We start from the raw sequence: 55,843 nt of genomic DNA, 5'->3' as shown, positions 1-55,843 counted from the left end.
TGCGGCGCGGCTCTGCCCCAGTCCCCCATGCGCGCGGCGAAGACGTCCCTGATCTCGGCGCGGTTGCGGTGGATCGCGGGGACGAGGATGTGCGACGGCCGGTCCTCGCCGAGCTGCACGATGAGTTCGGCGAGATCGGTCTCGTACGCCGTGATGCCGGCGGCGCCGAGCGCCTCGTTGAGACCGATCTCCTGGGTGGCCATCGACTTGACCTTGACGACCTCGCGGGCGCCGGTGGCGGTCACCAGGCGGGCGACGATGCGGTTGGCCTCGGCGGCGTCGCTCGCCCAGTGGACGGTGCCGCCCGCCTCGGTGACGCTGCGCTCCAGTTGTTCGAGGTAGTGGTCGAGATGGCGTGCGGTACGGCGTTTGATCGCGGCGCCGGCCTCGCGCAGCTCCTCCCAGTGCGGTACTTCGCCGGTCGCGTCGAGCCGCTTCGCGCGGATGGTCGTCGTGGCGTGCCGGAGGTTGTGGCGCAGCTGAGTGTCCGCGAGGGCGGTGCGGGCCGCCTCCGGGAAGGCGGGGGTGCCGAGCCAGACCCGCCCGTCGTTCGCGTCCAGGCCGCCGCCGCTTCCCCGGCTCACCGCGCTCCCCTGTCTCGTTTCGCCGTGCTCTTCCGGTTCACGGCGCTCCCTCGGTCGTGGCCAGGATCTCCGCCAGGTGCATGACGCGTACCCCGCTGTTCAGCCGGTCGAGGCCGCCGCCGATGTGCATCAGGCACGAGTTGTCGGCGGCGCACAGCACTTCGGCCCCGGTGCCCAGGACCCGGCTCATCTTGTCGGCGAGCATGGTGGTGGAGGTGTCGGCGTTCTTGAGGGCGAAGGTTCCGCCGAAGCCGCAGCAGGAGTCGGCCCCGGGCAGTTCGACCAGCTCGATGCCCTTGACCGCGCGCAGCAGACGCAGCGGTCGGTCCTCCAGTCGCACTCCGCGCAGGGAATGGCAGGTGGGGTGGTAGGTGACGCGGTGCGGGAACGCGGCGCCCACGTCGGTCACGCCGAGCACGTCGACGAGGAACTCCGTCAGTTCGTGGACCGCGGGGACGACGGCGGCCACCGCGTCGCGCAGGGCCGCGCCGCCGAGCTGCGCGGCGAGCACGGGGTGGTTGTGCCGGATCATCGCCGCGCAGGAGGCGGAGGGCGTCACGATCGCGTCGTAGCCGACGAAGACGCGGGCGAAGCGCTCCACCAGGGGGAGGGATTCGGGGCGGTAGCCCGTGTTGAAGTGCATCTGCGCGCAGCAGGTCTGTTCCTGGGGGAACTCGACGGTGTGGCCGAGCCGTTCGAGGAGGGTCACCACCGCTCTTCCGGTGCCGGGGAACAGGGTGTCGTTGACACAGGTCACGAAGAGCGCGATCCTCATCGGCGCCTCACCCCCGACCCCGGGACGGGGGCTTCGGAGGGCAGGTGGCCCTCGCCGCGCAGCTCGTCCCAGAGCGCCGCGGGGATGTCCAGGGCCAGCAGGTCGGCGGCGTCGGTGACCTCCGCGTCGCTGCGGAGCCCGAGGAGGACGCCCGCCACGACGGGGTGGCCGAGCGGGAACCGGGCCGCCACCGCCCTCAGGGGCACGCCGTGGCGGTCGCAGATCTCCCGCATCCGGACGGCTCGCCGCAGCGTGTCGGCCGGGGCCGTGGCGTAGTCGTACGTCGCACCCGGGCGGGGGTCCGCGAGCAGGCCCGAGTTGAAGACCCCGCCGGCGACGATCGACACGCCACGGCGGCGGGCCGCCGGGAGGAGTCCGGCCAGGCCGCTCTGGTCGAGCAGGGTGTAGCGCCCGGCGAGCAGGACGACGTCGATGTCCGTCTCGGTGACGAACCGGGTGGGCACCGCGGTCTGGTTCATGCCGACGCCGACGGCCCGTACGGTCCCCTCGGACCGCAGACGTTCCAGGGCGGGGCAGGCCTCGCGGAGAGCCTGCTCGGCGTGGTCGTCGGGGTCGTGCAGGTAGACGGTGTCGACGCGGTCGAGTCCGAGCCGTTCGAGGCTCTCCTCGAGACCGCGGCGGACGCCGTCCGCGCTGAAGTCCCACACCCTGCGGTATGCGGCGGGCACCGCGAAGCCGTGGGCGAGGTCGTCGCCGGTCGCGTCGGGGGCGGGTACGAGGAGGCGGCCGACCTTCGTCGAGACGGTGTACGAGTCCCGGGGCCGGTCCTTGAGGAAGGCGCCGAGGCGGCGCTCGGACAGGCCGAGGCCGTAGTGGGGTGCCGTGTCGAACGAGCGGACGCCCCGGTCCCAGGCGGCCTCCAGGGCGCGGGTCGCGTCCTCGTCGGTGACCGGCCGGTAGAGGTTGCCCAGGCCGGCCGCTCCGAAGGCCAGCCGGGTCGTCCAGGCGGTGGACCGGCCCAGGGGGACGCGAACGGGCCGGGTGGGGCCGGGGGGTTCGGTGTCCTGCTCCCGGGTGCTCATGTGGTTGCCTGACGCAGCCGGAGTCCCGCCATGCCGCCGTCGACGGCGAGGGCGGTGCCCGTCACCGAGCCGGCGGCCGGGGAGGCGAGGTAGACGACGGCTGCCGCGACCTCCTCGGCGCTGACGAGGCGCCCGGTGGGCTGGCGGGCGCTGAGCGCCGCGCGCTCGGCCGCCGGGTCGTCGGCCGCGTCCAGGAGGCGGGCGACCCAGGGGGTGTCCACCGTGCCGGGGTTGACGCAGTTGACCCGGATGCCCTCCCGGACGTGGTCGGCGGCCATCGCGAGGGTCAGCGACAGCACCGCGCCCTTGCTCGCCGAGTACAGGGCCCGCTGGGGAAGGCCCGCCGTGGCCGCGATGGAGCAGACGTTGACGACGGCGGCGTGCCCGGAGCGACGCAGATGGGGCAGCGCGGCGCGGGTCGTCCGGACGACACCGAGGACGTTCACGTCGAGGACGCCGTGCCACTGGTCGTCGGGGTTGTCCTCGACGGTCCCGGCCGCGCCGATGCCCGCGTTGTTGACGAGGATGTCGATGCCGCCGAGGGTGGCGGCGGCCGATTCGACCGCCGTACGCACGGAGGTGTCGTCGGCCACGTCGGCGCGGACGGCGGTGAGCGTGCCGGGGACGGCGTCCGGGTTCAGATCGAGGACGGCGACGGCGACGCCCTGGGCGTCCAGCAGGCGGGCGACGGCGAGTCCGATGCCGGAGGCGCCGCCGGTGACGACGGCCCGGAGGCCGGCGAGCGGGGATGCGGCGGTCATGCCGTCACCTCCGCGGCGTCCACGGCCACGGCGCCCACGGCGGCGGCTCCCTCGGCCGCCGTGTCGTCCGCTCTCGCGTCGTCGGCTCCGGTGTCCTCGGCTCTCGTGCCTTCGGCCGCGGCTTCGGTCTGACGTGCGAGGTCGGCGGCCCAGAAGTCGCCGTCGGGGAAGGCGAACGTGGCGATCGACTCGGCCCGCATGTCCGCCGAGAACCCCGGTGCCAGGGGCGCCGTGTAGCAGCCCTCGCGCACGACGGCCGGGTGGGCGAAGTGCTCATGGAGGTGGTCGACGAACTCGATGACCCGGTCCTCGGTGGTCCGGCTGAGCGCCACGTAGTCGAACATCGCCAGGTGCTGGACGAGTTCGCAGAGTCCGACGCCTCCGGCGTGCGGGCAGACGGGAACGTCGAACTTCGCGGCGAGGAGCAGTATCGCGAGGTTCTCGTTCACCCCGCCGACCCGGGCCGCGTCCAGCTGGACGATGTCGACGGCGTCCGCCTGGAGGAGTTGTTTGAACACGATGCGGTTCTGTACGTGCTCCCCCGTGGCCACCTTGACGGGGGCGACGGCGGCCCGTACGCGCGCGTGCCCCAGGATGTCGTCAGGGCTGGTGGGCTCCTCGACCCAGTAGGGGTCGAACTCGGCGAGCGCCCGGGTCCAGTCGATCGCCTCGGCCACGTTCCACCGCTGGTTGGCGTCGACGGCGAGGCGTACGTCCGGGCCGACGGCCGCCCGTGCGGCACGGCAGCGGCGTACGTCGTCGGCGAGGTCCGCCCCCACCTTCAGCTTGATCTGGGTGAAGCCGGCGGCGACGGCCTCCTTGGCCAGCCGGGTCAGCTTCTCGTCCGAGTAGCCGAGCCAGCCGGGCGAGGTGGTGTACGCGGGGTACCCCTGGGCGCGCAGCGTCCGCTCGCGCTCTGCGCGGCCCTCCTTGCCGCGCCGCAGCAGGTCGAGCGCCTCCTCGGGGGTGAGCGCGTCGGTGATGTACCGGAAGTCCACCTGCGAGACGAGCCATTCGGGTTCGGCGTCGGCGAGGAGCTGCCACAGCGGCTTGTTCTGTCGCTTGGCGGCCAGGTCCCACACGGCGTTCACCACGGCGCCCACGGCCATGTGCATGACGCCCTTCTCGGGTCCGAGCCAGCGGAGCTGGCTGTCACCGATCAGCGCGCGGCTGACCAGGCCCGGGTCGGCGCAGAGCTCCTCCACGGAGCGGCCGATGATGTGCGGGCGCAGTGCTTCGATCGCGGCGACCTGGACGTCGTTGCCGCGTCCGATGGTGAAGGTGAAGCCGTGGCCCTCGGGGCCGTCGGGCTCGTCCGTGCGCAGCACGAGGTAGGCCGCGGAGTAGTCGGGGTCCGGGTTCATCGCGTCGGACCCGTCGAGTTGGCGGGAGGTCGGGAAGCGGATGTCGTAGGTGTCCATCGCGATGACCCGCGTGATGTCAGTGGACAACGGGGTTCCTTTCACACCTGGGCTGCGCGCCCGGCGTTCGGCTTCGTCTGCACGAGCTACGCGGGGCGGCCCCAACCATCAGCACAGATCGGGTGATTGGCCTGTCGAGCGAGAACGATACGGCGCTCGCGAGAGGTCAGGCAAGTAGACATCGGATGTTTCTTTCTCTCCGGGTGCCTCGACCCCGGGAACGACAAAGGGCGTTCGCCCCCCGAGGAGCGAACGCCCGGTCTCCGGCCGTGTGGCGACCGGCCTCACAGCACGCTGTCGAGCCACCTCACCACATTGGAGATGTGGATCGTCGCCCACGCCTCCGCAGTGCGCGCGTCGCGCGCGGCGAGCGCGTCCAGGATCGCCCGGTGCTCCGAGATCGTCCTGGCCACGGCCGTCTCCTCGGTGATGCCGCGCCACAGCCGGGCCCGTACGGTCGCCCCGGAGATGCTGTCGAGCAGCGAGCACAGCAACGGGATCCCGGAGGCCGCCGCGATGCGCCGGTGGAACTCCAGGTCGCTGGCGACGAGTTCGTCCAGGCTCGGTGAGTCCCCGAGCCCGTCGAGCAGTTCGCCCAGCTCCCGGATCTCGTCCTCGGGTATGCGGTCCGCCGCCAGGGCCGTCGCCGCCGGCTCCAGGATGCCCCGTACCTTCAGGGCCTGCAGCGCCTGGTCGTCCTGGTGGAAGTCCAGGACGAACGAGACCGCTTCGAGCAGCAGGGGCGGTTCCAGGCTGGAGACGTACGTGCCGTCCCCCTGCCGTACGTCCAGGATGTTCAGCAGGGAGAGCGCCTTCACCGCCTCCCGCAGGGAGTTGCGGGAGAGACCCAGCCCGGCGGCGAGGTCGGCTTCCTTGGGAAGCCGGTCCCCCGGGCGCAGCGCACCGGAGACGATCATCTCCTTGATCTTCCCGATCGCCTCGTCGGTCACTGCCAAGGCATCCTCCTGTGCGCGGCAAAATACATCGGATGTGTCTGTCGGCCGCCACCCTACTCCAGGGCGGATCGGCTCCGGCCGGAAGTGACGGCAGCGGCCCTCGTACGGACGGGGTCCGGTCCCTCCCCCGTCCGTACGGGTCCCGCTGACGCCGTGCGCCGCAGCGTCGCCGTCTCGCGTCCCAGGACGGCGGGATCGTCGTCCGGTACGAACTCCAGGAGTGCCTCCCTCGGCCGTGGCCGGCCGGCGAGCAGGCCGAAGGCCCGGGTCCAGAGCTCGTCACGGGCGTCCAGGGGCAGCCGGCGGTTGTCCGGCCACCAGGAGAAGACATGGACGGCGCTGACGCGTTCGGCCAGCGCGGAGAGTCCCGCGAGGGCCTCGTCGTCGGGGGCGTTCAGCGGCGGCTGCCAGTAGGTGGTGACGTTGTCCACCGACGCGGCACGGGGGTCGCGCGGTTCCTCCAGTTCCTCCAGGAGCCGGAGCGTGGAGGACACCGAGTCGGTCAGTGTCCTGATGTGGAATTCGAGGGCGATTTCCAGGCCGTGGTCCCGCGCGATCAGCGCCGCCGCCCGCAGGCCCTCGGTGGCGCGGGCGCGCTCGTCCTCCGTCACCTCTGCCGATCCGGCCTCCCCCGCCCAGACGCGGACGCGCGGCGCTCCGAGCGTCACCGCCGCGCGGGCGACCTCCGCGAACCCGGGCAGTTCGTCCGGGAGTCCGTGGAAGTACGAGCCGTAGGAGCAGCACGTCATGCCGTGGCGTTCGGTGGCCTCGCGGACGGCGCGGAGGGCCTCGGGGTCTCCCGGTGGCGCGTGGACGTCCGCTCCCCACTCGATCACCGCGAGACCCGCGTCCGCGGCACGACGGACGACCTCCGCGGCGGGCAGCCGCCGGAAGGTGACGGAGCAGAGGCCGAGCGGGGGCGCGGGAACGGCGGCCGGACCGCACGAGAGCTGGTGCGGTGGGTCCTCGGGCACGTGCGGGCCTTCCGGTCGAAGGGTCGGGCGGGTCGGGCGGGTCGGGCGTAGGGAAGGGGCGGCCGGTACGCGCGCGCGTACCGGCCGTCCTGCGGCGCGGGTCCGGTCAGGGTGCGTGCGGGCCCACGTCCGCCGGTGTCAGCGGCCGGTTCTTCGCGGGCGCGGTCGCGTACTCGTCGGCGCCGACGTCGCGACGGCCGCCGCGCGGGTCGCCGTCGATGTCATGGGTGACGGGTGACGGGTACAGGGTGGCCGCCCCGATCGCCCGGCTCGTACGGGAGAGGCGGTGGACGCCGTCGGGACCCGCGACGAGCCGGGGGTCGGCCCGCAGGAAGCCCCCGGCGGGGATGTTCCCGTCGCCCGCGGCCCCGAACAGGATGTTGCCCTGCCAGGTGAAGCGGACCGTGTTCGCCATCTCGACCAGGTTTCCGCTCCCGCCGACGAGCAGGTTGTCGGCGACCGTGACGTCACGGGGTTCGTGCGGGCGGTGGCTCTCGCCCGAGAGCCCGCCCGCGTTGTCGAGGAGCGTGTTGTGGGCGATGAGGATCCGGTCGGGCGCGTCGTTGCCCCGGCGGTCCGCGGCCGATTCACCGGGGACGTGGTCGCGCTCCGAACCGCTGCCGATCACCATGGCGCGCCCGGAGAGGCCGGCGAGGTAGTTGTTGACGATGACGTGGTCGTTTCCGTAGATCCGCAGTCCCTCCTCGCCACCGATCAGGTAGTTGCTGTCGACGAGGGTGCCGTTGCCGTGGCGCAGGACGATCCCGCCGAGGCTGTCGCGGATGGTGTTGTGCCGGATGACGTTGTCGGAGCTCTTCACGGAGATCGCCTCGGGATCGCCGTTCGCGCGCTCGAACAGGTTGTACTCGACGACCGCGTGCGCACTGGAGAGGGCGCGGGGGCTGACGCCGAGGCGGATCGGTTCGCCGCCGTTGGAGCCGGCGAAGGTGTGGTCGGAGAAGTGGTTGCGGTGGATGTGGACGCGCTGGGCCATGCCCTCGCTGCCGTCGCCCTCGATGCCGAGGTAGATGCCGAGCGTGCTCTTGCCGTGGAAGTGGTTGCGGTCCACGACGGTGTCGTCGGCGCGCACCATGACCCAGTGCAGGCCCTCGATGTCGGCGAGCTGGAGGTCGTTCCGGGTCAGCCTGATGTGCGAGCAGTTCGGCGGGAGGTCCAGGGTGGTGCTCTGGCGGAAGGAGAAGCCGCTCAGGGTGATGTGGCTGGAGCCGTCGAGGACGAAGCTCCGCTCCCCGCGCAGCACGACGCCGCCCCGGGAAGCGGCGACGATCGTGATCGGCGCGCCCCTGGAGCCGTGCCGGCCACGGACGGTCAGGGGCCGGTCCGCGGGGACGGTGTAGTCACCGTCCGCGACGACGATCCGGGTTGCCGGACCGGCGGCGTCGATCGCCTTCTGGAGTGCGTCGAGGGAGCGGACCTCGACGGCACGGCCCCGGTGGTGGGCGTGTGTGGCCGACGTGGCGCTCGCGTACGCGGGCCCGGCGAGCGGCAGGGCGGCCGTGGCCGCCCCCACCGCGGTGCCGGTGAGGAACGTGCGTCGTTGCATGGTGCCTCCGTGATCGGTCGGAAGGGGTTCCCGCGCGGTATCGGCGCCGGGACGGGGTGGAACTGGACGGGCGGGCCGTTCTACGACGGGTCCGCCACGTGGTGCCTTACGACGAGCCCGTCACGACGGGCCTTACGACGGGTCCGTCACGTGGTGCCTTGAGACGGGTCCGTCAGGAACAGTTCGATGACGGGTACCGGGGTGTCGGGCCGCCGTACGGGGAGCTGGAGGGTGAGGGTGCCGGCCGGCTGCCCGCCCATCTGGGTGTTCATCGCGGGGCGGTCCGGCGCCGGCGGGAGCCGCACGATCTCGGAGGCGTCGTTCAGGAGCTGGGCGTGGCGCACCCGGCCTTCGAGTCCGGGCAGGTGCAGATGGCGCAGCGGCCAGGCGAAGAGGTGGACGTAGAGGCGGTTGCCGCGCTGCGTGTACCGGCAGTCGGCGGGCGGGGTGAACGCGGAGGGGCCGCAGCCGCGTACGGACCGTTCGTGCAGGTCCGTCCAGCGCCCGATCTCCTCAAGGGCGGCGGTGTCGCGGGGGTCGAGGTCGCCGCGGCCGGTGGGGCCGACGTTCAGGAGGAGGTTGCCGCCCTTGGAGACGCCGTCGACGAGCATCCGGACGAGCAGCTCGGGGCTCTTGTGGTCGAGGTTGTCGCGGTCGTAGCCCCAGCTGCCGTTGAGCGTCTGGCAGGCCTCCCAGAGCACCGGCCGGCCGTCGGCGGTCATCGGCCCGGACGGCTGGTACTGCTCGGGGGTGACGAAGTCCCCGGGGAGGCCGGCGCGGTCGTTGACGAGGATGTGCGGCTGGAGTTCGCGGACCATGGCCAGGAGGCGGGTGGAGTCCCAGTCGTCGGGGCCCTTGCCGCCCCACCATTCGGGGCGGCCCGCGTAGGAGAAGTCGAAGAAGAGGTAGTCGATCCGCCCGTACTCCGTGAGGAGTTCGCGGACCTGTCCGTGCAGATAGCGCTGGTACTCGCGGATGTCGCGGTCGGCCGCCGCGGCCTTGAACTCCTCGTCGTCGCGCTGCGGGTGCGTGCCGTCGACGGGGAAGGAGGGGTGGTGCCAGTCGATCAGGGAGTGGTAGAAGCCGACCTTCAGCCCTTCGGCCCGGCACGCCTCGACGAACGGCCCGACCAGGTCGCGGCCGTGCGGGGTCTTCGTCACCTTGTACTCGGTGAGGGTGCTGTCCCAGAGGCAGAAGCCGTCGTGGTGCTTGGTGGTCAGCACGACGTACCGCATGCCGGCGGCCTTGGCCGCCCTGGCCCAGCGGACCGGGTCGTAGCGGTCGGGCTCGAAGTGGTCGAAGTACACCTGGTACTGCTCGTCCGTCAGCCGCTCCCGGTTCTTCACCCACTCGTGGCGGGCGGCGAGGGAGTACAGGCCCCAGTGGACGAACATGCCGAAGCGGTCGTGGGTGAACCAGGTGGTGTCCGGCGCGGCGCCCGCATCGGAGGCGGAGGTGGCGGCGGGCGCGCCGGGGGCAGCGGCTGCGCCATCGGCGGTCGAGGGAGCGGTCGACGCGTCGTCGTCGCTGGTGGTGGTCATCGGGCATCGTTCCTGTGCGGTCGGAGGCGGGCGGGGCGCAGACGTCAGCGGGTTCCCGGAGTCGGGCGGGGCGGCGGGCTCAGCGGGGTTCGTGGACGTCCTCGCGGAGCCGTACGGAGGGGGCCACGCGCGCGAGGTAGCCGGTGTCGTCGCGGCGGGTCAGTCCGCAGGCCAGGTACTGGTCGTGCAGCCGGGCGAGCGCTTCACGGTCGAGTTCCACGCCGAGGCCAGGAGTGCGCGGGACGGTGATCGCGCCGTCGACGAACTGCCAGGGCACGGTGACGACGTCGTCCTCGGGCCGCTTCCACGGCCAGTGGGTGTCGAGGTCGTGGCCGATGGCGGGGGTCGCGGCGGCCAGGTGGACCATCGCGGCCAGGCTGATGCCCAGATGGGAGTTGGAGTGCATGGACATCTCGATGCCGAAGTTCCGGCAGCAGGTGGCCAGGTGCTGCGAGGCCTTCAGTCCGCCCCAGAAGTGGTGGTCGCCGAGCAGGACGCCGATCGCTCCGACCGGGACGGCCCGGGTCAGCTGCTCCCAGGTGACCACGCACATGTTGGTGGCGAGCGGCATCGGGGCGACGCGGGCGAGATCGGCCATCGCGGGGATGCCCGCGACCGGGTCCTCCAGGTACTCCAGCACGCCCGACAGCTCCTCGGCGACCCCGGCGGCGGTCTCCGGGTCCCAGCTCGCGTTGGGGTCGAGCCGCAGCGGATGGTCCGGGAACGCCTCGCGGAGCGCCCGGATCGCGGCGACCTCCTCGTCCGGGGGGAGCACGCCGCCCTTGAGCTTGAAGGAGCGGAAGCCGAACCGGTCCGCCATGAGACGGGCCTGAGCCACCAGCCCCGGGGCGTCCAGAGCCGGGCCCCACGCGTCGGGCGCCTGCCCGGGGTGTGCGGCCCACTTCGCGAACAGGTAGCCACAGAAGTCGATCCGGTCGCGGGTCGCTCCGCCGAGGAGGTCGGAGACGGGCCGGCCAAGGTGCTTGCCCTGGAGGTCGTGGCAGGCGACCTCGAACGGTGAGGTGACGCTCGCGACGGTCTTCTCGGCGCCGCCCTCGCCGATGAGGCCGTGGGCGTCGCGTGCGACCCGGCCGCCGACGACCGCGCCGACCCGCCGGGACAGTTCGTTGAGGTCGAAGGGGTCGAGGCCGGTCAGTTCGTCGGCGGCGGCGCGCAGCAGTTCGAGGTGGGCGGCGTCGCCGTAGCTCTCGCCGAGCCCGTAGGCGCCGGTGTCGGTCCGCACCTCGATCACGGCGCGGAGCGCGTACGGCTCGTGGACGCCGACGGCGTTGAGGAGCGGCGGGTCAGCGAAGGCGACGGGGGTGATGACGACGGTGGTGATCTTCACGAGGCCACCGCCACGGACTCGTCGGCGGCGGAGGCGGCGGGGCCCTGCACCTCGGCCAGTGCGCGGCGTCCCTCGTCGAGCAGCTCCCGCAGTCGTTCGACGTCGTCCGGGGCGGCGTCCACCAGGGGCGCCCTGACGTGTCCGACGTCGAGCGAGCGCAGTCGGGCTCCGGCCTTGACGAGGGCGACGGCGTAGCCGGGGACCTTGTCGCGGAGTTCGGTCAGCGGCAGGTAGAAGCGGGCGAGGAGGCGTTCGGTCGTGGCGGTGTCGCCGGCCGTCAGGGCCGTGTGGAAGGCGCGGGCGATGTCGGGGGCGAAGCACAGGACGGCGGAGGAGTAGTCGCGGACGCCGATGGCCCGGCAGGCCGCGGCGCTCACCTCGGCGGTGGGCAGGCCGTTGAGGAAGGCGAACGACTCGGCGCGCGGGTGGCCGCTGGTGCGTACCGCGGTGACCATGCGGGCCAGCATGTCGAGGTCGCCGTTGCCGTCCTTGATCCCGGCGATCCCGGGGACGGAGAGGAGGCGGAGGGCGGTGGACACGCCGATCCTGGCCAGGCCCCGGCGGTAGACGACGACGGGCAGCCGGCCGGCGCGGGCCACGGACTCCGCGTAGGCGAGGTAGCCGTCCTCGGTGCCGCCGACGAGGTACGGCGGGAGCAGCAGGATCCCTTCGGCGCCGGCGTCCGCGGCGGCGGTGGCCGCCGCCCTGGCGTTGCCGAGGCCGCCCCCGGCTCCGGCGTACACGGGTACGCGCCCGGCGACGACCTCGACGGCGCGTCGGACGACCCGGGTGTACTCGGGTCCGCTGAGCGAGGAGTACTCCCCCGTGCCGCAGGCGACGAAGAGCGCGGCCGGTCCGTGGGCGAGCTGATCCTCCAGGTGGTCGGCGAACACGGTCGTGTCGACCTCGTCGGACGGGGTGAACGGCGTGAGCGGGAAGGACATCAGGCCGGACGGGATCACGGGAGGTGGTCCTTTCGTGAGTTCGGCGGTACGAGGGGAGTTCCGGGTCAGCCCTTGAGGGCGCCGCTGGACAGGCCGTGGACGAAGGAGCGCTGGAAGAAGAGGAAGACGATCACGGACGGCAGCAGGGCGAGGAGGGACGCGGCCATGACGACGCCGGGGGTGACGAGGGGGTCGACCCTGAGGGTGCGCAGGGCCAGCGGCAGCGTGTAGGAGGACGAGTCGGTGGCCACGAGGAGGGGCAGCAGGTACTGGTCCCAGATCATGGTGAAGCCGAAGACGCCGATGACGCCGAGCGCGGGCTTGCACATCGGGAGGATGATCTGCGCGAAGATCCGCAGGTCTCCGGCGCCGTCGATGCGCGCCGCCTCCTCCAGTTCCTTGGGCACCTCCTTCATGAACTCGGTCATGACGAGGATGGAGAACGCCCAGGCGCCGACGGGGACGATCATGCCGGCCAGGGTGCCGATCAGGTTGAAGTGGACGACCGGCAGGTCGGCGAGGATGACGGACAGCGGGAGGGCCAGGATCTCTTCCGGCAGCATCAGCGTCGCCAGGATCGCGACGAACACCAGGCTCATCCCCCGGAACCGCTTGCGGGCCAGTGCGTAGCCCGCGAGGACGGAGACGGCCACCTGGAGCAGCAGCCCGAACCCGACGACGAAGAACGAGTTGAGCAGGTACTTCAGGACTCCCTGGTCGAACGCGACCGTGAAGTTGTCCACGGTGGGATCGGAGGGGATGACGCTGAGCTGAGTCGGGTCCTTGACGTGGTTGAACGCGCTGACCAGGAGGGCCAGGAGCGGGCCCGCGAACAGCAGCAGGACCATGAGGTAGGTGACGGCCTTGAGGACGCGGCCACCGGCGCTCCGGCTCTCGGTGAGACCCAGCGCGGTCTCGGTCGGCGCGCTCATTCGTTACCCCTCCGTCGGAACAGGTGGACGCCGACCGTCAGGAGCAGCGTCGCCAGGAACAGCAGGACCGCTCCGGCGGCGCCGACGCCGAGCCGGTTCTGTTCGAGGCCCAGCTTGTAGATGACGGTCATGACGACCTCGGTCGAGCCGTCGGGGCCGCCGTTGGTGAGCAGGAAGACCTCGGTGAAGACCCGCAGGCCGCGGATGGCCGCCAGGATGAAGAGGATCGTGAGGACGGCCCGCAGTCCGGGGACGGTCACATGGCGGATGCGCTGGAACCTGGACGCGCCGTCGACCTTGGCCGCCTCGTACAGGCCGCGGTCGACGCCGGCGAGTCCCGCGAGGAAGATCATCATGTCGTAGGGCGCGCCGCGCCAGATACCGGTGATCATGATGGAGACCATCGAGCTGTCGGGGTCGTTGATGAACCCGGACGGGCCGAATCCCACAAGGCCGAGGAGGGAGTTGAGCATGCCGTCCTGGGTGGGGTGGTACATGATCCGCCAGAGTTCGGCGACGACCGCGATCGGCACGACGACCGGCAGGAACGCCGCCGAGCGTACGAAGCCGAGCTTGCGGCCCTGTCCCTCCATGAGCAGGGCGAGAGTGAGGCCGAGCAGCATCGACCCGACGGTCTGGCCGACCGCGAGGACGACGGTGTGCCAGGCGGCCTCGCGGAAGCCGTCGGAGGTCAGGACGGTGGCGTAGTTCTCGCCGCCGACCCACCGGTTGCCCAGATAGGGCTGGACGTCCTGGAAGGACATGGCCAGCGCGCTGGCCATGGGGATGAACTTGAAGTACAGGAAGAGGATCAGGGCCGGGGCCAGGAACAGCCACGGCGTCCACCACCGGCCGCCGCGGCGGCTGCGCACCCGTCGGGAGACGGGCCGGCCGCCGGGGTGCGCGGTCGTGGACCCCGCCTCCGGCAGGCCGTCCGCCCGGGCGGTGGAGCCGGCCGCCGCGGGGGCGGCCGACTTCACCTGGTCGACGCTCGTCATCCGGCGATTCCCTGCTCCTGGAGGATGTCGGCGAGCTTCTTGTCGAGTTCGCGCAGCTTGGCGCCGGCGTCGAGGGAGCAGTCGGCCATCAGGGCGTTGACGGTCTCGGCGGTGACCTGTCGTACGGGGGTCCAGTTGGGGATGGACGGGGCGTAGCGCCCGGAGGCGCGGTAGACCTCGGCGTACGTCTTCCAGCGCGGGTCGGGCCGGACCTCGGTGACGTCCACCGTCTTGTTCACGGGGAGCTGGACGGTGGAACCGTCCTCGCCCTGCATGCCGAGCTTCTGGCCCTCGGCGGAGATGGCGTAGCCGGCGAAGGCGTCCTGTCCCGCCATGTTCTCCGAGCCGGCCATCAGGTAGACGGAGCCGCCCTCCGCGAGCACGGTGGCGTCCTTGGGGCCCTTGGGCATGGGGACGACCTCGTACTTGTCCTTGCCGAGCGACTTGTCGAAGCGGGGCATCAGATAGGGGCCGACGACGAACATGCCGGTCCTGCCCGCCTCGAAGGTCTCGTTCGTCAGCGGGGTGTCCATGGTGACGGCGCCGGGCTGGATGACCTTGCTGTCGCAGCCGAGGGCGCGGAACCAGCGCACGGCCTCCATGGACTCCTTGCTGGTCATGGACGGCTTGTACTTCCCCTGGCCGGCCTCGGTGATGAAGTCGCCGCCCGCGGCCCAGAGGAAGTTGGAGAAGTACCAGGAGGCGTAGCCGCGCTTGGTGGAGAGCGGGGCGGCGAGTCCGTACGTGTCCTGCTTGCCGTTGCCGTCGGGGTCCCGGGTGGTGAAGGCCTCGGCCATCGCGGCGAGGTCGTCCCAGCTCTGCGGGGCGCCGAGCTTCAGCTTCTCACGCCAGTCCTTGCGGATGAGGAGGGCGCCGGCCTGGGCGGAGTACGGGATGCCGTACTGCTTCCCGTCGACGCTCTTGCCGGAGTCGAGGCCCTGCTCGACGAGGTCCCCGCTGCTCTTGATCTTGCTGAGGTCGATCTCCCTGAGCAGCCCCTGACTGTGCATGGAGCCGAGCTGGGTGACGTCGTTCATGACGATGTCGGGCAGGTTCCGCTGGGCGGCCCGCTGCTGGAGCTTCGTCTCGAAGTCGTCGAAGATCGCCGTGACCTTCACCTTGTGGCCGGTGGCCTTCTCGAATCCGGCGACCAGCCGCAGCGTGGCCTTCTCGCCGGGGCCGCCGGGGGTGGTCCTGGTCCACAGCTCCAGTTCCGCCTTGGCGTCCTGCTTGGCGTCCGTGCCGGCGGGGCCGGACGTACAGCTCGTGAGGGCCAACGCCGAGGCGAGAATACCCGCGCCGATCCATCGCGTTCTCTGCATCACCACTCCTGTTCGCCGCCCTCGGCAGCTGGCCTGTAAGCGCTTGCCGGGGACGCTAACGCGCGGCCGATCGGGGGTCAATAGTCCGATGACTGAAAAGAGTTGGGGGCGGGATATTCATGTTCCGCCGGAGGCGCGCCGAAGCCCCTTCGGAGTGCCCATCACCCGCTTGAGCAGTCAGGGGGCGGGGGTTGGGGGCGAGGTGCCGTACGAAGGTGATGGGGCTACGGTCGGGCGACCACCACCCAAGCCTCGGCCAAAGATCCGATGTATGTCCGAGGCGGAGGACCCCGGGCCTCGACATTCAAGCCAGCACAGGCACGAGGGCCCGGTTGGCGGCTCTCCGCGCCCGGGGTGCGGCTCACCCCGCGGGGCCCGTTCACGGCTCTCCGGGCCGGCGGGCGGCTTCCTACGCCCTGGTCGCGGCCCTGGTCGGTTCCACGGCGTGACGCAGGGGCTCGCCGTTCACCAGCCGGCGCAGTTCGTCACGGACGAGTTCGCCGAGACGGGCCCGCTCCCCGCCCATGGCGCCGGCGAGATGGGGGGTGAGGACGACGTTCGGCAGGGTGAACAGGGCCGAACCGGGGTCGGGCGGCTCGGGCCAGGTGACGTCGAGCACGGCGGTGAGGTCGGAGCGGTCCCAGAGGACTCCGATCACCTCCGGCTCGTTCAGGACGGCGCCGCGGGCCGTGTTGATCAGGGTGGCGCCCTCGGGGAGGAGGGACATCAGCCGCTTGCCGACGAGGCCTTCGGTCTCGGGGAGCAGCGGGGCGTGCACGCTCACGACGTCACACGCCGTGAACAGTTCCTCGACTCCGGTGAGCCGGACGCCCAGCCCGGCGGCGAGGGCGGGGTCGATCACGGGATCGCAGGCCAGCACCTCGATGTCGAAGTGCCGCAGGTGCTCCGCGACGAGCCGTCCGATCTCGCCCAGACCGAGCAGGCCGACGCGGGAGCCGTATCCGCCGGCCACCCGGGGGTCGTGCGGGAACTTCCCGCGGGCGGCCACCTCGCGGCCCTGCCGGTGGACCTGTTTGAGGCCGAGCAGGATCTGGGCGAGGCTGAACTCGGCGACCGGGACGGCGTTGGCCGCCGCCGCGGTGACGATCGGGACGCCCCGGGCCCAGAACTCCGGTGTGGTCAGATGGCGCACCGAACCGGCGGCCACCATGACCGCCTTCAAGCGTGGTGCGTGGGCGAGGAGTTCCGCGTCGAGGACCGGCGCTCCCCAGCCGGTGAGCAGCACGTCGACCTCCTCCAGGACGGCCGGATCGCGCCGGAGGGCCTCGCGGGTGAGGGCGGGGGCCCGGAGGTTCACCAGGCGCCCGATGTCCTCGATGACCGGCGCCGGGTAGACATCGGCCCTGCGCCCTTCTTCCATGACCAGTTGGGCGTTGAGCATCCTCGTCGTGTCTGCCATCGGCTCGGCCTCCTGGGGCGTGGCGGTCTGGGCGCCGGCCGGCCGCTCCCCCGGGGCCGGGGCGCCGTGGGACGCGCCGGCGCGGTACGGGAGCGGGTGCCGGGAGCGGCCGTCGGCGCGCCACACGATACATCGGATGACACCTCGGGGCGATGGGCGGATCGCTCCCCCGCCGACAACTACCTCTGGACAAAACGCCAGTTGATTGGTTGCATTCCCGGGTCGATACATCCGATGTATAACGTGAAGGGTGGCTGGCATGCGCGTGCTGAGAGTCGGAGAGGCGGGGGCCGAGCGCCCCGCCGTCCTCGGTGGGTCGGGTGAACTCCTCGACGCTTCCGGCGTCCTCGACGACATCGACCACCGCTCCCTCGCCGACGGCGCCCTCGACCGCCTGGCGCGCGCGGTGGCCGCCGGGGAGCTGCCCGTACTGGACTCCGGAGAGCCGCCCGCTCCCGGCGCCGCGACCGGCGTACGGATCGGCGCGCCGGTGGCACGCCCGGGCAAGGTGGTGTGCATCGGCCTCAACTACCGTGACCACGCCGAGGAGACGGGCGCCGCGATCCCGGCCGAGCCGGTCGTGTTCATGAAGGACCCCTGGACGGTCTCGGGGCCGTACGACGACGTGCTGGTCCCCCGCGACAGCGTCAAGACCGACTACGAGGTCGAGCTCGCCGTGGTGATCGGCAGGACCGCGCGCTATCTGGAGAGCGACGAGGAGGCCCTCGCGTGCGTCGCCGGGTACGCCGTCTCCCATGACGTCTCCGAGCGCGCCTTCCAGCTGGAGCGCGGCGGCCAGTGGGACAAGGGCAAGAGCTGCGAGACCTTCAACCCGCTCGGTCCGTGGCTCGTCACCCCCGACGAGATCCCCGACCCGGGGAAGCTCGCCCTGAGGCTCTCGGTGAACGGCGTCGAGCGTCAGAACGGCACGACGGCGGACATGGTGTTCCCGGTCGCCGAGATCATCCGCTACCTGAGCCGGTTCATGGTGCTGTACCCCGGCGACGTCATCAACACCGGGACCCCGGCCGGTGTCGCCCTCGGCCGTCCGGAGCCGCGCCCGTACCTGCGCCACGGGGATGTCGTCGAGTGCGGGATCGACGGGATCGGTTCCATGCGCCACACCTTCCGACAGGCCTGAGAGGACACCCTGTGCAGTTCACCCCGTCCGACCGGCTGCTCTTCATCGGGGACTCCGTCACCGACACCGGGCGCGACCGCGAGGACCCCTCGTCCCTCGGTGCCGGCTATGTACGGCTGGTCTCCGAGGCACTTCCCCCCTCGGTGACGGTCCTCAACCGGGGGGTCAACGGGAACCGCGTCCGGGACCTGGAGGCGCGCTGGTCCACCGACGTCCTCGCGCTCGGTCCGACCGTGGTCACCGTGCTGATCGGGATCAACGACACCTGGCGCCGCTACGACCAGGGCCTTCCCAGCCCGTTGCCGGAGTTCGAGGCCGCCCTCGGCCGCGTCCTGGCCCTCGCCGGGGAGAAGTGCGCCGCGCGGCTCTTCGTGATGACGCCGTTCCTGCTCCCGGCCACCCCCGAGCAGGCGACCTGGTGCGAGGACCTCGGTCCTCGGACGGACGCCGTCCTGCGGGCCGCCGCCGCCCGGGGCGCGACGGTGGTACGCACGGACCTGGCGCTGCACCGCGCCGCCGAGGTGCACGGGGCGGCGGCCCTCGCCCCGGACGGCGTCCACCCGACCCCGCTCGGCCACCGCGTGGTGGCGGAGGCCTGGCTGACGGCGGCGGGGGCGGGGGCGTGACGACCGGTCGGAGGTAGAGGGATCAGGGGCAGCTGATGCGGATGTCGCCCGGGTCGGTGGTGCGGGTGTCCCTGCCCATGCCCCCGTTGGCGGTGTCGTTGCCCGTGACGCCGTCGGTGGTGGTGAGCCGGTCGTTGCCGTAGGAGCCGGTCAGGAGGTCGTCGCCCGGGCCTCCGTCGAGGGTGTCGTCGCCGTAGCCGCCGTCCTCGTCGTCGTTCCCGTAACCGCCGTGGACGGTGTCGTCGCCGTAGCTCGCGCGGATGGTGTCGTTGCCGCCGAGGCCGCGGATCACGTCGTTGCCGTAGCCGCCGGTCAAGGTGTCCGCGCCGCTCGTGCCGATGATCGTGCACCCCGGGAGTCCCCCGGGACCGGTGTCCCGGGCGTCTGACCGGCAGGGACACCGCGTACCCTCACATCGCGGGAGTGGCGTGCGGGACCGGGTTTCCGGGCGCGGGCAGGGCTAGCGGGGAACGGAAGATGACTCAGGCACACGGACGGGCGACGGACTCCGAAGGAGACGGACGGAACCGGGCGGCCACCGTGCGCGTGTTCGTCGCCCTCGCCCCGCCCGACGAGGCGAAGGACGAGCTGGCACGCGAGCTGGGGCCGGCGTACGAGGCGTACCCGCGCATGCGGTGGAACCGGATCGAGGACTGGCACATCACGCTGGCGTTCCTCGGCGAGCTTCCGGCCGCGACCGTTCCGTCCCTGCGGCCGCCGCTCGCGGAGCTCGCGGCCTCGCACCGGCCGGTCGAACTGGCGCTGCGGGGCGGCGGGCACTTCGACGAGCGGGTTCTGTGGAGCGGGATCGAAGGGGACCTGGAGGGGCTGCACCGGCTGGCCACCGACGTCCGCACGGTGGCCAGGGAGTGCGGTGTCGCCTTCGAGGACCGGCCGCTGCGGCCCCATCTGACCCTGGCGCGGGCGCGGCGGGACGATCCGTCCAGCGTGGTGACGGTGGCCGCCGGACTGGCCGGGTTCACGGGGCACGGCTGGCGGGCGGAGCGGCTGCATCTGGTGGGCAGCGACTTCGGGCGCGGTCCGGGACCGATCCGGTACCGCGACATCGAGGCCTGGAGCTTCGACGGGCGTTGAGACCCGCTCGGGGCGTCGGTGGCCGTCGCGTGTCAGCGATCGGGGGGCCGCCGTGCCACGCTGCGCGGTCCGGCGGAACCGGGTGGGGGCCGTCCGCGTGGTTGCCTGTGCAGTGATCGCTCTGGAAGGGAAAACTCCTTGTCCACCTCGTCCAGCACAGATTTCGGCTCGTCCCGTCGTACCGCTCTCACCCTCGGAGCCGGCGCGGCCCTGACCCTGGCTCTGCCTCTCGGCGGCTCCGCGTACGCCTCCGTCCCCGAGGGCGAGGACATCGGCGCCCGGCTGCTGGAGCTCGAACAGCGGCACTCCGCGCGCCTCGGGGTCTACGCCCATGACGTACGCACGGGGCGCACGATCGCGTACCGCGCCGGAGAGCGGTTCCCGATGTGTTCGACCTTCAAGACGCTCGCCGTCGCGGCGGTGCTGCGCGACCTCGACCACGACGGTACGTTCCTGGCGCGGCGCATCCGGTACACAGAGGCCTACGTCCGGCGGTCGGGCTGGTCCCCTGTGACCGGGAAGTCCGAGAACCTCGCCCACGGCATGACGGTCTCCGCGCTCTGCGACGCCACCCTCAGGTTCAGCGACAACACCGCCGCGAACCTCCTGCTGCGCGAGCTGGGCGGTCCGACGGCCGTCACGCGGTTCGCGCGGTCGGTCGGGGACCGCACGACGCGCCTCGACCGCTGGGAGCCCGAGCTGAACTCGGCGGAGCCGTCGCGGGAGACCGACACGACCACCCCCCGGGCCATCGGCCGAACCTACGGGCGCCTCGTCCTCGGCGGCGCGCTCGCGCCCCGGGACCGGGAGCGGCTCACCGGCTGGATGCTCGGCAACACGACGAGCGTCGAGCGGTTCCGCAAGGGGCTCCCCGCCGACTGGGCGCTCGCCGACAAGACCGGCGGCGGACGATACGGCACCGACAACGACGCGGGCGTCACCTGGCCGCCGGACGGCGGGCCGATCGTGCTGGCGGTGATGACCACCCGGGACGCGGAGGACGCGTCCCCCGTCGACGCGCTGGTCGCCGAGGCGGCCTCGGCGGTGGCGGCGGAGCTGAGGTCGCGGTAGCCCGGAAAGTGGCCACGATAAATAGGTTGAGCGTCGTCCCGGGCCTTCCTAGGCTGTGGTCACACGCTGAAAGGAGGTGATCCGAGAACATGGTTTCTTTTCGGATTCGTGAGGTGACTGCGGGCTAACGGCCTGCCGTCGCACTCTGTGCACCTCGGCAGGCCACCTGCCGAAAACCACGCAGTCACCCGACCCGTGGGCCGCCGGTATTCCGGCCGGCTCCCGTCCGAACTCGAGCGGACGGGACCAAGGCCCACGGGTCGTCCGCGTTCCCGGACCCGACCGGCTCCGGCTCCGACCGGCTCCGGCTCCGGCTCCGGCTCCGGCTCCGACTCCGACTCCGACTCCGGCGGCGAAGGAGAGCGACCCGCATGCGCGTCGCCGCCCCGGTCTCGGGAACCGGGGCACCGACGCGCATCGTGAGCCTCTGCTAGTAGGGCTTCGCCAGAACGTGCGCGGCGCCCGGGATGCCGATCTCCAGGAGGGCGTTCTCGTCCGCCGTGGTCGGGGCGCCCATCTCCTGCTTGAGGATCGCGCGCGACATCGCCTGCACCCACATCGCCCGGGGGCGGCGCCGGGCCTCCCAGGCCTCCAGCGCGGCCGGCACGGAGTCCGCCTCGTCGAGGGACAGGGCCAGCACGAGGGCGTCCTCGACGGCCATCGCCGCACCCTGGGCCAGGTGCGGGGTGGAGGCGTGGGCGGCGTCGCCCGCGAGGACCACCCGGCCCACGTGCCAGGGCTCCTCGACGGTCACCTGGGAGATGCGGGAGTAGACGACGGCCGAGGGGTCGGTGACGGCGGCGAGCGCCTCGGCGACGGGGCCGGAGAACATGGCGAGCCGCTTCGCGAGCTCCTCGTGCGCGTGCTCAGGATCCGGGCGGAAGTCCTCGGCCTCGGCGAACACGGCGCCCAGGTACATGAGTTCGTCCGTGATCGGGGTGAGCAGGGCCTTGGCCTCCTGGCCGGCCGTGCCCATCACGACGCCCTGGACGTCGGCGTGGCGCGGCATGGTGACCCGCCAGTTGGCGAATCCGGTGTACTCGGGTGCGTACCGGTCGCCGTAGAGGCGGGCGCGCAGGGGGGAACCGATGCCGTCGAAGCCGACGACGAGGTCCCAGCGGCCGGTGGAGCCGTCCGAGAGCGTCACGTCGACGCCCGTGCCGTCGTCGTCGAGCTCGGTGATCGTCGCGGCGAACCGGACCGTGGCACCGGCGGCGACGGCGGCGTCGCCGAGGACCTTGGCGAGGGCGGGGCGCGGTATGCCGTTGCTCGCCGGGACGTCCTCCATGCGCGGCTGCGGGATGCGGGCGAGGGTGTTGCCCGCCGGGTCGGCGATCGTCAGGGCCTCCCACTCGAAGCCCGCTTCGAGGCAGGCGTCGAGGACGCCGATCTCGCGCATGACGTGAAGGGCGTTGGACGGCTGGATGATGCCGACGCCGAGCGCGTCGAGTTCGTCGCGGAGTTCGACGACCTCCACGGTGTGGCCGCGCCGGGCGAGGGCGGTGGCGAGCACGAGGCCGCCGATGCCTCCGCCGTGGATCAGGACGCGCAGGTGTGATGCCATCTCGGATGTCTCCAGAACGTGACGGGGGAAGGGGAGAGGTGGTCGCGGAGGGGGAGGGCCGCAGGGGGAGAGCCCGCGGGGGGGCGCGGGGCGGGGGGCCTGGTCTCGGGGAGGGGGCGGTCCCGGGGAGGGCCGGCGGCCGGGTCGGTCAGACCGGCGCCGGGAGCCTCATCAGGTGGTCGACCAGCGCCAGGAGCACGTCCTTGTCGAAGGAGCGCTGCCGGACGTCGCCGATGAGCAGCGGGACGTGCGGATCGAGGTCGAGCGCGGTCCTGATCTCCTCGGCCGTACGGGTGTTGTGGCCGTCGAAGCAGTTGATCGCGACCACGAAGGGGATCGCCCGGCTCTCGAAGAAGTCGATGGACGCGAAGCTGGTGTCGAGGCGCCGGGTGTCGGCGATGACCACGCCGCCGAGGGCGCCGTTGACCAGGTCGTTCCACATGAACCAGAAGCGTTCCTGGCCGGGCGTGCCGAAGAGGTACACGACGAGTTCGTCGCTGACCGTGATGCGCCCGAAGTCCAGGGCGACGGTCGTCGTCTCCTTGGCTCCGACACCGGCGAGGTCGTCCACGCCGACGCTGGCGGTGGTGAGGTACTCCTCGGTGCGCAGCGGTGCGACCTCGCTGACCGCGCCGACGAGGGTGGTCTTGCCGACGCCGAATCCGCCGGCGACGAGGATCTTGACGGCGGCAGGGGCCGCCTGAGTGCTGATCATGGGATTTCAGAGTCTCCGGAGTCCGTCACGGACGGCGGCCAGCAGGCCGCCGTCGGCGCCCCCCGCCGCCCGCGCCACGACAAGTGGCGCCCGAGCGGACAGCAGGCGCTGGCCGACGAGGTCGGCCAGCAGGATCTTGGTCACCGACACGGGGAGGTCGAGACCCGCAGCGACCTCCGCGACCGCGGCCGGCCGGCGGCAGAGTTCGAGGATCAGCCGGTGTTCCGGCTGGAGGCGCCCCGGACGCAGCGGCCGGCCGCGCTCGTCGAGGGGCTGCTCCACCGTCGTGAGGACCGTGATGAGGGTGAAGTCGTCCCGCTCGGGGGCGGTACGGCCGCGGGTGATGGTGTACGGGCGCACCATCGTGCCCGAGGCGTCCTCCTCGGACTCCTCGGTGTACTCGGTGGACCCGTACTCCCAGCCGGTGTTCACACGCCCTGCCCGACCCCGGTGCCGAAGGCGTCGAACTCGGAGCGCACGGGGGTGCCGAGCTTCTGGCCGACCTGCTGGACCAGGTTGTGCATGGCGAGCGACATGACCTCGGCGTCCACCTCCTGCGAGGCGACGACGGCCAGGTGGGTGCCCTGCCCGGCCGAGATGATGAAGAGCCAGAGGTCGGCCAGCTCCACGATCACCTGGTGGACCACGCCGCCGTGGAAGAGCTGTCCGACACCGCGGGCGAGGCTCTGCTGACCGGTGCAGATCGCGGCGAGGCGCTCGGCGTCGGCGCGGTCGATGGTCCGCGAGTGGCTGACGACCAGGCCGTCGTCGGAGAGCAGTACGGCGTTGCGGGTCTCGGCCACGGAGTCCACCAGGCCGTCGAGCAGCCAGTCCAGGTCCTGGTGGGTGGCGGTTGTGCGAGTCATGACCGTTCTTCTTCTCTCGTGGTGCGGGTGGGTGCGGGGAGCTCGGGCGCGGATCCGGGTGCGGGGCGCTGTCCGGTGTCCTGGTCCATGTGCGTACGGGTGGCGCGCGACCGGCGCTGGAAGGCTCCGATCGTGGCGCTCGCGCGGCGCGGGACGGGCCTGAGCAGGGGGTCGTCCTGCCAGTTGAGGGGCGGTGCCGGGGTGGCCGCGGGGGCGGGGGTGGGAGCGATGCGGAGCTCGTCCACCAGGCTGGCCTGGCGCACCCGGCGCGGAAGCGGCGCGTCCGCGACCGGCGGATGCTGCTCGGGCTGCTCGGGCGACCCGTAGGGGTGGTTCCCGGCGTACGAGGGGGGCGTGGGCGGCGTGTACGCCGGGGCGCCCTGCGGGACGGCGTGCGGACCGGGCTGCGCGCCGTACGGCTGCCCGGCCTGCGCCGGGGCCTGCGGGACGGCGTGCGGTGCGGGCGCGGCGCGGCGCGGCGCGGTCCGCGACGGCGGGAAGGGCTGCGGCGCGGAGTGGTGCTCCGGCGAGGGGTGGGACAGGGCCTGGGACAGCGGCTGGGGCGCGGGCTGCGCCTGGACCTCGTCCTGGGCCTGCCGGTGGGGCCTGTTCAGAGCAGTCACATCGGCCAGCGCTCGTCCCTGTACGCGGGTGGGCAGGGCGTCGCCCCGCGTGTCCGCGGACTGCGTGGGCAGCAGCGGCGTGATCACGGGAGCGGGTTCGGAAGGGGACATGGGCATGTGTTCGGGCGCCGGCTGTCCGGGAAGCGGGGTGACGACCGCCCGGGGAGCGGAGCCCGGCACGGAGGCCTCGTCGGGGACGGCCACCGGGCCGGTGCCGGCCGCGTGCCCGCTCTCGGCTCCGGGTCCGGTGACCACGTACTCCTGGGGTACGAGTACGACGACCCGTGTGCCCCCGTACGCCGAGACACGGAACTCGACCCGCAGCCCGTACTGGTTCGCGAGCCGCGAGACGACGTGGAGTCCGAGCCGGATGTCGTCGCTGTGGGCGAGCAGGTCCATCCGGGCCGGCCGGACCATCAGCTCGTTGGCCTCGGCCAGCTGCGCCGCGTCCATGCCCAGGCCGCGGTCCTCGACCTCGATGGCCAGTCCGTGGCTGACCTGGGCGACCCTGATCTCGACGGGGCTGGGCGGGCGGGAGAAGACGAGCGCGTTCTCGGCGAGTTCGGCGAGGACGTGCGCGACGGGTCCGACGGCTCGCGCCGCGAGCCAGGGGCTGCCGTCGAGGTCCACCACGACGCGGCGGTAGTCCTGCACCTCGCCCTGGGCGGAGCGCAGCACGTCGAGCAGCGGGACCGGCTTGCGCCAGCGACGGTGCGGAGCGCCGCCCGCGAGGATCACGAGGTTCTCCTCGTAGCGGCGCAGGCGGGCGGTCAGGTGGTCGAGGTCGAAGAGGCCGTCGAGGATCTCGGGGTCCTCGTGGCGGCGCTCCAGCTCGTCCAGCTTCTTGAGCTGCTGGCCGATGAGCTGCTGGGTGCGGCGGGCGATGCGCTGGAGGAGCCGTTCGAAGCCGCGGTGTTGGTCGGCCTGCCGGACGGCGGCCTCGATGGCGCTGGTGCGGGCGAGGTTGAACGCCTCTCCGAGGCGGGTCAGTTCGTCGGAGGCGCGGTCGCCCATGTCCTGCCGGACGGCCTGCGCCTCGGCCTCGACGTCGATGCGCTCGCCCTGGCCGAGTCGTTCGACGACCTCGGGCAGGGCCTTCTCCAGGGCCTCGGCCTGCTCCTGGAGCCGGCCGATGCGCAACCGCAGGGTGCGGGTGAGGCGCCAGGTGGTCCAGATGACCGCGATGACGGCGAGCAGGCCGATGATCGTGGTGAGTGCCATGCGGGTGAGCAGGGAGAGGATGGTGCCCTTGCCCTCCTCGATGACCAGGGCCGTGCGGTGCTGGAGGAGCTTCTCGATCTCGGGCGTGAGGGAGTCCATGGCGCCGCGCCAGCGCTGTTCGCCCGCCCGGAGGGCGACCGAGCCGTCATCGGCCGGCGGGGCAGGGCGCAGGACGGCGTTCTCGATGTCCGTCTTGGCCTTCCACGCGGGACTGTCGACGATCGCGCTCCACATGGCCTTCTCCTCGGCCGGGAGGAGCGGTACGACATGGGTCGAGGACAGGAACGTCTGGCCGGACACCGCCTCCCGGAACTCCCTGACCTCCTCGGGCGTCAGCTTCCGGTCGCGCCAGCCGCGGGCGAGGAGGGCGTCCGAGCGCGACACCATCTCCTTGACCCAGAAGAGGTCGACGAGGGGCTGCGAGAGGGTCGTGATGCGGCCGTTGTCGACGCGGCTGAGCGCGGCGAAGAGTTCGAGGTCGACGGCGATCAGATCGGTGTAGTAGTCGTACACGGCCTTCTGCTGGTCGCTGTCACCCCCGTCCACGAGGGAACGCTGCACCGGCAGCTGGCCGATCGCGTCGCGCGCGGTGGCGACGGCGTCCAGGACCTCGGCGGGGGCGTCGCCCTCGCCGACGTCGGAGAGCACGCGGAAGCGCTCGACCGCCTCGTCGGTCCGTGCCCGCTGCGCGGTCAGCGCGTCGGCCGCGCCGGGGGTGCGGGCGAGGACCTCGGCGCTGAGCCGCCGCTCCTCCTGGAGGTTGAAGTACACGAGGTTGGAGGGCTGGCCGGCCTTCTCGGCCAACAGTCCTTGACCCGCTTGCCTTTGGAAGTCGAGGAAGGTCTGGCCGCTGGTGACGCCCCAGAGGGCGACCAGAGCGATGCCGGGGACGAAGGCGAGGATGAGCAGGGCGGTCCCCAGCGACATCGATGATGTCGCACGGGTCCGCCGTGACGCGCGCGTGCGCAGGGCATGCTCCTTGGGGTGGAGCAGTCTGACGACTACTCAGGTACTCGGGTGCTCGTGCTCGAAGACTTGGTGATCGGGCGCGGCGGCACTCGGCCGAAGTCGATGTCCTGACAGATGCCACGCCCCAACGCGTGCATATTAATCACGCCTTGATTACACGTGATCCCCGGGTCCACCACAAGCGATCACAAGTCGACTCACTTCGACGCACGTTCACCTCACCGCAACGCACCCGACAGCGCGTCCACCTCTACGCGACGGCACGACGAAGCACCTCATTCCGCGTGAGAACCGGCGCCCCAGTACACTCACCACCCACTCCCGCATGCGTCACCACCACCCGCATGCGATCAACGTCACCCCCTTTGCGCGGATTATCGGCGTTTGCAATTACGGCCCACGCCTCGCCCTGTCCGCGTCGGTGATCCCTGGAGGCCCGTCGATCAGTCGGAAGGGTTCTCGCCCTGAGCGACCTCGACACCACGGTGCAACCAGACCGCCCCGGCCAGCGATGAGGCCCCAGCGGCCGTGCAGAGCAGGACGATGACGACAAGGGCCGCACTCAGGCGCCGCGCCGGCGCCCGGGTGAGCAGCGCCTTCACGCGGGCGGGCACCGGTCCGGTCGTACTGCCCGCGGCGATCACCGGGAGCGGTGGGCCAGCCGTGCGAGGTGTGGAGGCGAGTGCCGCGCGGCCGACAGCCCTGGCCGTCAGTCTCCGGTCGCCGCACGCTCGGGCGGCGGCCTCGTCGGCTGCCCTCTCAGCGGCGAACGAGACCTCGGGGACGACGGAGGCCAGGGCGGGGTGGCACCAGCCGGCCAGGCGGGCGAACCCGAGGAACAGGTGGTGACGGGCGGAGAGGTGGGCCCGCTCGTGGGCCAGGAGCGCCTCGCGCTCGCCGGGGGCCAGCACCCGGAGCATCCCGGAGGTCACCACGATCCGGCCGCTCTCGCGCGATCCGCCCGGCAGCGCGAAGGCGTCCGGCCGGTCGTCATCCACCACGCACAGCCCTCCGGCCTGCGTCAGGCCGACGATCCGGCGGCGCGCCGCCCTCAGCCGGAGCAGTTCGGCGGCGACGCCCCGTACCGCGGCGAAGAGGCTCACGGCCAGCGCGCCGACCGCCGGCACAGCGGCGCCGTACGCCACGACCGGCGGGCCCGCGTGGAGCGGAGTCAGCAGGTGGACAAGCGACGCGAGCACCGGCAGGCGCAGGGCGAGCGGCAGGACGAGGGCGCCGAGACAGGCGATCGTTCCCGCGGCAAGGACACCGACGGCGGCCGTAATGGCACACAGGGCGACATCCGGGCGCACTCTCGCCACGGTCCGGCGTGCGAGGGTCGGCAACACCCAGGGGATCGCGAGGGGAAGGAGAAGAAGGGCGATCACCCGCCGCTCTCCTCCAGCAGGCGGCGGAGTGCCGCCTCGTCGTGAGGGCTGAGGCCCTCGACGAACCGGGCCAGGACGATACCGCGGTCGTCGCCGACCTGGTCGAGTTCGCGGTGCATGCGCCGGGCGGTCAGGCCGTGCGCGTCCTGGACGGGGAAGTAGACGAAACCCCGTCCGGCGGGGCGCCGGTCCACGATGCCCTTCTCATGCAGCCGAGTCAGCAATGTGGCCACCGTGGTGCGCGCCAGGTCCTGGGATATCGTCGCGCGCACCTGCGCGGCCGAGAGCGGCGTGCCGGCCGACCACAGCGCGGCAAGGACGCTGGCCTCCAGCTCGCCTGCGGGCCTGCGCTCGCCCTCCGTGTCCGCCATGAGATCCCTTTCGGTCTCGAAGAGTCTGCGGCACAGCAGACTGACTACTCCGAAGTAGACAGAATAGGACGACTCTCTCCGAAAGCTCTCCCGCTCCGCCTGATCCGGGAACCCGAGACCGGACGGCCCCGCGTACCCGGACGTACCACCCGGCAGCTTCTCGACGTACTCCTCCAACGCCCACCGACAGGGAGCCGGGACCGCCACCGTGAACCTGCGCGACCTGGGGACAGCCGGCCCTCGACGTCCGAGACGAGGGATCCACGGCCTTGGACGCGCGGGCGATCTTCCGAACGAGGCAGCGGCATCGGTCTGGCCCCGGCACGGGAGATGGCAGAGGCGGCCGGGGCGCGACTCGCACTCTGAGGAAGGGCGCCAAGCGATTCACGCTGCTGGTCGCGATGGACGAGGACGCGTCATCCGACTCGCCACGGTCTTCCGGCCGCGTCCAGCGCGAGCGAGGCTTACAGGATCGTGTCCGCGGAGCTGCGGTACGGGGCGAGGCCGAGGGCCACGACCACGGTGGCGGGCGCCCTGCCAGGGCCGCCGACCGGCAGGACTCGGTCGGAGTCAGGTCCACCGGTGTTCCCGAGACGGTGCGGGTGTAGCGGGCCGGGTCGAGCAGCAGATCGCCGGCCGCGGCGGGTGGGCGAGGGCCCGCCCTCCTGAGCGCGGCCCGCAGGCGGGCCGCGAGCTCGGCGAGGTGGAAGGCTTGGCGAGGTAGTCGTCGCCGCCGGACGAGAATCCGGTCAGCCGGTCGGTGAGCTGGTGGTGGGCGGTGAGGAAGACGATCTGGGCGAGGAATCCGCGTGTCCTCAGGGCCTGGCAGACGTCCCGCCCGTCGGCGTCCGGCAGGCCGACGTCCAGCACGACCGCGTCGATGCCGTCCCCGGCCAGGCGCGGGGCGGCGGCGCCGTCCGCCGCGGGCGCCGGGTCGAAGTCCTCCTCGCGCAGGCCGCGCAGGAGCACGTCCCGAAGCGCGTGGTCGTCCTCGACGACGAGGAGGCGCGGGCGCACGTCAGACGGGGACCGGAGCGCGGCCGGCCGTGCGCCACAGATACGCGAAGGCCGCCAGGGACAGCCACATCGTGGCCAAGAGCCAGCCTCCGATCACGTCGGTGAACCAGTGGACCCCGAGGTAGACGCGGGTGAGGCCGACGGCCGCGCCCCAGAGTCCGATCACCACCAGCGCCGTTCGGGACACCCGGGTCCCGCGCAGGCAGAGCGCCGCCACGAGCAGTCCGGCGGTCATGGCGGCGGTGGTGGCGTGGCCCGAGGGGAAGGACCAGCCGGAGGCGTGCGTCGCCCAGTCACCCAGTGGAGGGCGTGGGCGGGCGATCAGCATCATGATCGCGTAGCGCAGGGCTTGGCCGGCGCCCAGGCACAGGAGGAGCGCGCCTGCGATGAGTGCGCGCCGGCGGTTGGTCCGGCCCGCGTAGAGGCCCGCCAGCAGGAGCAGAACGTACGGGATGAGACCGGTGCCGGTCGCGGTGAGGGCCCGTGCCGAAGCCACGGCGAAGTCCGGACGATGCTGTACCGACCAGCGGTGCAGCATCAGGTCGGTGGGCAGCAGATGGCCCGGCGCTCGCACAACGGCCAGGGCCAGCAGTGCGAACAACACCGCAGCGGACAGGGCCGGCCATCCAGCGCGGACAGCGGAGCGGCTTCCGATCACGTGGCCGCCACCAGTGGGCGCAGCGCGGTGGCTTTCAGGCGTTCGGCCAAGGCGGCCTGGTGTCGACGGACGACCAGCCCCGCGAGGCAGGCGACAGCCGCGCCCACGAGGAAGCCGGCGAGGACGTCGTGCGGGTAGTGGGCGCCCACCCAGACCCGGGAGGTGGCCATCAGGACCGCCGCGACCAGGGCGAGTGCACCGAGGCGGCGCGACACGAAGAGCAGCGCCACAGCCACGGCGGCGGCGATGGCCGTGTGATTGCTCGGGAAGGACCAGTCACCGGGAGCGGGGCATGCCTCCAGCGTGACCACGTGGAGGGTCTGGCACGGCCGGTCCTCCCGGAAGAGGCTCTTCAGCAGCAGGTCCACACCGAAGGCGAACACGGTGATCAGCGGGACCGCCAGGGACCCGACGACATCGGCGGAGCCGGAACGCCGTGCCCGCCACCACGCGATGACCACGAGAACGGCGAACAGGACCACGCCGTAGGTCGACCATGCGGAGATCACGTCGTCCAGCCAGCCCGGGGCACGGTGGGCGAGGTCGGTCACGTCGGTGTAGACGGAACCGTCGACCTGCGAGCCGTCGAGCGCCGGCGTCATCGGGCGACCTCGGTCTGGCGCTTGGCGGCCCGCCGGGAGCGCAGCAGTTCGATCCCCAGCGGGAGCAGGGACACCACGACGATGAGGCCGACGATCGGCAGGAGATAGCGGTCGACGTTCGGGATCGAGGACCCGAGTCCATACCCGGCCAGCACCAGGCCGACCGTCCACACGAGACCACCCGCCACCTGCCACACCGTGAAGGTGCGAGCCGGAACGCCCAGAGTCCCGGCCAGCGGGTTGAGCACGGTTCGCACCACGGGAACGAAGCGCGCCAGAACGATCGCCTTCGCGTGTCCGTACCGCTCCAGCAGCACCTCCGCGCGCTCGGCACCCTCACGAAGCCGCTTGTTGCCGCTCCGCGCCAGCAGCGCCCCGCCGGCCCGGCGCCCGATCAGGTACCCGACCTGAGCACCGACCAGCGCGCCCACGACAGCGGCGGTCAGCACCATGGGCAGCGACAACGTCGAGGCCTTGTCCGCCGCACCGGCACAGAGCAGGCCCGCCGTGAAGAGGAGCGAGTCCCCCGGCAGGAAGAAGCCGAGCAGCAGACCGGTCTCCGCGAACATGACCACCGCGATGCCCAACACACCGAAAGTGGCCAGAAGGGAATGAGCATCCAGCAGGTTGACCGCGAGAACGGTCGTGGCGTGAACGGAAGCGGCCATACGGGCGGAGCCTCTCAAGGGGGCAGGCAGAGGCCACCCGGCCCACACCGGAGTGACTACAGCCAAGTAGACGGTCTACCTCACTGTAGACGATCGGGGGGTAAGCATGGAATCAACGCCAGCTCACTCGGCACTGGCGGGAGACGTTCCAGCTGCGTTGCCGGGCGGACGAGGCGGGCGTCGTACGCGGCGATGACGAGCTGAGCCCGGTCGCGGGCGCCGAGATTCTTGAGCAGGCGGCCGACGCGCGTCTTGGCGGTGGACAGACGCCGCGCTTCGTCCGGACGCTCGGTGGCGACGCGGTTCGCGACTCCCGCCTGCACCGCGATCACGCTCATCGTGTGCGCCACCACATCGTGCGACGCCCTCGCCGTCCACAGGCGTTCCTCACTGCCCGCGCGACGGGCCTCAGCCACCAGCCGGCACCATCACCAGCAAGGCCGCGGCGAGCACCCGGAGCGCCTGACGCCGCGGAAACCGATGAGGGATCACGTACGCCACGAAGGCGACCGCCACCAGCGGCACCGGCCCCCCGCGTACGAAGGTGGCGATGGCTCCGACGGTCAAGACCGACGCGAGTACAGCAAGCGGCCAGCGCCGGCGGAACGCCGCGGCCGGCATCGCGAGCGCGGCGACCAGGACCACGGGCGCGATGCCGCGATCAGACCCCTCGCTCCGCCTCCCCGCCCTCCCTCGTGCGTCCGGCGAGGCAGAGGCCATTGCCGGCAAGGACACGGCAGCCGGTCATGGGCTGCAAGTGGGCCGAGCGGTCTGTCCGTCGCCCAGGCATTCGATCCATGACGGCGCGGACGGGGTACCGCTTCCCTCGCTCGGACCGCGGACCATACTGGTCGGGCCCTCATCGCCCACTGAATGGTTCCATGACCAAGAACAGCACTTCATCGACCACCGTCCCCGACACCGCCTGGCTCGGGCGTGGACGTCACCTCGGGCCCGAGCCCGAGCGGGACGTCCGGCGCAACCTGCTCGCCCTCAAGGCGGCCCGGGTGATCGACGACTTCCTGGACCTCGACCCCGTCGACGCGGCGAGTTCCACCGACCTCTACCCCCGGGACGAGCCCGCCGACCCCGGCCCGTCCGCACGCCGCCTCTTCGAGGCCCGCTGGCGCGTGGCCGACGACGTCACGGTGCGCGCGCAGCTGACCACGTTCGAGCCCGGGTCCCGCCGTATGAAGGCCGAGGGTGTCGCCTGGGTCCTCGCCGCCGAGGCCGAGCGGGCCTGGGAAGCGAGCTGGCCCTCACCGGCCACCGTGTTCTGGCCCGACAGCGACCAGGTCGCATGGGACCACGACACGGTGCCGGACGTGCGCCTGCGGACGACGAACCACCTGCCGAAGGACGACGACGAGTTGCGCCGCCTGCTGCGGGCCTGCTCCCGGCAGAGCTGGTTCATCCATGTCGTGGTGCACGAGGCGATGACACCGGACACCCTGGGACGCCGGCCGATCACGGCCTTCCTGCCACCGAGCCTGCGGCACCGGGTCGTCGAACACCGGGCCACACCGGAGCAGGCGCTGATCGCCGACTTCGTGATGAAGCGCGAGCTGGGTGTGGGGATACCGCGTGGCGGCGCCGTCATCCTGCCCCCGACACCGCAGACCCCCGATTACGAGGCGGAGCGCTTCACGCTGCGCGATGTCTTCCTGGACGGCACCGAACCCACCAAACTCCTGGACAGGATCAAGGAGTTCGCCGCACTGCCCCAGCCACTGCCGGCCGACGCCGAACAGGCCCTGACCCGGCTGCGTCAAGGCTGGCACCTGCTCACCCCCGCCGAGGAACTGGTCCACGCACAGGCCATGGTCACCCGGTACGCCAAGGCACTCGAAGCCATGACGGCATCCTGCGACCTGTACCGGGAGGCCGCCGAGTCGGCGCTCGACGCCCTCGCCGAGGCGACCAGCGGCGTTGGCGCCCCCCGGACGGCATCCACGGCGACGGCCAAGGACGACCCCTCGCCGTGGAAGACCCTCACGAAGACACTCGCCCGCTTCCGGGGACCGAACCCCCAGGCACCGGATACGGAGTTCCGGCAGCGACCGCACGACGGCCAGTGAGACGTACAGGAGAACGGACCGACCACGTCCGTGGCCCACAGGGGTCGCTCGACCCGCCGGGCCGCTGTCAGCGGTCGACTGGGGATCTCCGTGGTCCCTTCCGACCTGGAGGACTGGTCCCGCGCCTTGGACCTTCTCGGCGCGGGTCAGGACATCTGCTGGAGGGACAACGGCCACAGCCCCGAGATCAGGATCCAGCCGCACGACGAAGAGCATGAGACTCCCGCTGTCCAGGTGGAGGATCTGGGTAGTTCGCGCGTGTCCGTACTCCTTCCCATGGACCTTGAGGAGGGTTGGATCGACGAGCAGCGGAGGCTGCTCGGGCGGGTGCTGAAGGAGTCGCCGAGCGAGGTCCTGCAGTCCTCACCGGGCGTCTATGAGTGGCGGCGCTGAAGTGATGCCGGGCGTCGCCGGCAGATGAGCGCGCATCCAAGAGTGCACGCCCATCGCCGACCGACGGGGATCGCCGCGCTCATGACGGCGGAGCAGGCGGCCAGGACGTGAGGGATCTCCCGCACCGGCCGGTCGGGCCTTTCCCTCCGATGGGCTAGCGGGGCCGGGGTGCGCCATGCGCGGGGTTCTCACCGGATCGACTCGCGCCCTCCCGAATATCGGGTCAAGCTCATCCATGTATGCCCTTTCGGGTGGAATCGCTCATCAGCGGACCGTCGGAAGGGGCGTCGGACCGAGGAGGCGGAAGTGGGCGAGCTCATCGTCATCGGATACGACGACGTCGACGAGGCGGACAGAGCGTTCGACACGGTAAGGGAACTCCAGCGGGACCGCGTCGTGCACCTCAACGGCCTCGCGGTCGTCGAGGTCGACGAGGACGGACGGACCCACGTCGACTCGGACAGCCGTGTCGTGGGCTCCACCGCGACCACTGGAGCCGTGTGGGGCGCGATCTTCGGCATGCTGTTCCTCGTCCCCGGCCTCGGTCTCCTGACAGGTGCCGCGCTCGGCGGCCTCGTGGGCGGGCTGAGCAAGTCCGGCATCGACGACCGGTTCCGTCAACAAGTGGGAAATCTGCTGAAGCCCGGATCCGCCGCGGTCGTGATCATGGCTTCCAAGGTCACCGACGACAAGTTCACCGCGGCGATGCAACAGCACGGCGGCACCGTCCTCAAGACCTCGCTCAGCGACGAGGACGAGAGCGAACTCGCCGCACAGTTCGCCGGACCGCAATAGCGCGGCGGCGCGACCCCACCGATCCACTCATCACCGTCCCGGGTGCCCCCACGTCCGCCTCGCACCCGCCCTGCTCGTTTCTCACCACCAGGATGGCATCCGATGAATCCCTCCCTCACCTCGGACCAGCTCGCCGAACTGCGCCGGCCCCGGCCCTATCCCGCCCTCTCCTTGCTGATGCCCACCCATCGACGCGAGCCCGAGAACGCGCAGGATCCTGTGCGTCTGCGCAACCTCGTGGCCCAGGCGGAGAAAGCACTGACCAACGACCCCGACGTGCCGCGCGAGCGGCGCGGAGAGATCGTCGACCGGCTGAGGCGAGCCGTCGCCGAGGTCGATCTGGCCCACGCGCAGGACGGTCTGGTGATCTTCGTGGCTCAGGGCGAGCACCATGTGTGGCCGGTCAATCGCTCCGTACCCGAACGCGTGGTGCTCGCCGACACCTTCCTCACCCGCAACCTCGTCGCGGCGCACGCCGCCGAACAGCCGTACTGGGCAGTCGCGGTGGCCGCCGACAGGGTCTCGCTGTGGGACGGCACCCTTGAGGGGGCCACCGAGTACTCGGGGGACGGATTCCCGCACGCGCGGAGCCTTGAGGACCCTGACGCGGAACGCAAGCAACGCATCGGGGACCTGCCCAGCACCTTCCAGGACGAGGCCACCCGCCGGTTCCTGCGCGAGGCTCACGACAAACTGCGTGCCGTCGTCGCCCGCGAGCCCCGCCCGCTGTACGTGATCGGGTCGGCCACCGCGCTCGCACTCCTGGAGGAGGTCGGCCCGCTGGGTCCGGGTGCTGTGACCATCGAGCACGGAGGGCTCGCCGACGGACCGGCCGGTGCGGTCGCCGAGGCCGTGGAGCCGGTTCGTACCGCGCGTGAGGCCGCCTCGACGGCCACCGTCGCCGCCGAGCTGGAGGCGGCACGCGGCCGACGGGAGTTCGCGGGCGGCCTCGACGAGGTGTGGCAGGCCGTGCAGGAGGGGCGGGTGCGCCTGCTGGCTGTCGAGGAGCACTTCCGGGCAGTCGTACGGGAGGAGGGAGGTCACCTGGAACCCGCGGACGCCGACCAGGAGGGAGCGCGGGACGACATGGTCGACGAGATCGTCGAGCAGGCCTTGGAGCGGGGAGCCGAGATCCGCTTCGTACCCGACGACGCGCTGGCCGGTCAAGGACACATCGCCGGAGTGCTGCGGTACTGACCGGCCTGAGAAGGGCCCGGGTTCCGAGACGACCTGCCCGGCACGACTGCGGCAGACCCCGAGCCCACACCGGCGGCGTCACGGCCGCCGTCGTCACCGTCACCGACAAGACGCAGAACACATCCTCGTACGCCGTCCAGGTCGACTTCGTCGATTCGGCGGGCAAGGTCGTCGAAACCCAGTTCGTCGGCGATGAGGATGTCGCTCCCGGCCGGCGCAGACAGCCCTTGGTCATCAGCCAGCCGGCAGCCGCCCGAGCCCGTCCCCACGGCGAGGTCGACCAAGACCCAGCGGTACCGACATCCCCTCACAAGGAGATCCGCATGTCCGAACTCATCATCCTCGGCTATGAGGACCGCGCCGTCGCCGACAGGGCGTTCGCCGAGGTACAACGGCTGAACAAGGACCACGTGGTCGAACTGTCCGGACTCGCCGTGGTTTCGGTCGACGAGGACGGCAAGACCCATGTGGACACACCGGCCAGGACCGACGGCATCGCCATGTCGGCGACCGCCGGTGCCCTGTGGGGCATGGTCTTCGGCATCCTCATCCTCACCCCCGGGATCGGCGTCGTGGGTGCGGCCGTCGGAGGCCTGATCGGCAAGCTCCAGCAGATGGGGGTCGACAGCAAGTTCCGCGAGAAGGTCCGGGAGCTGCTCCGGCCCGGCTCGGCGGCCGTCGTGATCCTGGCCTCGAGCGTCACGGAGGACCGGTTCGCCGCCGCGATGGCATCGTTCGGCGGCGAGGTGCTCAAGACCTCGCTCTCCGAGCAGGGCGAGCGGGAGCTCGCGGAGCAGCTGGCGGGCCCCGAAGACGCCGCCTGACCTGACGAAGCGGCCGGGTCCCGTCGGCCGGCTCCCATCGGAGTCCGCCGGGAGCAGGCCGCTTCGCGTACGTCAGAACGTCCACCGGGTCGCGGACCAGGGCGCCGCCCGGAGCGCGTCGTGGACCGATTCGACGCGTTCCACTGCCGCCCCGGCATCGAGGGCGCCCACGAGAGGGCGGGGGCGAGCACGAGGGTGGCCGGTTCCGCCCGCGTCACTCCTCGGCCGACTTCACCTGCGGACAGCACCATCCAGATCACACCACTTACCCGCGCTTGCACATATCTAGCGCATGCAACTATTGTGAACGCATGCAAAGGGATCCTTCAAGCACATCCGGAGGGGGGCGCGGCATGCCGCTCGCTCTGCTCGCTCTTACAGTCGGAGCCTTCGGTATAGGTACGACCGAGTTCGTGATCATGGGACTGCTGCCCGAGATCGCCGCCGACTACGGCGTCACCATCCCCACCGCCGGCCTCCTGGTCACCGGCTACGCCCTCGGCGTCGTCATCGGCGCACCGCTGCTCACCGTCTTCGGGACCAAGGTCAGCCGCAAGCGGATGCTGATGCTGCTCATGGGCCTGTTCGTACTCGGCAACCTGCTCTCCGCCGTCGCCCCCAGCTTCGGACTGATGCTGACCGGCCGCATCGTCGCCTCGCTCGCCCACGGCTCGTTCTTCGGCATCGGGTCGGTCGTGGCCGCCGAGCTGGTCGCGCCGGACAAGAAGGCCGGCGCCATCGCCACCATGTTCACGGGGCTGACCGTCGCCAACATCGTCGGCGTGCCGCTCGGCACGTTCATCGGGCAGACCGTGGGCTGGCGCATCACCTTCGCGATCGTCGCCGCGCTCGGTGTGGTCGGGTTCCTCGGCATCGCGAAGCTCGTGCCCGCCATGCCCCGCCCCGAAGGCGCCCGGCTGCGCGGCGAACTCAAGGCCTTCCGCAACCCGCAGGTCCTGCTCGCGATGGCCATGACCGTGCTCGGCTTCGGCGGCGTCTTCGCCGCGATCACCTACATCGCGCCGATGATGACCCATGTCGCCGGCTACGCGGACGGCTCGGTCACCTGGCTGCTCGTGCTCTTCGGCCTCGGCATGTTCCTCGGCAACCTGCTCGGCGGCCGGTACGCCGACCGCGCGCTGATGCCCCTGCTGTACGTGGCCCTCGGCGGCCTGGCTGTCGTCCTCGCGCTGTTCACCGTGGCCGCCCACGACAAGATCCTCGCCGCGGTCGCCGTCTTCCTGATCGGCGGCCTCGGCTTCGCCACCGTGCCCCCGCTCCAGAAGCGCGTCCTCGACCAGGCCCACGGCGCGCCCACGCTGGCCTCCGCCGTGAACATCGGCGCCTTCAACCTCGGCAACGCGCTCGCCGCCTGGCTCGGCGGCCTCGTGATCGCCGCCGGCCTCGGCTACACCGCCCCGAACTGGGTCGGCGCCGCCCTCGCCGCCGCCGCGCTGGGCCTCGCCCTCTGGTCGGCGGCCCTGGAACGCCGCACCCCCGCGGTCCTGGCCGGTGACTCCGCCGCAGCCTCCGGTGCGCCCGCGGGCACCCTCGTACACCACTGATCCCCGGCTCCGCCGCACCCCCCGTCAAGTGAAGGAAAACCCGCACACCATGCCCTCCTCCCCCACCCCCGCCGTTCCCACCGTCGAGCTCGCCGACGGCGTCGAGATCCCTCAGCTCGGCTTCGGCGTCTTCCAGGTCCCCGACGACGAGACCACCGCCGCCGTCACCGCCGCCCTGGAGGCCGGCTACCGCAGCATCGACACCGCCGCGATCTACGGCAACGAGACCGGCGTCGGCCGCGCCCTGGCCGCCTCCGGGCTGCCCCGCGAGGAGCTGTTCGTCACCACCAAGCTGTGGAACGCCGACCAGGGCTACGACGCCACCCTGCGCGCCTTCGACGCCGGCCTCGCCAAGCTCGGTCTCGACCACGTCGACCTGTACCTCATCCACTGGCCTGCGCCCGCCCATGACCTGTACCGCGACTCCTGGCGCGCCCTGGAGCGCCTCGCCGAGGAGGGTCGCGCCCGCGCCGTCGGCGTCTCCAACTTCCAGCCGGGCCACCTCCGGCACCTCATGGCCGGTACGAAGCTGATGCCGGCCGTCAACCAGGTCGAGCTCCACCCCGGCCTGCAGCAGAGCGAACTGCGCGCCTTCCACGCCGAGCACGGGATCGCCACCGAGGCCTGGAGCCCGCTCGCGCAGGGCGCCGTCCTCGACGACCCCGCCATCACGGCCATCGCCGCCCGCCACGGCAGGTCCCCGGCCCAGGTCGTCATCCGCTGGCACCTCCAGCTCGGCAACATCGTCATCCCCAAGTCGGTCACCCCCGCCCGGATCCGCGAGAACTTCGACGTCTTCGGGTTCACCCTCACCGACGAGGAGATGCGGACGGTGGCCGCGCTCGACCGCGGCCTGCGGACCGGCCCGCACCCCGACGAACTCAACTGACCACGGCAGGGATCTCAGGAAGGATCCAGGGCCTGCCTTCGGATCAGGCCCTGGGGGCGGACGGCGCGCAGTGCGCCGTCCGCCCTCAGGGATTCCAGCGTCGGATAGCCGTCGACCGCCATGATCAGGTCCGCCTCCGCGAGCAGGGAGCGCAGGACGTGGACGATGCCGTCCGTGCCGCCGAGCGCCAGCCCGTACGCGTACGGGCGGCCGACGCCCACCGCCGTGGCACCGAGCGCGAGCGCCTTGACGACGTCGGCGCCGGTGCGTACGCCGGAGTCGAAGAGCACGGGCAGCCCGTCGGCGGCGGCGACCACCTCGGGCAGGGCGTCCAGGGCGGGCAGGCCGCCGTTGGCCTGGCGGCCGCCGTGGTTGGAGCAGTAGATGCCGTCGACGCCGCCGTCCCTGGCCCGGCGGACGTCCTCGGGGTGGCAGACGCCCTTGAGGACGATCGGCAGGTCGGTGAGCGAACGGAGCCAGGCCAGGTCGTCCCAGACCAGCGGGTTGCCGAAGAGGCCCACCCATTCCAGGACGGCGGCGCGCGGGTCCTCCTCGGGCGGCTTCGCGAGACGGGCCCTGAAGACGGGGTCGGAGGTGTAGTTCGCGAGCGCGTGGCCGCGCAGCTGGGGGAAGTTGGCGGTGGCGAGGTCGCGCGGGCGCCAGCCGGTGATCCAGGTGTCGAGGGTGACGACGATGCCCTGGAAGCCGGCCGCCTCGGCGCGGTGCACCAGGCTCTCCGCGAGAGCGCGGTCGGTGGGGGTGTACAGCTGGAAGAGGCCCGGTGTGCCGCCGAACTCGGCGGCGACCCGCTCCATGGGGTCGACGCTGAGCGTGGAGGCGATCATCGGCACGCCCGTACGGGCTGCGGCGCGAGCGGTCGCCAGGTCGCCGTGCCGGTCCTGGGCGCAGAGTCCGATCACCCCGACGGGCGCCATGAAGAGCGGGGACGGCAGGGCGAGCCCGAACAGGTCGACGGAGAGGTCGCGTTCGGAGGCGCCGACCATCATGCGCGGGACGAGCCCCCACTGCCGGAAGGCCCGGACGTTGGCCTCCTGCGTGTGCTCGTCGCCCGCGCCACCCGCCACGTACGACCAGAGCGAGGGCGGGAGCGCCGCCCGCGCCCGGCTCTCCAGTTCGCCGAAGGTCATGGGCAGTTCGGGCAGGACGCCGAAGAGCCCGTCGAAGTAGATCTCGTGCTGGTAGTCGCCGTACTTCTGGGGCATGGAGGAGGCTCGTCCCTTCCGGTTCCCACCGGCGCGCCCGGGTCGCCCGGCGGTGATGGGGCCCATCGTGCCCGCCACGCGCGCGCGTGGCCATGGATCACCCGACGCCGGTCGGCCCCGGCGGGCCGTGAACTCACACGGCGGTCGGGCCCGCTACGTACGCGATGCCGTCCCGCATCCGCCGTCGGCGGCTCCGGTCAGCTCGTCCATCGGCCGGGCGCGGTCGTACGGGTCGACGGTTCTGTCCTCCGTCGCGCCCTCGGCCGGCCGGTCCGAGTCGAACTCGGGGGCGAAGTAGCCGGTGTGGTCGTCGCAGCCGCCGTTGGTCATATGGGTCTTGTACGAGACGAGGGAGACGGTGCCCGGCTCGGTGATGATCTTCGACGGGTCGTCCCAGTTCAGCACGATCTCTCGGCGGACGATCGTGCGCGCGATCTCGTCGCCGCCCGCCGTCCCGCGCGTGACCGGATAGACGTAGGTGACGTCGGTGGTCACCTGGAGGGCACCGCGTTCGCCGGGGCCGTACGAGATCCGGCCCCGGGTCTTCACCACGTCGCCGGCCACGCGCGCGCGTGCCGGGTCGAAGCGGCTGAAGAGCAGGAGCGGATCGTTCTCCGCGCTCGGGGCCTCGAAGGAGGCCTTCAGGTAGTCCTGGACGTCCCGCTGGTGCGGATTGAGCAGGGCGGTCGCCCGCGTGGGCCGCTCGCCACGCCATACCGCCGGGTCCAGGCTGGAGGCGACGAGGAAGTCCCGGGACCGTCGCAGGGCCTGTGCCACCTGCGCCTCGCTCATCCATCCGGTCGCCCGGGCGGCGGGGACCGTGATGCCCACGGCGCCGTTCGCCCAGCGGGCCGCGGGCGAACCGCGGAAGGGTTCGCCGATCGTGGGCCGGAGGGCCGGTTCGACGGGCGGGGCCTCGGTCGGGCGCTCCGACTCCTGGGCGAGCGGTGGCCCGGCCGGAGCGCCGTCGCCGGAGGTTCCGATCATGTGCCAGGGGTCGAACGCCACGACCAGGAGGGCCACGGCGACCAGGAACCCGGCCACGTACCAGCCCTTGCCGCGCCGGCGCGGGGGCGGTGTGTGGGCACGCGGGTTCGCGGGCTGCTCACGCGGTCGCCCGGTCGCACTGCGGGCCCGCGCCGACGGCTCCTTGGGCGCGTCCGGCACTCCGTCCACGGAATCCCGCAGGAACTGCTCCCAGACGTCGTCCGGTACGGACGAACCGTCCCGCTCCCCACCCGCGCCCACACCGCACTCCTCGCCCCGAAGCGTCGAACACCCCTTCGCCCCACCCCGGGGCACCGCATGATCCCACAGCGGCCACGGGGGCGGGGACCGGGCGCCCGCGCCCGGGCGGTCAGGCGTACGGGTCGAAGGGGATGCCCGCGGGTTTGGCCTTGGCGAGGTGGGCGGCGAGGTTGCCGTCCTTCAGGCCGAAGACGGCGTTGCCGAAGTCGGCCTGGCTGAGCTTGTCGCGCAGGCCCGCGGGGTAGCCGTTCCAGCCGACCAGGCTCGGGAACTGCCAGGTGTGCTGGTGGTTCTCGGGCGGTTCGTCCTTGGTGTTGGCGGGCCGGAAGCAGTGCGTGCCGATACCGTCCTTGTGGTAGACGACCTTGGGGTGGGTGCCGTCCCAGCGGATCGCGTCCCGGCCATAGGTGTCGAAGTTGCCGTGGGCGGAGGTGGAGACGTATCGCGCCTGGTCGTTCTGCACCCAGACCACGACGTGCTCCCAGTCGTGGCGGTGTCCGCCGAGGCCGCTCCCCCAGACGGCCTGGTCCTTCTCGAAGTACAGGCCGTAGATGATCGCGCACCAGCCGTTGTTGCACTTGGCGCGGGAGTAGCCGTTGGTCTGGGTGAGGTCCCAGGAGTCGCGGCACTGGCTGTTGACGGTGCCGGAGGGGTTGAGGCCGCCGTTGAGTGTGCCGTCGGGGCCGATGGCGGGTGTGGGGTAGCAGCCGTCCGTGTCGTAGTCGTAGGCCGGCTGGAAGGTCTGCTCCAGGGCGTCGGCGTTGGCGGGAAGGGCGGCGGGCGGCGCGGCGAGGGCGCTCGCCGGGAGGGCGACGAGCAGGGTGAGGGCGCCGGCGAGGGCGAGGGCGCCCCTGGCGGCGTACGCCTGTGTTTTCACGGAGTCCCCTGGGTCGGGCGGCATGGTTCGACGGGCGTCATCTTGGCATGGACAGAACACCGTCGGCAGGGGAATCCATTAGACGATACGTATCGTCTCGCTTAGGGTGGGTGGAATGACCCCCACCGCAGCCCCCTCCCCCGCCCACATCGCCATGTTCTCCATCGCCGCCCACGGCCATGTGAACCCCAGTCTGGAGGTCGTCCGGGAACTCGTCGCCCGGGGACACCGCGTCAGCTACGCCGTCCCCGCCTCCTTCGCCGAGAAGGTCGCGGCGACCGGGGCCACCCCCGTCGTCTACCGCTCCACCCTGCCGACCGACGAGGACCCCGACGCCTGGGGCACCGAACTCATCGACCACCTCGAACCGTTCCTCGCCGACGCCGTCCAGGCGCTGCCGCAGCTCGCCGAGGCCTTCGCGCGGGACCGGCCCGACCTGGTCCTCCACGACATCACCTCCTACCCGGCCCCCGTCCTCGCCCACACCTGGGGCGTCCCGGCCCTCTCCCTCTGGCCGAACCTCGTGCCGTGGGAGGGGTACGAGGAGGAGGTCGCCGAGCCGATGTTCGCCGGGCTCAGGGCGTCACCGCGCGGCAAGGCCTACTACGCGCGCTTCGCGGACTGGCTCGCCGAGCACGGCATCGACACCCACCCGGACAGGTTCGTCGCCCGCCCTCGCCGCGCCCTCGTCCTCATCCCCGAGGCCCTCCAGCCGCACGCCGACCGGGTCGACCGGTCCGTCTACACCTTCGTCGGCGCCTGCCAGGGCACGCGCGCCGAGCAGGGGGAATGGCGGCGCCCGGAGCACGCGGAGAAGGTGGTCCTGGTCTCCCTCGGCTCCGCCTTCACCAAGCTGCCCGGCTTCTACCGGGACTGCGTCGAGGCCTTCGCGGGACTCCCCTCCTGGCACCTCGTCCTGCAGGTCGGGAAGTTCGTCGACCCGGCCGAACTCGGCGAACTGCCGCCGAACGTCGAAGTGCACTCCTGGGTGCCCCAGTTGGCGGTCCTCCGGCAGACCGACGCGTTCATCACCCACGCGGGCGCCGGAGGCAGCCAGGAGGGCCTGGCCACGGCCACGCCCATGGTGGCCGTCCCGCAGGCCACCGACCAGTTCGGGAACGCCGACATGCTCCAGTCCCTGGGCGTGGCACGGCACCTGCCGATGGAGGAGGTCACTCCCGGGCTGCTGCGCGAGGCGGTGCTCGCCCTCACCGGCGATCCCGAGGTGGCGCGCCGTGCGCGAGAGGTCCAGGAGTCGATGCGCCGCGAGGGCGGCACACTCCGGGCAGCCGACCTCATCGAGGCCGAACTCGGCTGAACGGCCGCCCGCTTGGCGTGTCCGGCCCGATCGGCGGGACACCCCCTACGCTCGTGTCATGTCCAAGACTCAGATAGACGCGGTGACCGCCGAATTCTACGGCGCGTTCGACAATCGTGGCGGCAAAGCCCCCGACGTGGGCCGGATCCGCCGGCTGGTGCTGCCCCAGGGGGTGATCGTCTGCACGGCGCCCACGTTCACGACGTACTCCGTGGAGGAGTTCGTCGTCCCGCGCGAGCGGCTGCTGACCGACGGGCGGCTCGTCGACTTCTCCGAGTGGGAGACCTCGGAGGAGACCCGGATCGAGGGTGACATCGCCTCGCGCTTCGGCACGTACCGCAAGTCCGGGGTCCTGGACGGGCAGCCGTACGACGGCGAGGGCACGAAGACCCTCCAGTTCGTCCGGACCCCGGACGGCTGGCGGATCGCCGCGCTGTCCTGGTTCGACCGGCCCTGACCGGGGCGGCGGTCCGTCCCCCTGCGCACGGGGAACGGGCCGCCGCGGTACGCGGTCAGACCACGGCGCCCACGCCTCGGCGGGACACCGGGGCCGGGGCGGGAGCCGGATGGCGTGCCTCCAGGGCCACCGCCAGCGGCATCGCCGTGAACACGGTGGACGCCATGCCGAGCACGACACCCGCGAGCAGCGCCACCGAGAAGTCGGTGAGCGAGTCGCCGCCCAGGACGGCGAGCGCCACCAGGACGAAGAGCGCGCCCATGCCGGTGTTGACCGTACGGGGCAGGGTCTGGGCGACGGCCCGGTCGGCGAGGTCGGGCAGCGGAATCCGCCCGCCGCGACGGCGCAGCTCCCGCAGCCGGTCGAGCACGACGACCGAGTCGTTGACCGAGTAGCCGACGACCGTGAGGAGAGCGGCCAGGAAGACGCTGTCCACGGGCTTTCCGAGCCAGGCGAACAAGCCCACGACCAGCAGCACGTCCTGGGTCATCGCCGCAACGGCCGCCGTCGCGTACGTCCAGCGGAAGCGCACCGTCAGATAGAGGAGCTGCGCCACCACCGCGAGGCCGAGGGCGATCGTCGCGTGCGTGCGCAGTTCTCCGCCCAGGCTCGGGCCGATCAGGTCGTCGCGCTCCACCTCCACCGGGCCGGCCACCCGGGTGAGGGCCTCGCGGATGTCGCGCTGTTCCTCGTCGCCGGTCTCCCGGACGCGCACGGACACCTCGCCGCGCGCCGCCCCTTCGCCGTCGGCGGCCTCCGCGCCGCCCGTCGTCTGCACCACCGCGTCGGGGAAGCCCGCGTCCGCGACGGCCGCGCGCGCCCGGTCGGCGTCCACCGGTCGTTCGGCGGTGTACTGGACCACCCGGCCGCCGGTGAACTCGACACCGAACTCCAGGCCGCGCACCCCGATCCCGGCGAGGGCCACCAGCAGGAGCGCCCCGCAGGAGAGCAGCCAGCGGCGGCGGCGGGCCATCAGTCGCGGAACGCGCCGGGTCAGCCGGGTCCGCAGCCTGCCGAGTCCGGCGATGCCGGTGATCGAGGGCCTCCGGCGTACGGCCGGCAGACGCAGCGTGAGGTCGGCGAGGAGCCGGGTGATGACCATGGCGCTGAGCAGCGAGGTCACGACGCCGATCGCGAGGGTCACGCCGAAGCCCTTGACCGGGCCGGAGGCGAAGACGAACAGCAGGCCGGCGGCGAGCAGGGTGGTGATGTGGGAGTCCGCGACCGCGCTCCACACCTTGCCGAACGCCGTTTCGAGCGGTCGCCGGAGGTCGCGCCCGGCGGTCCGGCCGAGGGCCGCGTACTCCTCCCGTGCCCGTTCGAAGACGAGGACGTTCGCGTCGACGGCGATGCCGATGGCCAGGACGAAGCCGGCGAGGCCCGGCAGGGTGAGCGTGGCGCCGAGGGCGACCACCGCGGCGTAGGAGATCAGCCCGTACAGCAGCAGGGCGACGGTCGCCAGGACGCCGAGGAGCCGGTAGATCACCATGACGAACAGGCCCGTGCAGGCGAGGCCGATCACGGCCGCGAGGGCGCTGGCCCTGATCGCCTCGGCGCCCAGGGTCGGTCCCACGGTGCTCTGCTCGACCGTCGTCACCGGGACGGGCAGCGCGCCGCCCTGCACGAGCGCCGCGAGGTCGCGGGCCTCCTGACCGGAGAACCCTCCGGTGATCTGCGCGGAGCCGCCGCCGATGCCCGAGCCGCACGGGACGCCCTGCTGCATGGCGGGCGCCGAGACGACGCGGTCGTCGAGCACGATCGCGACCCGGCGCGCAGGGTCGCCGGGCGCCGCGCAGGCCGCGTCGCCGGTGAGCCGCGCCCAGGTGCCCGCGGCGGAGTCGCGGAAGGCGAGGTCGACCGTCCAGCCCCGGCCGTTCGTGGCGTCGAGCACGGCCTCGGCGCTCTTGACACCGTCCCCGGTGAGCGCGGGGGCGCCCAGGGCGAGGAAGGCGCCCGGCGCGTCGGGGTCGGCGAGGACCCTCGTCCCGTCCTTGGCGGCCGGTCCCGCGGGCCCCTGGGCCGGGCCGGTGACCGTGTGGAAGGTGAGCTGGGCGGTACGGCCGATGACGTCGGCGGCCTCGCGCGGGTCGCGCAGTCCGGGGAGCTCGACGACGATGCGCCGCTCGCCGGAGCGGGCCAGCGAGGGTTCGGCGACGCCGAGTCCGTCGACGCGTTTGCGGAGGACCTCGAGGGCGCGGTCGGTGGCCGCCGCGTCGGCGCGGACGGTGGGCCCGTCCTCGGTCTGCAGGACGATGCGGGTGCCGCCCCGCAGGTCGAGGCCGAGCCGGGGCGGGGTGGTCAGGGTGATCCAGAGGGAGAGGGCGACGACGGCGAGCGCGAGGAGCGCGCGCAGGAGCACGGACCGGGAGCCGCGCCCCGGCCGGGAGGGCCGTGCGGGACCGGAGGCCCGGGCAGGGCGGGAGGGACGTGGGGGACGAGAGGTACGTGGGGACACGGGTGCTCCACTGGCAGCGCACGGCGGGGGCGCCCGCCCACGCGCGCGCGTGGGGGCGCCCGGCGGCCGTGCCGGGCGTACGGTCGGACACGCGTCGTGAACCGGTCCGGTACGTGGACATGCCGAGGACCCGGACGGCGACGCGGAGGAACGTCAGCTGTGCCGGGCGGCGGGAGGACCACGGGGGACGCGGGGGCCCCGGGGAGCGGTGGGCGGGGCGCGCTCACGGCGCGGGTCGCCCACGAGGACACCGCGCGCGGGTACGGAGAGGTCGGCGGGAACGGCGACCGTGGTCAGGGGCGTTCCCGGGAACCGTACGGGGTTCTCGACGGCCCCCGGGAGGCGTGCCACCGCGGTGGACGCCAGCTGGGGGTCCGGGGGCGCGACGTGGTGAGCGGGGGCGGACGGGGCCGTGCCCGGTGCTGTTCCCGGGGGCGCGACCGGAGCGAGCGCCGAGCCGGCCTGCGCCACCGCTGCCGTCTGGGGCGTCCCCTGCGCCTGGGGCGCCGGGAGCAGCAGGAGCGACCAGATCGCGCAGAGCATCGCGGGCAGGAGCGCCGCGACGCGTCGCGTGGAACGTCCCACCACCCCGCCCCTCCCCCTCGTCCCCGTGTCCGTGTGCCGGTCGGCCGAGGCCAGCGTAGACCGGGCGGAGAACTCCCCGGCCACCGAGCCCCTTCCGGTGGGCGGGGTCGAGTACCCCGGCTGAGTACGGGTGCTCATGCGGGGCGCCGCGGGCCCTCGCACGATGGGTGGGTCAGCGCATCGACCTCGGAGCCAGGGGGCCCGCCCGTGCTCAGCCGCATCGCCGCCCATGTCGTCCCGTTCTTCGGGCGGCTGACCGTCACCGCCGACCCCGGGGCCCGGCTGGAGCCCGGCAGCATCCTGGTCGTGAACCACACCTCGACCGCCGACCCGGCGGTCGTCCTCGCCGCGCTCCGCAGGCGGCTGGCCGTCGAGCCCGTCCTGCTGGCCACCGCCGGGCTCTGGCGGATCCCGCTGCTCGGCCGGGCGCTGACCCGCGAGGGGTACGTGCCGGTGCACCGCAACACGGCGCGCGCCGCCGTCGCCCTGGACCACGCGGCGGTCGCGCTCGCCTCGGGGCGGCACGTGATGCTGTACGCGGAGGGCCGCGTCCCGCCGCGCCGGGACGCGGCCGAGTGTCCGCCGGAGTCGTTCCGTACCGGGCTCGCGCGGCTCGCCGGGGCCACGGGCGCGCCGGTGGTGCCGATCGGTCAGGCGGGTGCCCGGCGGATCACGTCCGGCGGGCGGGCGAAGCAGATCGCTGGGGTGCTCACCGCGCCGGTCCGCAGGCCGGGGCTGCATGTGCACATCGGGACGCCGCTGCGGCTGCCCGCCGACGTGGCCGCGGCGACGGAGCTTGCCCACGGGGCGGTCACCGAGGCCTGGCGCAGGGCGGCGGGGGCACTCGGGGAACCGGCGGCGCTGGACGGCGCCCAGGCCGTGCCCGCGGGCGGGCGGCGCCGTCTTCCGGGCACGGCCTCGTGGGACCTCAGAAGACGGACAGGCCGGTGATGGTAGTGAAGCGGTCGAGCGCCGTCACGCCCGCGACCGAGTTGCCCCGGCGGTCGAGTCCGGGGCTCCACACGCACAGGGTGCAGCGGCCCGGCACGACGGCGACGACCGCTCCGCCGACGCCGCTCTTGCCCGGGAGTCCCACGCGGTAGGCGAAGTCGCCCGCGGCGTCGTAGGTGCCGCAGGTGAGCATGACGGCGTTGACCTGTTTGGCCTGGCTGCGGGTCAGCAGCCGGGTGCCGTCGGCGCGCAGGCCGTGCCGGGCGAGGAAGCCGGTGGCCAGGGCGAGGTCGGCGCAGGAGGCTTCGACGGAGCACTGGCGGAAGTACTCGCGCAGCAGGTCGGGGACGGGGCCGGTGATGTTGCCGTAGGAGGCCATGAAGTGGGCGAGGGCCGCGTTGCGGTCGCCGTGGGCGGCTTCGGAGGCGGCCACGTCGGTGTCGAAGCCGAGGTCCGGGTTGCCGCTCTCGGCGCGCAGGAAGTCGAGCAGGCTGCCCGAGGCGTCGCCGGTCAGCCGGTGCAGGCGGTCGGTGACGACGAGGGCGCCGGCGTTGATGAACGGGTTGCGCGGGATGCCGTGCTCGTACTCCAGTTGGACGAGGGAGTTGAACGGGTCGCCGGAGGGTTCCCTGCCGACGTGGGCCCAGAGCGCGTCGCCTTCTCCGGCGAGGGCGAGCGCGAGGGTGAAGACCTTGGTGACGGACTGGGTGGAGAAGGGACGCCGCCAGTCGCCCACCCCGTAGACGGTGCCGTCGAGTTCGGCGACGGCCATGCCGAAGTCGGTGGGGTCGCCGGCGGCGAGGGCGGGGATGTAGTCGGCGGGGGTGCCCCGCTCGGTGAGGGCGGCGATCTCCTCGGCGATGAGGTCGAGCACGGGCCCGAAGGAGGTGGCCGCCGTCACACGCGGTCCCCGCCGGCGCGGGCGGCTTCGAGGCCGAGGTCTCCCTCGGCCGGTGCGAGGAAGTAGCGGGCGATGTCCTCGTCCGTGACCTCGGCGAGGGTGGCCGGGGTCCAGTGGGGGTCGCGGTCCTTGTCGACGACCTGGGCGCGGATGCCCTCGACGAGGTCGGGGGTGGCGAGGGCGGCGCAGGAGGCCCGGAACTCCAGGTCGAGGACCTCTTCGAGAGTGGTGAGGGCGCGGGACCTGCGGAGGGTCGCCAGGGTGGCCTTGAGGGCGGTCGGGGACTTGGTGAGGAGGGTGGTGGCCGCCTCCTTGGCGGCGGGGGCGCCGGTGTCGAAGAGGCGCTCGATCACCTCCTCGACGGTCTCGGCCCGGTAGCAGGCGTCGATCCACTCCCGCTGCTCGGCGAGCACACCTGCCGGGGCCGCCGCGCTGTGCCGGGCGACGGCCTCCTCGGCGGGCAGGAGGACCAGGTCCCGGACCAGGCCGGGCAGTTCGGCGGCGGGGACGAAGTGGTCGGCGAGGCCGGTGAGGATCGCGTCGGCGGCGCCGACGAGGCCGCCGGTCAGGGCGAGATGGGTGCCGAGTTCGCCGGGGGCGCGGCCGAGGAGGTGGGTGCCGCCGACGTCGGGGACGAAGCCGATGCCGGTCTCGGGCATGGCGACCCGGGAGCGTTCGGTGACGACGCGGACGGAGCCGTGTGCGGAGACGCCGACGCCGCCGCCCATGACGATGCCGTCCATGAGGGCGACATAGGGCTTGGGGTAGCGGGCGATACGGGCGTTGAGCCGGTACTCGTCGCGCCAGAAGGCGCGGGAGGCGGAGCCGCCGGCGCGGGCGTCGTCGTGGATGGCTCGGATGTCGCCTCCTGCGCAGAGGCCGCGTTCCCCCGCGCCCTCGATGACGACGGTGCCGATGTCCGGGTCGCGCTCCCACCCGGTCAGGGCCGCGTCGACGGCGAGGACCATGGGGTGGGTGAGCGCGTTGATGGCGCGGGGGCGGTTCAGGGTGATGAATCCGGCCCGGCCCTCCGTCCGCAGGAGTACGTCGGCGGTTCCGGTCGGCACGATCACTCGGTCCCTTCGGTGGCGCTGTTCGCTGGTGCGATCACCGTACCGGGGCGGTCCCTCGGTGGAGCGGCCGACCGGTGCCGGTCGGCACCGAAGGGGAGGCGGCGGGCGCGAGGGGGCGGAAAGGACTCATCCGCTTCTCGCGGATCCTGATTGCACGGTGCGCGGTCCGGTGACGGCCGCTACCCCGCGTCCTCACTGTCGAGTCCTTCCCGTCCCTTCCATGGAACCACCGCTCCGACGGGGGCGCGAGTGCCCGCCGGAGCGGTGGTGGAGGGGGTCAGGCCGGGAGCAGGTCCTGCGGGACGCGCACCTGGCGGGGGGTGGACAGACGGAGTTCGATGATGTCCCTGACCGTGGGCCATTCCTCGTCGAGGATCGAGTAGAAGGCCGTGTCGCGGACGGCCCCGTCGAGCCCTCGGGAGTGGGCGCGGCGGACGCCTTCGCAGCTGGCTCCGAGTCGTTCGATCGCGATTCTGGAGCGGGTGTTGCGGGCGTCGGCGCGCAGTGTGATGCGGCGGACGCCCCAGGCTTCGAAGGCGTGCCGGAGCATGAGGAACTTGGCCTCGGTGTTGATGCCGGTGCCCCGGGCGTCGCCGGCGATCCAGGTGTTGCCGATCTCGGCGGCGTCCGGCACGGCGGTCAGGGGATCGCCGTGGGGCATGCCGGGGACGGGCGGCCAGACCAGCGGGCCCCTCCAGTAGTCGAGTTCGAGGAACCGGGTCGAGCCGATGACTCGTTCGTCGGCGGTACTGATCAGGGCGAAGGGCAGGGAACGTCCTGCCGCCTGATCCGCGAGGGCGCGGCCGATGTAGTCGAGGGCCGATGGGAAGCCGTCGGGCACGGGGGTGAAGGCGTAGGCCGCTCGGTCCGCCCCGCCGGCCCGGGCGAGGGCTTCGGCGTGCCGCATCGCCAGCGGCTCCAGGCGCACGGAGCGCCCGGTCAGGAGAACAGGTACTGGCACGGAACCTCGGGTCTTTCACGGGCAGGGAGAGCTTCCGCCGTGGGGAGACCGCGGCGGCTGCAAGGGGGAGGTTCTCGCCGGCCCCGATCATGTCGTGAGAACGACGAATGAGCAGGTAAAACGGTTCGTCACCGGTGGCGAGGAGGACAGTATGCAGCCACAAGCGCTCGGAGAACAGAACCCCGGACGAACCCGGGTACACGCGTGGGTGAAGGCTCGCGTGCGCCCGGGCCGGCCGGTCTCAAACAACGGACGGAGCCGCCCGCCAGTCGGACGGCGGGAGGGTTCAGACGCAGGTGGGGTGGCCCCAGCCATCGGGGTTCTTCGCGATGGTCTCGCCCTTGTCGTAGGCCTTGCCGCAGCGGCAGCGGCCCGAGAATCTGGCCTTGAGCGTGGCACCCGACGGGCGTGTCCGGCGGGCGGGCGAACCGCCCGGGGCGCCCCCGGAGGAACCCGTGGCGGAGCCGCCCGTCGAACCGGACGGCGCGGAGGAGCGCGCGCGGGGCGCGGAGGCGCGCGTCGGCGCTTCCGGGGGCGGCAGCGGCGCCCCGGCGTCGGAGCCGGTGGCCTCCTGGGTACGGGCGGTGTGGCTGGCCGCGCGGTCGGCGGCGTCGTTGAGGGGGTCGCCGTCGACCTGGTGCGCGGGTACGTAGACGAAGTCGACGTTCCGGCCGGTGAGGAGGGCGTCGATGCGGACGACGAGTTCCTTGTTGGCGACGGGGCTGCCGGAGGAGGTCTTCCAGCCCTTGCGGCGCCAGCCGGGGAGCCAGGTCGTGACGGCCTTCATGGCGTACTGGGAGTCCATGCGGACCTCGACGGGCACCGCCGGGTCGAGTGATTCGAGCAGCCGTTCCAGGGCCGTGAGTTCGGCCACGTTGTTGGTCGCCCGGCCGAGCGGGCCCGCCTCCCAGCGGTCGATCGCTCCGTCGGCCCGGCCGATGACCCATGCCCAGGCCGCGGGGCCGGGGTTTCCCTTCGACGCGCCGTCGCACGCCGCGATGATCTTTTCCACCATCCCACGATCCTGACACGGCGGCGGGGGTGGGTGGTCCCACCCCCGCCGGGCCGGCCGCCGCGCGGTCAGAAGGCCCCGTAGTTGACCTGCCAGGTGGGCAGGCCCATCCGGCGCCAGAGGGCGACGACCCGGTCGCGGTCGTCGAGCGAGACGCGGACGGCGTACCGGTGGCGGACGTGGGCCTCGAAGAGCTCGGCCTTCACGAGGTCGTCGCCGCGGCCGTCGCCGGAGGCGCGCATCCACAGCTCGTCGTACGGCACCTCGTACCGGGCGAGCCAGCCCTCGGTGAGGGCCCGGTGGTCCTCGCTCCGGCCGGACAGCAGGACGATCCGGTCCCGCTCGGTGTGCCGGAAGGCCCGCAGGGCGTCCCGCACGGAGACGTTGAGCAGGTCGCGGTCGCAGCGGGTGAAGTCGTACGGGCCGCGGTCGACGCGCAGGGCGAGGGTGCCGTCGATGTCGCACATGACGGCGGTGGGGAGGCTCGGGTCGGGGACGTAGGTCTCCCCGACGGAGGGGCGGTCGTTGAGCCACTCCGCGGTGAGCCGCCAGCCGTTCCGGGTGGCCTTGGCGTGCTTGTCGGCCAGGATCCGGATGATGTCCTCGCCGACCGGCCGCTCGCGGGCGGCGTCGCGGCGGACGCACTCGTCGACGGGCACGGCGGTGAAGTCGTGGACGGCGAAGGTGGCGAGGCCGCCCACGGCGGCCTTCAGGCGCTTCGGGATGTGCGGGGTGAGATGGGTGTTGTCGACGACGACGTCGAAGCCGCCGTCGACGGCCGCGCGGACGGCGGCGTCCTGGATGCCGAGCACGGTCTGCTCGTGCCGGTGGGACCGGCCCCGGCCGGCCGAGGGGATGTCGAGCATGGCGCGCAGGTCGTCGAGGTTGACGCGGCGGACGCGCCCCTCGGCGGCGGCCTGGAGGGCTCGGGCGGCCGTGGTCTTCCCGGAGGCGGGAAGACCGGTCATGAGGTGGACGACGGGCACGGTCAGTTCTCCTGGTCGTGGGCGAAGGGGTCCGAGGCCTCGGGGCGCAGCCCGCGCCAGACGAGGAGGTCGACGGGGCGGCCGTCGAGGCGCAGGAAGGCGGCGGCGCGCAGACCCCGGTCGGGCAGGGCCGCGGCGGCGTGGGCGAAGGCGCCCCGGTCGGCGGCGAGGTGGGCGAGGCGCGCGTACGCCTCGTCGACGGCCCGCTCGCGCTCCGCGGCGGCCGCTTCGAGACGGGCGATCACCCCGCGCACCCAGGCGTCGAACTCGTCGGGCACCTGCTCCAGGAGGGCGTCGAGGGGCTTGCCTCCGTCCGCCTCGACCTCGGTGACGGCGCAGCCGATGCCCTTGGCCACCTCGGCGGCGGGCAGGGCGGCGAAGCGCTGGATGCCGTGGCAGCGCCAGATGTCCCGCTCGGTGACACCGGTCAGCACCTTGTGGAGGCGTACGTACTCGGCGAGCTTGGCCTTGGCCCGCAGGCCGGAGGCGAAGCGCAGCACGAAGCCCTCGGCGTCGGTGCCGGTGGCCCGTCCGCCGCCGGGCAGGGTGTTGGACTCGGTGAGGGCGACGAGGTCGGCGACGCTCGTGGCCGGCCAGGTGCGCACGACGGAGCCGAGGGGGCCCCAGCCCGCGGCGGCCTCGGTGAGCGGGGTCTCGGAGCCGTCGGCCGCGAAGGCGGCGAGCAGGACGAGGTCGCGGCGGTCGCCGTAGTTCACGACGATGCGGTTGCCCGGGTGGAGGATCTCGGCGAGGTACGTCGCACCGGGGGTCAGTCCGGTGGTGTCGGCGGCGTCGAGACGGCGCTGCGCCCAGGTCGCCTGGACGCTGGTGAAGGAGCCCTTGGAGGCGGCGCGCCAGCGGCCGTCGTAGTGGAAGACCACGGCGAGGCTGCCGTCGACCTTGTCGTAGACCTCGAAGGGCTCGTCGGGCAGCGGCGGTGCGTAGGGGCGGCCGGTGGAGTGTTCGGAGACGTTGAAGAACTTGGGGAGGGGGAGCGCGACGATCCGGCCGGTGGTGTCGTCGGCGACGAGGCCCCGGCAGCGCGTGGTGGCCCGGTTCCAGTGCTGGGCGTACTGGCACGCGCGCGTGTACGTGTAGATCGACAGGGGCAGCTCGGGGTGGCGCTTGCGTGTGATGTGCCCGTCGGCGAGTGCGGCGGAGAGCTCGTCGGACGGCATCAGGTCGTGCAGAGTCAGGGTCGCCTGGCTCATGGGGTCCCTCCCGTGGGTTCGTTGATCCATTCTCGGTTGGCGATGCCCGGGAGCCCAATGGTTTTCCGGGTCCGGTCGGCGTGGCGGGGTGGTGCGCGGGTTCCCGATCCCGGGCGTGTCGGTGGTGCCCCGTAGACTCGCCGTCTGTCCGCCGGTGACGTCACCGGCACAGTCGAAGGAAGCGAGCCCCATGAACCACGCGGACGGCACGGCACCGATCTACGCCGAGCTCATACGGGAGCGGGGGGATGTTCCGGGTGACGTCCGCCAGGTCGCCGAGGAGGTTCTGCGGGACCTGAGCCGGGTCATCCAGATGCCGCCGCAGGGGGTTCCCGGGCCGCAGGGCGCCGTCGCGCACGCGGGCGCCGTGGCTCACGCCGGTGCTGTCGCGCACGCGGGCGCCATGGCTCACCCGGGCGCGCAGGTCGGTGCCCTGGGGCACCCCGGTGCGCAGGCGCACGGGAACGCGGGCGGGGCGATGGGCGTCGGCGGCCCCGTGGGCCAGGCCGGTGCCGTGCTGCCGCACCGTCCGATGCGCTGACCCCCCCGACTTCCCTCCCCCGTGCTTCGTCGCGCCGGACCGCCGTCCGCGCACCGGGTCCCGGGCCGTTGTCAGTGGCGTGCGCGATGCTGTCCGGCGAACGGCCCGCGCCCCGGCGGCACGGGCACGAACGGTGACCAGGGGATGACGACATGGCTGAGGTTCTGCTCTTCCACCACGCGCTCGGTCTGACGGAGGGCGTCCACGCCTTCGCCGAGGAGCTGCGCCGGGGCGGACACACGGTGCATGTGCCCGACCTGTACGAGGGGCGGACCTTCACCGACCTGGAGGCGGGCGCCGGCCACGCCCGGGAGATCGGTTTCGGGACGCTCGTGGCACGCGGTGAGCGCGCCGCCGAGGGGCTGCCCGGGGCGCTCGTCCACGCCGGGTTCTCGCTGGGCGTGCTGCCCGCGCAGAAGCTGGCCCAGACCCGGGCCGGGTCCCTCGGCGCCCTGCTGATCGGTGCCTGTGTGCCGGTGGAGGAGTTCGGCGCGGCGTGGCCGGAGGGCGTGCCCGTCCAGGTGCACGCCATGGACGCGGATCCGTTCTTCGTCGACGAGGGCGATCTGTCGGCGGCCCGCGAGCTGGTCGCGGGCGCGGCGGACCGGGAGCTGTTCCTGTACCCGGGGAGCGCGCACCTGTTCGCGGAGGCTGGCGCGCCCTCGCACGTACCGGAGGCGACGGCGCTCTGTGTCGAGCGGGTGCTGTGCTTCCTGGACGGTGTACGGGGCTGAGCCCGCGGTCTGTACGGGACGGCGGACGGGTCAGCCGTTCGGCCGACCCCGGTGTCGTCCGTCCCGCCGCCCGTCGGGGGCCGGCTGTCGGACCGGGCGGGGCCGTGTACGGGCGGAGGATCGGGACAGGACGCGGCCCGTCCCCGGACGGGGCCGCCCGTGCCGCCGTACCGAGGAGTCCGACATGACGAAGTTCCGCCGTGCGTCCCGTACCGCCCGGGTGCTCGTGGCCGCGGCGGTGTCCGTCGTTCTGCTCGCCGGGTGCGCGCAGGTGTCCGGAGGGGCGTCGGCGGGTGCGACGTCACCGGCCGGGCTCTCCCCCACCACCGCGCCGCCCACCGCCGGTTCCTCCATGACGGCGACGCCCGTCCCGGCCGGCAGGCCCGCGCCGGGC

The 55,843-nt window shown here is 72.6% G+C and carries 56 protein-coding genes and 1 pseudogene (2 of these 57 only partly in view); 17 read left to right on the top strand and 40 right to left on the bottom strand.

What is annotated here, in order from left to right:
• The 15 genes from ABT154_RS08640 to ABT154_RS08570 all read right to left on the bottom strand — a co-directional run.
• Positions 1-584, bottom strand: partial view of a LutB/LldF family L-lactate oxidation iron-sulfur protein gene (locus ABT154_RS08640; RefSeq protein WP_351854624.1) — the beginning only. It extends 898 nt beyond the left edge of the window; only the first 584 of its 1,482 coding nucleotides appear in the window; the start codon lies at positions 582-584; the stop codon falls past the left edge of the window.
• Between the two features lie 37 nt (positions 585-621).
• Positions 622-1,359, bottom strand: a complete 738-nt coding sequence (locus tag ABT154_RS08635; RefSeq protein WP_351854621.1) for a (Fe-S)-binding protein — start codon at positions 1,357-1,359, stop codon at positions 622-624.
• A complete protein-coding gene (locus tag ABT154_RS08630; RefSeq protein ID WP_351854619.1) occupies positions 1,356-2,402 on the bottom strand; it encodes an aldo/keto reductase in 1,047 nt (348 codons plus the stop codon). Before ABT154_RS08630 ends, ABT154_RS08635 begins: the two co-directional genes overlap by 4 nt.
• Complete coding sequence (locus tag ABT154_RS08625; RefSeq protein ID WP_351854616.1) at positions 2,399-3,163, bottom strand: SDR family NAD(P)-dependent oxidoreductase; 765 nt, start codon at positions 3,161-3,163, stop codon at positions 2,399-2,401. Before ABT154_RS08625 ends, ABT154_RS08630 begins: the two co-directional genes overlap by 4 nt.
• Positions 3,160-4,584: an enolase C-terminal domain-like protein gene (locus ABT154_RS08620; protein WP_351855080.1), complete on the bottom strand. Its 1,425-nt coding sequence runs from the start codon at positions 4,582-4,584 to the stop codon at positions 3,160-3,162. Before ABT154_RS08620 ends, ABT154_RS08625 begins: the two co-directional genes overlap by 4 nt.
• Positions 4,585-4,868: 284 nt before the next feature.
• Positions 4,869-5,540: a FadR/GntR family transcriptional regulator gene (locus ABT154_RS08615; RefSeq protein WP_351854614.1), complete on the bottom strand. Its 672-nt coding sequence runs from the start codon at positions 5,538-5,540 to the stop codon at positions 4,869-4,871.
• Positions 5,541-5,593: 53 nt separating this feature from the next.
• A complete protein-coding gene (locus ABT154_RS08610; protein ID WP_351854611.1) occupies positions 5,594-6,514 on the bottom strand; it encodes a sugar phosphate isomerase/epimerase family protein in 921 nt (306 codons plus the stop codon).
• A 106-nt stretch (positions 6,515-6,620) separates the two neighbouring features.
• Positions 6,621-8,078, bottom strand: coding sequence for a polysaccharide lyase 6 family protein (locus ABT154_RS08605; RefSeq protein ID WP_351854608.1), 1,458 nt, complete (start codon positions 8,076-8,078; stop codon positions 6,621-6,623).
• A 146-nt stretch (positions 8,079-8,224) separates the two neighbouring features.
• Positions 8,225-9,619, bottom strand: coding sequence for an alpha-L-fucosidase (locus ABT154_RS08600; RefSeq protein WP_351854606.1), 1,395 nt, complete (start codon positions 9,617-9,619; stop codon positions 8,225-8,227).
• Positions 9,620-9,698: 79 nt separating this feature from the next.
• Positions 9,699-10,967 (bottom strand): enolase C-terminal domain-like protein, encoded by a 1,269-nt coding sequence (locus tag ABT154_RS08595; protein WP_351854603.1) that lies wholly within the window; start codon positions 10,965-10,967, stop codon positions 9,699-9,701.
• Positions 10,964-11,929 carry a 5-dehydro-4-deoxyglucarate dehydratase gene (locus tag ABT154_RS08590; protein WP_351854600.1) on the bottom strand — a complete coding sequence of 322 codons (966 nt, stop codon included), beginning with the start codon at positions 11,927-11,929 and terminating at the stop codon, positions 10,964-10,966. Before ABT154_RS08590 ends, ABT154_RS08595 begins: the two co-directional genes overlap by 4 nt.
• A gap of 47 nt (positions 11,930-11,976) precedes the next feature.
• Positions 11,977-12,843: a carbohydrate ABC transporter permease gene (locus ABT154_RS08585; protein WP_351854598.1), complete on the bottom strand. Its 867-nt coding sequence runs from the start codon at positions 12,841-12,843 to the stop codon at positions 11,977-11,979.
• Positions 12,840-13,841, bottom strand: a complete 1,002-nt coding sequence (locus tag ABT154_RS08580) for a carbohydrate ABC transporter permease (RefSeq protein ID WP_351854595.1) — start codon at positions 13,839-13,841, stop codon at positions 12,840-12,842. The genes ABT154_RS08585 and ABT154_RS08580 overlap by 4 nt, the downstream gene beginning before the upstream one ends.
• Positions 13,838-15,163 carry a sugar ABC transporter substrate-binding protein gene (locus ABT154_RS08575; RefSeq protein WP_351854592.1) on the bottom strand — a complete coding sequence of 442 codons (1,326 nt, stop codon included), beginning with the start codon at positions 15,161-15,163 and terminating at the stop codon, positions 13,838-13,840. The genes ABT154_RS08580 and ABT154_RS08575 overlap by 4 nt, the downstream gene beginning before the upstream one ends.
• A 409-nt stretch (positions 15,164-15,572) precedes the next feature.
• Positions 15,573-16,583, bottom strand: coding sequence for a hydroxyacid dehydrogenase (locus ABT154_RS08570; RefSeq protein WP_351854590.1), 1,011 nt, complete (start codon positions 16,581-16,583; stop codon positions 15,573-15,575).
• 259 nt (positions 16,584-16,842) lie between these two features.
• Here ABT154_RS08570 and ABT154_RS08565 point away from each other — a divergent pair, with 259 nt between their 5' ends.
• Together ABT154_RS08565 and ABT154_RS08560 are read left to right on the top strand one after the other, a co-directional pair.
• Positions 16,843-17,724 carry a fumarylacetoacetate hydrolase family protein gene (locus tag ABT154_RS08565; protein WP_351854587.1) on the top strand — a complete coding sequence of 294 codons (882 nt, stop codon included), beginning with the start codon at positions 16,843-16,845 and terminating at the stop codon, positions 17,722-17,724.
• 11 nt (positions 17,725-17,735) lie between these two features.
• Positions 17,736-18,350 (top strand): SGNH/GDSL hydrolase family protein, encoded by a 615-nt coding sequence (locus tag ABT154_RS08560; RefSeq protein ID WP_351854585.1) that lies wholly within the window; start codon positions 17,736-17,738, stop codon positions 18,348-18,350.
• 22 nt (positions 18,351-18,372) lie between these two features.
• On the opposite strand, the gene ABT154_RS08555 is transcribed toward ABT154_RS08560, so the two are convergent.
• The gene (locus ABT154_RS08555; protein WP_351855077.1) at positions 18,373-18,690 is read right to left on the bottom strand and encodes a calcium-binding protein; all 318 of its coding nucleotides are present in this window, start codon (positions 18,688-18,690) and stop codon (positions 18,373-18,375) included.
• 137 nt (positions 18,691-18,827) lie between these two features.
• On the opposite strand from ABT154_RS08555, the gene thpR reads away from it, so the two are divergent.
• Entirely contained in the window at positions 18,828-19,445 is a 618-nt protein-coding gene (gene thpR / locus ABT154_RS08550; protein ID WP_351854583.1) for an RNA 2',3'-cyclic phosphodiesterase, read from the top strand.
• A 138-nt stretch (positions 19,446-19,583) separates the two neighbouring features.
• Positions 19,584-20,516 (top strand): class A beta-lactamase, encoded by a 933-nt coding sequence (gene bla, locus ABT154_RS08545; RefSeq protein WP_351854580.1) that lies wholly within the window; start codon positions 19,584-19,586, stop codon positions 20,514-20,516.
• A gap of 430 nt (positions 20,517-20,946) precedes the next feature.
• Here the strand turns inward: bla and ABT154_RS08540 are convergent, their stop codons facing one another.
• The 13 genes and pseudogenes from ABT154_RS08540 to ABT154_RS08480 all read right to left on the bottom strand — a co-directional run bounded on the left by ABT154_RS08540 (position 20,947) and on the right by ABT154_RS08480 (position 31,820).
• Positions 20,947-22,080, bottom strand: a complete 1,134-nt coding sequence (locus ABT154_RS08540; protein ID WP_351854578.1) for an FAD-dependent monooxygenase — start codon at positions 22,078-22,080, stop codon at positions 20,947-20,949.
• Positions 22,081-22,228: 148 nt separating this feature from the next.
• Positions 22,229-22,795 carry a GTP-binding protein gene (locus ABT154_RS08535; protein ID WP_351854575.1) on the bottom strand — a complete coding sequence of 189 codons (567 nt, stop codon included), beginning with the start codon at positions 22,793-22,795 and terminating at the stop codon, positions 22,229-22,231.
• A gap of 6 nt (positions 22,796-22,801) precedes the next feature.
• Complete coding sequence (locus ABT154_RS08530; RefSeq protein ID WP_317877555.1) at positions 22,802-23,158, bottom strand: DUF742 domain-containing protein; 357 nt, start codon at positions 23,156-23,158, stop codon at positions 22,802-22,804.
• Between the two features lie 65 nt (positions 23,159-23,223).
• On the bottom strand, positions 23,224-23,661 hold the full coding sequence (locus ABT154_RS08525) for a roadblock/LC7 domain-containing protein (protein ID WP_351854572.1): 438 nt from the start codon (positions 23,659-23,661) through the stop codon (positions 23,224-23,226).
• The gene (locus ABT154_RS08520; protein WP_351854569.1) at positions 23,658-26,432 is read right to left on the bottom strand and encodes a sensor histidine kinase; all 2,775 of its coding nucleotides are present in this window, start codon (positions 26,430-26,432) and stop codon (positions 23,658-23,660) included. Before ABT154_RS08520 ends, ABT154_RS08525 begins: the two co-directional genes overlap by 4 nt.
• Before the next feature lie 485 nt (positions 26,433-26,917).
• The gene (locus ABT154_RS08515) at positions 26,918-27,859 is read right to left on the bottom strand and encodes a M48 family metalloprotease (protein ID WP_351854567.1); all 942 of its coding nucleotides are present in this window, start codon (positions 27,857-27,859) and stop codon (positions 26,918-26,920) included.
• Entirely contained in the window at positions 27,856-28,230 is a 375-nt protein-coding gene (locus ABT154_RS08510) for a BlaI/MecI/CopY family transcriptional regulator (RefSeq protein ID WP_351854564.1), read from the bottom strand. Before ABT154_RS08510 ends, ABT154_RS08515 begins: the two co-directional genes overlap by 4 nt.
• Positions 28,231-28,768: 538 nt before the next feature.
• Positions 28,769-29,247, bottom strand: a pseudogene (locus tag ABT154_RS08505) (response regulator transcription factor); the annotation flags it as partial.
• 1 nt (position 29,248) lies between these two features.
• Positions 29,249-29,851, bottom strand: a complete 603-nt coding sequence (locus ABT154_RS08500; RefSeq protein WP_351854561.1) for a phosphatase PAP2 family protein — start codon at positions 29,849-29,851, stop codon at positions 29,249-29,251.
• A gap of 50 nt (positions 29,852-29,901) precedes the next feature.
• The gene (locus ABT154_RS08495) at positions 29,902-30,507 is read right to left on the bottom strand and encodes a phosphatase PAP2 family protein (protein ID WP_351854558.1); all 606 of its coding nucleotides are present in this window, start codon (positions 30,505-30,507) and stop codon (positions 29,902-29,904) included.
• Entirely contained in the window at positions 30,504-31,175 is a 672-nt protein-coding gene (locus ABT154_RS08490; RefSeq protein WP_351854556.1) for a DedA family protein, read from the bottom strand. The genes ABT154_RS08495 and ABT154_RS08490 overlap by 4 nt, the downstream gene beginning before the upstream one ends.
• 80 nt (positions 31,176-31,255) lie before the next feature.
• Entirely contained in the window at positions 31,256-31,591 is a 336-nt protein-coding gene (locus ABT154_RS08485) for a histidine kinase (protein WP_351854554.1), read from the bottom strand.
• Positions 31,584-31,820, bottom strand: coding sequence for a hypothetical protein (locus ABT154_RS08480; protein WP_351854552.1), 237 nt, complete (start codon positions 31,818-31,820; stop codon positions 31,584-31,586). The genes ABT154_RS08485 and ABT154_RS08480 overlap by 8 nt, the downstream gene beginning before the upstream one ends.
• 236 nt (positions 31,821-32,056) lie before the next feature.
• Between ABT154_RS08480 and ABT154_RS08475 the strand changes: the two genes are divergently transcribed.
• From ABT154_RS08475 to ABT154_RS08445, 7 genes are all read left to right on the top strand, one after another.
• Entirely contained in the window at positions 32,057-33,253 is a 1,197-nt protein-coding gene (locus ABT154_RS08475; protein WP_351854550.1) for a hypothetical protein, read from the top strand.
• 30 nt (positions 33,254-33,283) lie between these two features.
• A complete protein-coding gene (locus ABT154_RS08470) occupies positions 33,284-33,646 on the top strand; it encodes a DUF5959 family protein (protein WP_351854548.1) in 363 nt (120 codons plus the stop codon).
• 306 nt (positions 33,647-33,952) lie between these two features.
• Entirely contained in the window at positions 33,953-34,441 is a 489-nt protein-coding gene (locus ABT154_RS08465) for a DUF1269 domain-containing protein (RefSeq protein WP_351854545.1), read from the top strand.
• A 102-nt stretch (positions 34,442-34,543) separates the two neighbouring features.
• Positions 34,544-35,638, top strand: coding sequence for a baeRF3 domain-containing protein (locus ABT154_RS08460; RefSeq protein ID WP_351854542.1), 1,095 nt, complete (start codon positions 34,544-34,546; stop codon positions 35,636-35,638).
• Positions 35,639-35,961: 323 nt separating this feature from the next.
• Positions 35,962-36,462, top strand: a complete 501-nt coding sequence (locus ABT154_RS08455; RefSeq protein WP_351854540.1) for a DUF1269 domain-containing protein — start codon at positions 35,962-35,964, stop codon at positions 36,460-36,462.
• A gap of 353 nt (positions 36,463-36,815) precedes the next feature.
• Complete coding sequence (locus tag ABT154_RS08450) at positions 36,816-38,027, top strand: MFS transporter (RefSeq protein WP_351854537.1); 1,212 nt, start codon at positions 36,816-36,818, stop codon at positions 38,025-38,027.
• Positions 38,028-38,076: 49 nt separating this feature from the next.
• The gene (locus ABT154_RS08445; protein ID WP_351854534.1) at positions 38,077-38,916 is read left to right on the top strand and encodes an aldo/keto reductase; all 840 of its coding nucleotides are present in this window, start codon (positions 38,077-38,079) and stop codon (positions 38,914-38,916) included.
• A gap of 14 nt (positions 38,917-38,930) precedes the next feature.
• Here the strand turns inward: ABT154_RS08445 and ABT154_RS08440 are convergent, their stop codons facing one another.
• The 3 genes from ABT154_RS08440 to ABT154_RS08430 form a co-directional block, all read right to left on the bottom strand.
• Complete coding sequence (locus ABT154_RS08440; RefSeq protein WP_351854532.1) at positions 38,931-40,139, bottom strand: alpha-hydroxy-acid oxidizing protein; 1,209 nt, start codon at positions 40,137-40,139, stop codon at positions 38,931-38,933.
• 153 nt (positions 40,140-40,292) lie between these two features.
• Positions 40,293-41,387, bottom strand: a complete 1,095-nt coding sequence (locus ABT154_RS08435; protein WP_351854529.1) for a hypothetical protein — start codon at positions 41,385-41,387, stop codon at positions 40,293-40,295.
• A 109-nt stretch (positions 41,388-41,496) separates the two neighbouring features.
• Complete coding sequence (locus ABT154_RS08430) at positions 41,497-42,288, bottom strand: NPP1 family protein (RefSeq protein WP_502969468.1); 792 nt, start codon at positions 42,286-42,288, stop codon at positions 41,497-41,499.
• A gap of 91 nt (positions 42,289-42,379) precedes the next feature.
• Here ABT154_RS08430 and mgt point away from each other — a divergent pair, with 91 nt between their 5' ends.
• Positions 42,380-43,582 carry a macrolide-inactivating glycosyltransferase gene (gene mgt / locus ABT154_RS08425; RefSeq protein WP_351854524.1) on the top strand — a complete coding sequence of 401 codons (1,203 nt, stop codon included), beginning with the start codon at positions 42,380-42,382 and terminating at the stop codon, positions 43,580-43,582.
• A 58-nt stretch (positions 43,583-43,640) separates the two neighbouring features.
• Positions 43,641-44,039 carry a nuclear transport factor 2 family protein gene (locus tag ABT154_RS08420; RefSeq protein ID WP_351854521.1) on the top strand — a complete coding sequence of 133 codons (399 nt, stop codon included), beginning with the start codon at positions 43,641-43,643 and terminating at the stop codon, positions 44,037-44,039.
• Positions 44,040-44,094: 55 nt separating this feature from the next.
• On the opposite strand, the gene secD is transcribed toward ABT154_RS08420, so the two are convergent.
• Positions 44,095-46,398: a protein translocase subunit SecD gene (gene secD, locus ABT154_RS08415; protein ID WP_351854518.1), complete on the bottom strand. Its 2,304-nt coding sequence runs from the start codon at positions 46,396-46,398 to the stop codon at positions 44,095-44,097.
• Between the two features lie 249 nt (positions 46,399-46,647).
• Positions 46,648-47,079, bottom strand: a complete 432-nt coding sequence (locus ABT154_RS08410; protein ID WP_351854516.1) for a hypothetical protein — start codon at positions 47,077-47,079, stop codon at positions 46,648-46,650.
• Positions 47,080-47,286: 207 nt separating this feature from the next.
• On the opposite strand from ABT154_RS08410, the gene ABT154_RS08405 reads away from it, so the two are divergent.
• A complete protein-coding gene (locus ABT154_RS08405; protein ID WP_351854513.1) occupies positions 47,287-48,030 on the top strand; it encodes a lysophospholipid acyltransferase family protein in 744 nt (247 codons plus the stop codon).
• Here the strand turns inward: ABT154_RS08405 and ABT154_RS08400 are convergent.
• The 6 genes from ABT154_RS08400 to ABT154_RS08375 all read right to left on the bottom strand — a co-directional run bounded on the left by ABT154_RS08400 (position 48,008) and on the right by ABT154_RS08375 (position 54,174).
• Entirely contained in the window at positions 48,008-48,931 is a 924-nt protein-coding gene (locus tag ABT154_RS08400; RefSeq protein ID WP_351854510.1) for a glutaminase, read from the bottom strand. The two genes, ABT154_RS08405 and ABT154_RS08400, sit on opposite strands and share 23 nt — an antisense overlap.
• On the bottom strand, positions 48,928-49,998 hold the full coding sequence (locus ABT154_RS08395; protein WP_502969467.1) for an enoyl-CoA hydratase/isomerase family protein: 1,071 nt from the start codon (positions 49,996-49,998) through the stop codon (positions 48,928-48,930). Before ABT154_RS08395 ends, ABT154_RS08400 begins: the two co-directional genes overlap by 4 nt.
• A 283-nt stretch (positions 49,999-50,281) precedes the next feature.
• Entirely contained in the window at positions 50,282-50,965 is a 684-nt protein-coding gene (locus tag ABT154_RS08390) for a GNAT family N-acetyltransferase (protein WP_351854504.1), read from the bottom strand.
• 286 nt (positions 50,966-51,251) lie between these two features.
• Entirely contained in the window at positions 51,252-51,980 is a 729-nt protein-coding gene (locus ABT154_RS08385; protein ID WP_351854501.1) for a ribonuclease H family protein, read from the bottom strand.
• Positions 51,981-52,045: 65 nt separating this feature from the next.
• A complete protein-coding gene (locus ABT154_RS08380; RefSeq protein ID WP_351854499.1) occupies positions 52,046-52,963 on the bottom strand; it encodes a phosphatase domain-containing protein in 918 nt (305 codons plus the stop codon).
• Positions 52,964-52,965: 2 nt separating this feature from the next.
• Positions 52,966-54,174: an RNA ligase gene (locus ABT154_RS08375; RefSeq protein ID WP_351854497.1), complete on the bottom strand. Its 1,209-nt coding sequence runs from the start codon at positions 54,172-54,174 to the stop codon at positions 52,966-52,968.
• A gap of 190 nt (positions 54,175-54,364) precedes the next feature.
• Between ABT154_RS08375 and ABT154_RS08370 the strand changes: the two genes are divergently transcribed.
• The 3 genes from ABT154_RS08370 to ABT154_RS08360 all read left to right on the top strand — a co-directional run.
• Complete coding sequence (locus tag ABT154_RS08370) at positions 54,365-54,715, top strand: hypothetical protein (RefSeq protein ID WP_351854494.1); 351 nt, start codon at positions 54,365-54,367, stop codon at positions 54,713-54,715.
• A 152-nt stretch (positions 54,716-54,867) separates the two neighbouring features.
• The gene (locus tag ABT154_RS08365; RefSeq protein ID WP_351854491.1) at positions 54,868-55,449 is read left to right on the top strand and encodes a dienelactone hydrolase family protein; all 582 of its coding nucleotides are present in this window, start codon (positions 54,868-54,870) and stop codon (positions 55,447-55,449) included.
• Between the two features lie 184 nt (positions 55,450-55,633).
• Positions 55,634-55,843 carry the 5' end (the start) of a YncE family protein gene (locus tag ABT154_RS08360; RefSeq protein WP_351854488.1) on the top strand. It continues 963 nt past the right edge of the window, so only the first 210 of its 1,173 coding nucleotides appear in the window; the start codon lies at positions 55,634-55,636; the stop codon falls past the right edge of the window.

The organism is Streptomyces sp. NPDC001728, from assembly GCF_040297565.1.
GTDB lineage: Bacteria > Actinomycetota > Actinomycetes > Streptomycetales > Streptomycetaceae > Streptomyces.
This window is presented reverse-complemented; position numbering and strand designations above follow the sequence as displayed.

Excerpts from the sequence above, each read along its gene's own strand:
- ABT154_RS08635 (WP_351854621.1), bottom strand. The coding sequence starts at position 1,359 with ATGAGGATCGCGCTCTTCGTGACCTGTGTCAACGACACCCTGTTCCCC.
- ABT154_RS08630 (WP_351854619.1), bottom strand. The coding sequence starts at position 2,402 with ATGAGCACCCGGGAGCAGGACACCGAACCCCCCGGCCCCACCCGGCCC.
- ABT154_RS08625 (WP_351854616.1), bottom strand. The coding sequence starts at position 3,163 with ATGACCGCCGCATCCCCGCTCGCCGGCCTCCGGGCCGTCGTCACCGGC.
- ABT154_RS08620 (WP_351855080.1), bottom strand. The coding sequence starts at position 4,584 with ATGGACACCTACGACATCCGCTTCCCGACCTCCCGCCAACTCGACGGG.
- ABT154_RS08605 (WP_351854608.1), bottom strand. The coding sequence starts at position 8,078 with ATGCAACGACGCACGTTCCTCACCGGCACCGCGGTGGGGGCGGCCACG.
- ABT154_RS08600 (WP_351854606.1), bottom strand. The coding sequence starts at position 9,619 with ATGACCACCACCAGCGACGACGACGCGTCGACCGCTCCCTCGACCGCC.
- ABT154_RS08585 (WP_351854598.1), bottom strand. The coding sequence starts at position 12,843 with ATGAGCGCGCCGACCGAGACCGCGCTGGGTCTCACCGAGAGCCGGAGC.
- ABT154_RS08580 (WP_351854595.1), bottom strand. The coding sequence starts at position 13,841 with ATGACGAGCGTCGACCAGGTGAAGTCGGCCGCCCCCGCGGCGGCCGGC.
- ABT154_RS08575 (WP_351854592.1), bottom strand. The coding sequence starts at position 15,163 with ATGCAGAGAACGCGATGGATCGGCGCGGGTATTCTCGCCTCGGCGTTG.
- ABT154_RS08570 (WP_351854590.1), bottom strand. The coding sequence starts at position 16,583 with ATGGCAGACACGACGAGGATGCTCAACGCCCAACTGGTCATGGAAGAA.
- ABT154_RS08565 (WP_351854587.1), top strand. The coding sequence starts at position 16,843 with ATGCGCGTGCTGAGAGTCGGAGAGGCGGGGGCCGAGCGCCCCGCCGTC.
- thpR (WP_351854583.1), top strand. The coding sequence starts at position 18,828 with ATGACTCAGGCACACGGACGGGCGACGGACTCCGAAGGAGACGGACGG.
- ABT154_RS08540 (WP_351854578.1), bottom strand. The coding sequence starts at position 22,080 with ATGGCATCACACCTGCGCGTCCTGATCCACGGCGGAGGCATCGGCGGC.
- ABT154_RS08535 (WP_351854575.1), bottom strand. The coding sequence starts at position 22,795 with ATGATCAGCACTCAGGCGGCCCCTGCCGCCGTCAAGATCCTCGTCGCC.
- ABT154_RS08530 (WP_317877555.1), bottom strand. The coding sequence starts at position 23,158 with ATGGTGCGCCCGTACACCATCACCCGCGGCCGTACCGCCCCCGAGCGG.
- ABT154_RS08525 (WP_351854572.1), bottom strand. The coding sequence starts at position 23,661 with ATGACTCGCACAACCGCCACCCACCAGGACCTGGACTGGCTGCTCGAC.
- ABT154_RS08520 (WP_351854569.1), bottom strand. The coding sequence starts at position 26,432 with ATGTCGCTGGGGACCGCCCTGCTCATCCTCGCCTTCGTCCCCGGCATC.
- ABT154_RS08510 (WP_351854564.1), bottom strand. The coding sequence starts at position 28,230 with ATGGCGGACACGGAGGGCGAGCGCAGGCCCGCAGGCGAGCTGGAGGCC.
- ABT154_RS08495 (WP_351854558.1), bottom strand. The coding sequence starts at position 30,507 with ATGACGCCGGCGCTCGACGGCTCGCAGGTCGACGGTTCCGTCTACACC.
- ABT154_RS08490 (WP_351854556.1), bottom strand. The coding sequence starts at position 31,175 with ATGGCCGCTTCCGTTCACGCCACGACCGTTCTCGCGGTCAACCTGCTG.
- ABT154_RS08475 (WP_351854550.1), top strand. The coding sequence starts at position 32,057 with ATGACCAAGAACAGCACTTCATCGACCACCGTCCCCGACACCGCCTGG.
- ABT154_RS08460 (WP_351854542.1), top strand. The coding sequence starts at position 34,544 with ATGAATCCCTCCCTCACCTCGGACCAGCTCGCCGAACTGCGCCGGCCC.
- ABT154_RS08455 (WP_351854540.1), top strand. The coding sequence starts at position 35,962 with ATGTCCGAACTCATCATCCTCGGCTATGAGGACCGCGCCGTCGCCGAC.
- ABT154_RS08450 (WP_351854537.1), top strand. The coding sequence starts at position 36,816 with ATGCCGCTCGCTCTGCTCGCTCTTACAGTCGGAGCCTTCGGTATAGGT.
- ABT154_RS08445 (WP_351854534.1), top strand. The coding sequence starts at position 38,077 with ATGCCCTCCTCCCCCACCCCCGCCGTTCCCACCGTCGAGCTCGCCGAC.
- ABT154_RS08440 (WP_351854532.1), bottom strand. The coding sequence starts at position 40,139 with ATGCCCCAGAAGTACGGCGACTACCAGCACGAGATCTACTTCGACGGG.
- ABT154_RS08430 (WP_502969468.1), bottom strand. The coding sequence starts at position 42,288 with ATGCCGCCCGACCCAGGGGACTCCGTGAAAACACAGGCGTACGCCGCC.
- mgt (WP_351854524.1), top strand. The coding sequence starts at position 42,380 with ATGACCCCCACCGCAGCCCCCTCCCCCGCCCACATCGCCATGTTCTCC.
- ABT154_RS08420 (WP_351854521.1), top strand. The coding sequence starts at position 43,641 with ATGTCCAAGACTCAGATAGACGCGGTGACCGCCGAATTCTACGGCGCG.
- ABT154_RS08385 (WP_351854501.1), bottom strand. The coding sequence starts at position 51,980 with ATGGTGGAAAAGATCATCGCGGCGTGCGACGGCGCGTCGAAGGGAAAC.
- ABT154_RS08375 (WP_351854497.1), bottom strand. The coding sequence starts at position 54,174 with ATGAGCCAGGCGACCCTGACTCTGCACGACCTGATGCCGTCCGACGAG.
- ABT154_RS08370 (WP_351854494.1), top strand. The coding sequence starts at position 54,365 with ATGAACCACGCGGACGGCACGGCACCGATCTACGCCGAGCTCATACGG.
- ABT154_RS08365 (WP_351854491.1), top strand. The coding sequence starts at position 54,868 with ATGGCTGAGGTTCTGCTCTTCCACCACGCGCTCGGTCTGACGGAGGGC.